This window comes from Sphingomonas sp. SP3 (genome assembly GCF_058514305.1).
Window position 1 is genome coordinate 605,294 of sequence record NZ_JBZSOE010000001.1, and the last position, 55,930, is coordinate 661,223.

Below are 55,930 nucleotides of genomic sequence, written 5' to 3' on the forward strand. Positions count from 1 at the left end.
TTCGTTCAATCTCGACGGGTCGATGATGTATATGACCTTCGCGTCGATCTTCATCGCGCAGGCCTATGGCATCGACCTCAGCATCGGACAGGAAATCACCATGCTGCTGGTGCTGATGATCACGTCAAAGGGCATGGCCGGAGTCCCGCGCGCAAGCCTGGTGGTGATCGCCGCGACCCTGTCGATGTTTAAGATCCCGGAGGCGGGGTTGCTGCTGATCCTCGCGGTCGACCATTTCCTCGACATGGGCCGCTCGGCGACCAACGTCGTCGGCAACGCCGTTGCATCGAGCGTCGTCGCGCGGTGGGAGGGCGAGTTGGCCCCGCCAATGTCGCCGGACATCGAACCAGCGCCCGCCGCGCGGCGAGCCAAGCCGCGTAAGACGGCCTGACATGCTGAGCGTCGCGGGCATCGAGCTTCTGCCGCCGCTCGCGACCTTCCTCGCCTTCGCGCTCGCGGGCCTCGCGCTCAACGTCGTCCCCGGCGCGGATATGACCTTCGTCATCGCCAGTGCCGCACGCGGGGGCCGGCGCGACGGCATCATCGCTGCGCTCGGTATTGGCGGCGGAGCGCTGGTGCATATCTTCGCGGCCGTGGTCGGCCTGTCGGCTTTGCTCGCCGCATCGCAGGCGGCCTTCACGATCATCAAATGGGTCGGCGCCGCCTACCTCGTCTACATTGCGATCTCGCTGCTGCGCGGCGGCAAATCGTCGGCGGACACTCCGCAACGCAAGCCGCAGAGCGGTTGGCCGCTGTTCCGCGCGGCGGCGCTGGTGAACCTGCTCAACCCGAAGGTCGCGCTGTTCTTCCTCGCCTTTCTGCCGCAGTTCGTCGACCCGCACGCGACGGTGCCGGCACTCCAGATCCTGTGCCTCGGCCTGTGGTTCGACGTCGTCGGCACCGTCGTCAACATCATCGTCGCGATCGTTGCCGCAGGCACCGCCGCGCGGCTGCGCCATGTGACGTGGATTGGACGCGCCGCGCGTTACATTGCCGCGACCGCGATGGGCGGGCTCGCGCTCAAGCTGGCGTTCGCCGAACGCCGCTAGTCGAAGGGCCGATCGATACTCGGCGGCGGATTGGTGAAGAACTTCGGCCCGTTCGCCGTCATGTACCAGCAGTCCTCGATCCGCACGCCGAACTTGCCGGGGATGTAGAGCCCTGGTTCGTCCGAGAAGCACATGCCAGGCGCTAGCGGCGTCGTCTCGCCGTGGACCAGATAGACCGGCTCGTGAACCTCCATACCGATGCCATGCCCGGTCCGGTGCGACAGGCCCGGCAGCCGGTAACCGGGCCCAAAGCCCCAGCTTTCGTAGGCGGCCCGAACCGCGTCATCGACCGCGCCTGCGGGGACGCCGACCTTGGCGGTGCGGATCGCGATCTGCTGACCTTGGTGAACCTGGTCCCACAGCTTGCGCTGCTCGGGCGTAGGGTCGGCGCCGAACACGAAGGTGCGGGTGATGTCAGCCTGGTAGCCGTGGACTGACGATGTGCAGTCCATCAACACCACATCGCCGCGCTTCAGAACATGCGGGATCTTGCTTCCGTGCGGATAGGCCGAGGCCTCGCCAATCAGGTGCAAGCCGCCGTCGTAGGCTCCGCCCAGCCGCTTTTGTGCCGATGCGACCAGCGCATCGAGGTCAGCGCCGCTCATGCCTTCGCGCGCACTGGTGCTGGCGTAGCGCAGCGACGCGAGCATGATGTCGTTCGCCGCCTGCATGAGCGCGAGCTCGGCCGGCGACTTGATCATCCGCAGCGCGCGCACGACCGGGTTGCCGCTTACGATCTGGATGCCTGGAAGCTGCTGCTTCAGCCGATCCTGAATGAAGAAGCGATCGGTCTCCTCGAACGCGATCGGACGGTTTGCGACGCCGCGTTCTTTGAGGAAGTCGGCGACGAGCTTTAAGGGCTCCTCATCCTCCTGCCACGTGCGGATCTCCGCCGGGATCAGCAGCATTTCCTTGATCGTCGGGCTTTCGAAGAAGGGCGTGACGACGATCGCGTCACCCTCCGCCGGGATCACAACCGCCGTCAGCCGCTCGCTCCGCCACCATTGGATGCCGGTGAAATAATCGAGGCTCGGGCCGGACTCGACGAGGACCGCGCCGATGCCGTTCTTGCGCATCAACTCGCGCGCTCCGGCGACGCGATGCAGCCGTTCGGTCTGGCTAATGGGCGGCGGAATGGGGATTGGCGCGAGCTGGTCGGCGGCCTGCGCGAATACCCGGCCGATCGGCAGCGTCATAGCCGCCATCATCGCGCCGGCACCGCCCATCATCCGGCGCCTCGACAGATTCATGGTCATGCATCCCCCCTTCCCGCGAGCGCGGCGATTTCCTTGACGAATTTGGCGGCGACGACGGCGGTAACGCCGTTCACATCGCGGCTTGGATTATACTCGACGATGTCCGCGCCGATCAGCGGTCCCTTCACGCGGTCGAGCACAGCCAGGATGTCGCGCGTCGAAAGCCCGCCTGGTTCGTGGTGCGAGACACCCGGCGCAAACGCGGGATCGAGCGCATCCATGTCGATGCTGATGTACAGCGGCCCTTCCGGGATCGGCACGCGGTCGGATGCGAAGCTGCGCATCTCGATCATTTCGACGCCGTAGCGGTTCGCCTGCTCGCGGCAATGGGCATTCGCAGTGCGAATGCCGACCTGGACGAGCCGCGATGCGAGCTTCTTCTCCATGATCCGCGCGAAGGGCGAAGCATGGCTCAGCGGATCGCCGCCAAAATCCTCGTAGATGTCAGGATGCGCGTCGAAATGGAGAATGGCGACCGGCCCACGCTCGCGCGCAATTCCGGCAACGATCGGGTTGGTCACCATGTGGTCGCCACCCAGAAACAGGGGCACGACCCCGTCGCGTGCAGCGGCCGCAGCGGCGTCCTGAATGCGATCGATGTCGTCAGCGCTCTCGTCGAGCGGCAGGTCGCCTGCGTCGTCGATTTGAACATCTTCGCCGGATTCCGCCGCCATGTTGGCATGATCGGAATGGAAAGCGGCGCGGATTGCGGCTGGCGCAAGCGCCGGGCCGCGCAGGAACGAGGAGTGGCTGTCGGTCGGCAGCCCGATCAGCCGGACGCGTCGCTGTCCCCCGCTTGTCGTCATCGCGCATCCCTCTTGCATGTCGCACGCCGCTGCGCCAGCAGCGCCGCTCCATGCCATTCGAGCTCAACCATCCGCCGGGCACAACCCGCCGCCCAGGTCCGCGTGAGCTGACGGTGCTCCTGGCCCTGCTGATGGCGCTCAATGCCTTTGCGATCGACGCGATGATCCCGGCGCTGCCCGACATCGGCCGCTCGCTCCATGTGCACGAGGAGAACCGGCGCCAGCTCGTGGTTGTCGCTTACTTTCTCGGCTTCGGATCAACCCAGCTGGTGTGGGGACCGCTCGCCGATCGCTTCGGACGAAAACCGATCCTCGCCGCGGGCGTGCTGCTCTATGCCTTCTTCGCGCTGCTTTGTGGGCTCGCGAGCAGCTTCGCGCTGTTGATCGCCGGGCGCATTGCGATGGGAGCTTCGGCAGCGGTCACCCGCGTTCTCGTAATCTCGATGGTCCGCGATCTTTTCGAAGCGGAGTCCATGGCCCGGGTCATGAGCCTGGTCTTCATGACGTTCATGCTGGTGCCCGTGCTTGCGCCGAACATCGGGCAGGCGATCCTGCTGGTCGCTCCCTGGAGGGCGATCTTCATCATCCTCGCGGTCTACGCCATCGCCATGCTAACCTGGTCGTGGATCAGGCTGCCCGAAACGTTACGTCCGGAATATCGGCGCTCGCTGCGGTGGCACGATATGCAAAGCGCGATGGTCGCCACCGTCAGCGAGCGGCAGTCGCTCGGCTACACCCTGGCTGTCACGGTGACCTTCGCCGGGCTCGTCGCTTACATCAGCACAATCCAGCAGATCGTGTTCGAAGTGTTCGGCAAGCCGCAGCTCATCGGGCTCGTTTTCGCCTGCATCGCAGCGCCCATGGGCCTCGCCTCATACGGCAACAGTCGGATCGTCGAGCGCTTCGGGCTGAGGCGCGTCGGCCATTTTGCGTCGCTAATGCTGGCGGTCGTTACGGCTCTCCACGCCGCAATCGCGCTCAGCGGTCACGAGACGCTTGTCGTGTTCGTGGTGATGCAGGGGCTGACGATGGCCTGCTTCGCCTTTACCTCGTCCAACTTCAGCACCCTGGCAATGGAGCATATGGCTCCGATTGCCGGCACTGCGTCGTCGGTTCAGGGCGTGATCGGTACGCTGGGGTCAGCAGCGATCGGCTTCGGCATTGGCCAAGCCTATAACGGCACCGCGCTTCCATTCCTCATCGGTATCGCGACTTGTTCCACAGTCGGCTTCCTGATCGTTTGGGCGACCGAGCCCAAGCGCCTGTTCGCAGCCATGCAGGCCGACCCCGAGGAGCAGGAAGCGGCGCGCGAGTCGACCGCGATCCCGGAGGATTTGGTTTAGGATTGGGTGGCGGCGGGCGGGGACGGTGCGGAGATCCGCCCGCCGCCGGGGAGCTTATTCGACTCCGACCTCGTCGTCGTCAGCCGCGCCAACCATTAGCGCTTCGCCGACTTCCTCGGTCCGCCCACGGATCGCATTTTCGATCTTCGCAGCGACCTCGGGATTTTCCTTGAGGTAGGTCTTGGCGTTCTCGCGGCCCTGGCCGATGCGGATGCTGTCGTAACTGAACCAGGCGCCGGATTTCTCTACGATCCCGGCCTTGACGCCGAGGTCGAGGATTTCGCCGACCTTGCTGACGCCCTCACCATACATGATGTCAAATTCGACCTGCTTGAACGGCGGCGCGACCTTGTTCTTCACCACCTTCACGCGGGTTGCGTTGCCAACGATATCGTCGCGATCCTTGATCTGGCCGGTGCGGCGAATGTCGAGACGGACGCTGGCGTAGAATTTCAGCGCATTGCCGCCGGTCGTGGTCTCGGGATTGCCGTACATCACGCCAATCTTCATGCGGACCTGGTTGATGAAGATGACCGTGGTGCGCGAGCGGCTGATCGAGCCGGTCAGCTTGCGCAGCGCCTGGCTCATTAGGCGCGCCTGGAGGCCGACGTGGCTGTCGCCCATCTCGCCCTCGATCTCAGCGCGCGGGACCAAGGCCGCAACCGAATCCACCACCAGCACGTCGATCGCGTTCGAGCGCACCAACGTATCGACGATCTCGAGCGCCTGCTCGCCGGTGTCTGGCTGCGAGACGATCAGCTCGTCGATGTCGACACCAAGCTTCTTGGCGTAGGACGGATCGAGCGCATGCTCGGCATCGACGAACGCGGCCGCGCCGCCGGTCTTCTGTGCCTCGGCAATGGCATGCAGCGCGAGCGTCGTCTTGCCCGAGCTTTCCGGCCCGTAAATCTCGATCACCCGGCCGCGCGGAAGCCCGCCGACGCCAAGCGCGATGTCGAGGCCCAGCGACCCGGTCGAAATCGTCTCGATCTCGATCTTCTCGCGGCTGCCGAGCTTCATTGCCGAGCCCTTGCCGAACGCGCGATCGATCTGGGCGAGCGCTGCTTCAAGCGCCTTCTGCCGGTCCGTACCTTGCACTTTGGGGGTCTCTGCTCCGCTACCGATGATCTTCAACTGAGCCGCCATGTCCATCGTCTCCCTCGTCATTGCAAGCGGTCATTCCGCGTTGCGCCGGCGGCCGAGCTCCGCCCCGATGAGGAAGTACGTATCCTATTTGTTCATGTGGAACAAGTAGGGAACAAACAAATTTAGCGAACCAGTTTTCCCTCTTTGATTACGCCATCTACATGCTCGAGGACGCGCATATCGGCCAACGGGTCTCCCTTGACCGCGATGAGGTCGCCGTAAGCGCCCGCCGCGATGCTCCCGACCTGCCCGTCCATCCGCAGCGCCTTCGCCGCCTCGCTGGTCGCGGACTGGATCGCCTGCATCGGAGTCATGCCGTAGCGCACCATGTAGGCGAACTGCCGGCCACCCAAGCCGTACATGTAAACGCCGGCATCGGTGCCGAAGGTCATCTTGGCGCCGGCCGTCACCGCCGCCGCGAACCCCTGCCGCTGGATATCGGTCGTCTCGATATTCTTGCGCAAATATTCGGCCGGCCAATGTTCCTTGACCCCGACGTCGTTGATCCAGTCGCCGTTGTAGATGTCCATGTCGAGCCACACGCCATTCGCCTTGGCGAGCGCGACGCCTTCCGCGTCGAGATAGCTGGCGTGCTCGATGGTGCGGGCGCCGGCGCGGATTGCGGCCTTGATTCCTTCCGCTCCATGGGCGTGGGCGATGCAGTAGGAGCCGTGCGCCTTGGCCTCGTCGCACGCGGCCTTCATCTCTTCCGGCGACAGTTCCAGCGCGCCGGGGATGCCGCCGATCGCCAGCACCGCGCCGGTCGCGATCAGCTTGATGAAGTCCGCGCCATGGTTGAGGAAATAGCGGGCGCGATCGCGCGCCTCCGCCGGGGTGCGAACCTCACCCATCCGGAACTGCTCGGGCACCGGCACGTCGGCCGCGAGCGCGTTGATCTCGCCGCCGCCGCCCGGGACCGTGATGTAGCCGCCGGAGACGAACATCCGCGGTCCCTCGATCTCGCCGGCATTGATCGCGTCGCGGAGCGCGACGTCGGTCAGGCCGCGATAGACGCCGACATCGCGCACCGTGGTGAACCCGCTGTCGAGCTCCATCTTCGCCGCTTTGGCGCCCTTGAGGATCGTCCGCGATTCGCTGCGCTTGAGGGGCCCCGCCGGGTCGCCGTCGCCGGCATCGATCGCACCGTCCGCCAAGTGCGTGTGCAGGTCGATGAGGCCCGGGAGAACGGTCTCGCCCGACCAGTCAACGGTCGGTGGTCCGTCAGTGTCACGCCATGGAGTGATCGCGGCGATCTTGCCGTCGACGATGCGGATCCGCTGGTCGGTCAGGACCTTCGCGGCTTGCGGGTCGATCAAGCGGCCAGCGCGGACGTCAACAGTTTGCGCCGCTGCGGCCGAACCGAGCAGAAGCGCGATGCCTGCGATCATGTTGCGCACGAATTTCCTCCCCACTTTGTGAAGAGACCTATCAGTCCGCGAGGCGTCCGCAATGGCCGCAAGCGGATATCGGCGAACAGGCGCAAACTATGGTAGGTGACAAACAGCAAAAGGAGGGGCGAATGACGCGATCACTATTGCTTCTTTCTGTCGCGGCGCTGCTGATGCCCGCGTGCCAATCCGGCGAGAAGTCCGGGACCACCACCGCCAACGGCAATACTGCCGCCGCCGTCGATGCCGGCGCGGACGAGCAGGCAATCCGCGGCCAGGTCAATCACTGGCTTCAGCTCGTGAAAGCCAAGGACGCGCCCGCGATTGCGGCGCTCTACACTGAAGACGGCGCAGTGATGCCGCCAAATGGTCCGATCGGCAAAGGACATGAAGCGATCCAGAAAACCTGGGCGTCGATGATGCAGACGCCGGGTTTCGACCTGACCTTCGTCCCGGAGCAGATCATCGTTTCATCGTCGGGCGACATGGCGCTCGATCGTGGGACTTATAGGCTGGCAGTCGCGCCCAACGGCAAGGCGATGACCGACACCGGCAAGTACGTGGTCGTGTGGCGCAAAATCGGCGGCGAGTGGAAAGCCGCCGCCGACATTTTCAACAGCGATCTGCCCGCCGGCGGAGCTTAGGCAGGCGTCACATCTCCCGCGCCTGTTCCGGAGTCGTCGCCGGCCTCGGGACGCTTGTCGAACACTTCGTCAATGATGCCGAAGGCCTTGGCTTCATCCGCCTCGAGGAACTTGTCGCGGTCCATCGCCTTCTCGATGTCCTCGATCGATTGGCCGGTATATTTCGCGTAGAGCTCGTTGAGGCGCTGGCGCATGCGCAGGATCTCGCGCGCCTGAATCTCGATGTCCGCGGCCATGCCCTGGGCGCCGCCCGACGGCTGGTGGACCATGATCCGGCTGTTGGTCAGCGCAACGCGCATTCCAGGCTCGCCCGCAGCGAGCAGGAAGCTGCCCATCGACGCGGCCTGACCGATGCACACGGTCGAAATTTTCGGCCGGATGTATTGCATGGTGTCGTGGATCGCGAGCCCCGCGGTGACCACGCCGCCCGGGCTGTTGATGTACATGAAGATGTCTTTTTTCGGGTTCTCGGACTCGAGGAACAGCAGCTGGGCGGTGACCAAGCTCGCCATATGGTCCTCGATCGCGCCGGTAATGAACACGATCCGCTCGCGCAGCAGCCGCGAATAAATGTCGAAGCTGCGCTCGCCCCGGTTTGACTGCTCGATGACGATGGGGACGAGTTGCGAAGCGATATCCTGGTGGTCAATCACGGGTAGCCGATCCTTATTGTTTGTCCCGACCTACATCGGGCGGATCACGGCAAGGTTCAAGCGGGGCTTGTTACATAAGAAAGGGGCGGCCCAGTTTCCCGGACCGCCCCCATCTCTTCCTGGCGCTTAACTTACTGGCCGCGCTCGCCACGTTCCGCCGGCGGCGGGGGTGGCGGCGGGGGCGGAGGAGGCGGCGGAGCCACTTCCTCAACCGCCGGCGGCGGCGGCGGGGGCGGCGGCGGCGTATAAACAGGCGCGGTCGGATGGATACCGCCCATCTTCAACGAGATGCGGCCGTAGTAGAACGGCCCCGGCACGTCGTAGGTCGTGGGATCGAAGTTGTTGATGCTGCAGGTATAGCAGCCCGGCGGATCCTTGTCGGTCAGGTTGTTGCCGCCGACGGTCAGCGTCACGCCATGATCGAGGATCGGCAGCGTGTAATTGACCTGCGCATCGACATAGAAACGGCTGCCGAGGCGGTTCGTCCGCTTACCGGCGATGCCGCCGAGGTCGGTCAGGCTGTATTCCGTCACATGCTGGATATAACGGCCGGTGACAGACGCGTTGAGGTTGCCCAGAGTCCAGTCGAGCGTCGTGTTGCCCTTGAACTTCGGATAGGCCTGGTCCGGGCTTCCCCGCTCGGTGCCGCGACGGTCGATCACGAACTGGCCAAGGCCGCCGTTGGTCTGGGTCACGACATATTTGAGCAGCCACGAGCCGTTAGCCGTCAGCCCGAACTTACCGATGCCGGTGAGCGGCGAGCGATAGCTAAGGCTGGTGTCGAAGGTCCGAACGTGGATGCTTGCAAGGTTCTCCAAGGTCGCGTCGATCTCATTGACGAAGCCCTTGGCCGTGCGCTTGACGAGCGCGCAGCTCACGGGGTCGCCATGAACCGCGCAGTTGGTCAGCGTCACACTGGGATCGAGCGCGCTGATCGCCTTCTTGACCTTGATGTCGTGATAATCGCCCTCGATGCTGAAAGCGCTGGCAAAGCCGTTGGGGGCCAGCCGCGGCGAGAAGACCGCACCCAGGTTGAGGCTTCTCGAGGTTTCTGCCTTGAGGTTCGGATTGCCACGCGTGAGAACCGGAAGCTGCCCCGGCTCTTCGGCATAGCTGCCGTCCGCCGGAACGCCATTGGCGATGCAGTTCGCTTTCACGTTCGGATCGGTCTGGAACAGGCCGCTGACGTCGCTGGTACAGGGATCGACCAGCGGAAGGTCGTAGCGCGACCGCTGACCCTTGAGTTCGCCGATCGTCGGCGCCCGGAAGCCGGTCGCATAAGCGGCACGGAACAGGACGTCGTGAACCGGCTTCCACAGGCCGCTGACGGTGTAGGTCGCCTTCCCGCCCACCGTCGAATAGTGCGAGTAGCGCGCCGCGCCGTCGGCTTCGAGCGAATAAGCGCCAGGCACGTCCTTCAGGATAGGCACACTGACTTCGCCGTAGACTTCGTCGACGTTGTAGTGACCCGAAGCCGGCAACGCGGGAATGTCCGCGCCGAGGCCGGCGGAAACGATCGGATCCGGCGTGAACGCGGCGCTCTGATAGCGATGCTCCGCACCGAACGCGACATCGAGCGGACCAGCCGGCAACTCGGCGACCGTGCCGCTAATGTTGCCGGTGAAGTCGTAGAGGTTCTGGTGGCTCTTGTCGTGCTCGGTGAACTGGATCCAGTCGAGCATGGCCTGCGTGATCGAGCCGGCGCCACCGAACAGATTCAGCGGGACGCACGGCGCATTGCAGTCCGCGATCGGCCCGAGCGCCTGAGCGACGCGGTCAGCGCGGACGTTGCCGGTGAAGCTCTGGCGGGCCTTGTTCTTGCCGAATGACCCGTTGAGATCCCAGTACCAGTCATGGCCGCCGAGGCCGAACTTGCCGTCGAGCGTCGCCGTCGCTGAATAAGTGGTGACCTTCTGATGGAAGTCGCGCTGTCCAGCCTCGATCAGGCGGCGCCCGATGAAGCTATAATTGGCGACGCAACCCCCGCCCTTCGGCGTACCGTCGGGATTGACGCAGGATTCGAGCGTGACGCCGGGGCTTCCCGGTCCGCCGTTGACGCCGAACGGGTTGTAGGGGTTGGTGGCGTCGATCGACAGAGTGTCGAACAGGCTGCCTGCCCCGTTGCCGGCGTCGGGCCCGATGAACAGAGGCTCGAACGCCGCTTTGTTTTCGGAATTACGACGATTGTAGAGACCGCGGACGCGGAAGTTGATGGTATCGGTCAGCTCGGTCTTGATGCTGGCCCAGCCGCCGTAACGCTCGTTCGGCGTAAGGATGTACTGATACGGTGCAAAGTTGAACCGATCGGCCGTCGTGAAATGCCGGAGCTCGGCGAATGTCGGCGTGTTGTCGGGCGCGGTTCCGATGGTGTCGCTGCCAGTGCCGTAGGCGGTAAGGAAGCGCCCGTTGGCCGAAGCGCTGCTGCACCCGCCGCCGCCATTTCCGCAGTCTGTCTGGAACGGATTAGGAAACTGCGAGATCGAGCGGTCACGTGAGTAGACCGGGTCCTGCTTGGAATAGGAACCGCCGAACACGATGCTCGCCCGGTCGAACTGGAGGCCGTAGCTCGCCTGGTAATCCTGGGTCTCGCCGTCGCCCTTGCTGAACTCTCCATATTGCGCGGAGGCACGCAGGCCCTCCTGCTGCTGGACCGTGATCACGTTGACCACGCCGGCAATGGCGTCCGAACCGTAGAGCGCGGAGGCGCCGGCCTGCAGCACTTCGATCCGGTCGATCATGTTGGACGGGATGGTGTTGAGGTCGACCGATCCTGGAATGCCGCTGGCGCTCGTCGCGTTAACGAAGCGGAGGCCATCGACCAGCACCAGGGTGCGGTTAGTGCCCAGATAACGAAGGTCGATCGTGGCCGAACCGGCGCCGACGCCGCCGCCGTCAGGCGGGTTGCCGAGGTTGCCGCTGGCGTTGACCTTGGTGTTGAGACCGCCGCTGGCGCTGGGAATGCGCTGCAGCACGTCCGCGATCGCCGTCAGGCCGGTTTTCTCGATCGAGGACTTATCGAGGAACACCACGGGGGCATTTTGATTGAGCGGGTCGCGACGAATGCGCGAACCGGTGATCACAATTTCTCCCTGGGGAGTCGGCTGCGTCGGTTGTGCAGCAGGTGACTGCACGTCCGCAGGCGGGAGCGCGTCTTGCGCTTCTGCTGCGGTTGAGCCGATGACGAGAGCCGCGAATCCGACGCTCGCGCGAAGGACCGAATTGATGCGCTTCATGAATTCCCCCTGTTCTCCTGGCACTGCCCCCAGTGCCAAGGTGGTTGAATGTTCATGGCTAACCGAGGTTAGGTTGCCGCAAAAGACTGGACCGTCACGGAGGCGACACAATTCACGGAAGGTGATGCAATAAGATTACAGTTCCCCGGGGGCCGCTAACGAAAGATAGGCAAGTCGCCTTATTTCTCGCCTGCCGCGCGTCACCGTGTCGAGTATCAGCCCGGCAAAAAAGCTCAAAACGGCGATGATCACGATACCGGTCACCAGGATCGCGGTCGGGACTCGGGGCACCAGGCCGGTGTGCAAATAGGTCTGGATCAACGGGATCGCGAGCAGGATCGCGGCGATCAGCAGCAAGGCGCCGATGCCTCCGTAGAACAGCACCGGCCGCTCAACCCGGTACAAGGTCGAGATGGTCTTCAGGATGCGCCAGCCATCAGAATAGGTTGAAAGTTTCGAATGCGAGCCCTCAGGCCGCGCGCCGTAAGCGGTTTCGACCTCTCCGACCGGCATCCTCAATTCCAGCGCATGGACGCTCATCTCGGTTTCGATTTCGAAACCCGAGGAAAGGACGGGAAAGCTCTTCACGAAGCGGCGCGAAAACACCCGGTAGCCGGAAAAGATGTCGCTGAAGCTCCGCCCGAACAGCCCGGACAGCAGGCCGGTGAAGACTTTGTTGCCGATCACATGCCCGCCCCGATAGGCATCCTTGGCCTCGTGCCGCCTCGTGCCGACCACCATGTCCAACTGCTCCGCAAGCAGAAGGTCGACCATCGCGGGCGCGGCGGCCGGGTCGTAGGTCAGGTCCCCGTCGGCCATCACGTAAACGTCGGCGTCGATGTCGGCGAACATTCGCCGCACCACATGGCCCTTGCCCTGCTGGCGCTCGCTCCGGACCACCGCTCCTGCCTTAGCGGCGAGGGCAACCGTGCCGTCTTTGCTGTTATTGTCGTAGACGTAGACGGTCGCCGCCGGGAGCGCCTTGCGAAAGCCTTTCACCGTCGCCGCAATCGCGGCTTCTTCATTGTAGCAGGGCAGGAGCACTGCAATTCGTGGTGACGCGACAGCGCTCAAATCATCCCCCAGGTCTGCCGCCCAGCTATAGAGGCGATCGAGCGCTCTCGTCGAGGCGCGCCGTCGTTACATGAAGCAGCCGAAAGTCTTCGCTCATCTTATCGAGAGACCAGCACCGGTCAGGCGGCACGACAAATGCATCCGCGGACGCGATCTCCTCGCCGTCCAGCCTCGCCCGTCCATTCAGGATGAAACCAAACACCAACTCGCCAGAATGAGGCTCGAAATTGATCGCCGGCATCCCGGCTGGCCGGATCGTGCGCGCGCTTACGAGGCCATCGCTTGCTTCGCGCAATCGGGTTTCCTGGGCTTCCGCGCCAACGAAGGGCGTCCAGGGAGTCTGCGCGGCGACGTGCCGCAGGAACGTCTGGCCTTCGAACAACCGCCCGGGCTCACCATCGACGGACGGCAGCGAAAGCTCGTGATCGGCAAATGTCTCGTGCAACGCCGGCGCGCTGATCTCGACCACCTCGAGCCCGGGCGAGCTTTCAAGAACGCGATGGCGAATTCCGGGTGGCTGGAGAACGAGGTCGCCCGACTCCATGACGAACGGCGCCCCCTGTCCTTCGTAGACGACCCTGACCCAACCGCGCCGGACATAGATGAGCTGCAGCGCGATATGATGGAAATGCACCCAGTCCTCGACCGGACCGCCGGTCGGGATGGTGATGTGCGACGCGATATAGCGTCCCCCGAGCCGGCTCGGAATCAGGTCGCGGTAAAGCATCCCCGCCCGGCCTTCGCCGGCACCGCCGCCCCCCGAGACGACAAGTTCAGGGTGAAAGCGCGGAAGCTCTGTGGATGGAGGCGCGGCGTCGGGACGGGAAGTCAATCGGACGCGAACACCGTCGTCCGTTAGGATTGCGGTATGGGGATCGTCCGCGGGATAGATGACGTCGAGCCTGGCGCCAGCATCGCGCAGGCGGTTCAGCTCGGCGTTAAAGTCCTCACAGACGATCTCGCGGTCAAACGGGTCAGCCATCACGGCGCCCCTGATCCGGATAGGAGAAGGACAGCACCATTGGGTGTGGGCACGACCCTCGCCTTGGCGGGCGCACCCAGCCGAAGCTGGGCATGTTCAAGGATGACCTGTGGCGGCACTGCCTCGATGCCGTGGGCGGCTTCGAGCCACACGACCGTGGGGCAATGGCCGGGCCGGATGGTTGTCGGCGCTGCCACGAACGTTGGAGCGAAGCCCAGCGACTTTCCGACCTTGTCGTACCCGGAGGCGATCACCGGGTCCTCGAAGCGCTCCATCTTGCTGCCGGGCCGGTCGCGAAAGCGCCACGGCGAGACCGCATAAACCGAGGTCTGGGGACAGGCCCGCACTTCCGCGGCGGCCACCCTGCCGCCCGCTTCCCAACCCGCCAGCGGCGGACGAATGAAGCTGGCCGCAAAGGGCTGAAGCGCCGCCAGCAACGCCGCGACAGCGTCTGCGACCGGAGCGAGCCCGAGCCCGGCCCAGGACAGGGCGGCGGCCGTGGTCAGCAATGCGGTGACGCTGGCCATGTAGCGCGGAAGGAGGATCGGTGCGCTAGCGTCGAAGATCGCCCAGCCAATGACGGCGAGCGGGATCGGCGCCAAGACGAGCAAGGCGGCCTTGTTCCGCCGGATGACCAAGCCGACCGCGAGCAGCGCAGCGGCGACAGCGTTGCAGATGAGGAAATCGGACCCGACCGCGACCAGCGTAGGCCACACCCCGCCTCCTCCGGACTGCGCGATCCAGTTCACGTCATATAAGGCGCGGCCGCGCGGCAGTTGGATCAAACCGGTGGCGAGATCGAGCGCCACCCCTGCAACAAGGCCGATCAGGATCGCCCGGAAGGCAGCGCGATCATGTTTCCAGGCGACGGCCATGCTGACCAGGGCGATCGCGATCGCGCCCGCGGCGCCGACATAATGGACGGCGATCGATGCGGTGGTGGCAAGGCCGGCGAGCAGCGCAGGCACGGGACGCTTGAGGACGAGGGCCGCCAGCAACGCTCCCTGCAGGGCCGCCAGAGCAAGTACCCACACATAGGACCGGAAACTCGGCGCAAGGCCGCTCATCCCGACGGCTCCGGCGCTTGCGACGATCAGCAGGAACATGCGCCAGCGGACCGCTTGGCCCAGCGCCGTGATACGCGAGAGTCCGGCGCCGAGGACGGCGAGCGCCGCTGCAAGGTTGATCAGGCGTGCGGGCACAAGCTCGCCGCCCGAAACAGAGACGATCGCGCGCGCGAACAGGTTGAACCAGGGCGGATGCGCGTCGTTCGCCAGCCGCTCCACGAGCGTCGACGCCGGCGCTGCCGAAACCCACAACTGCCAATATTCGTCGAGCCAGCTGCCCGACCGCACGATGAGCCAGGCGATCGTCGTAATCGCGAGGGCCGCAGAGGCGGGCCAAATCCAGTCCGGCGAGCGACGAATATGTTCGCCCGCCGGAGCTTGGGTCATTTCTTTTTCGCCGGAGCCTTCTTGGCAGCGGGCTTGGCCGCAGCCTTGGCGGGCTTGGCAGTGGCCGCGGCCTTAGCCGGCGCCTTCTCAGCGGGCTTTGCTGAAGCCTTGGCCGGCGCCTTCCCAGCTGCCTTGGCGGCTGCCTTGTTAGAAGGCTCGCTCTTCACCGGCTTGGCGGGCTTGGGCGCTTCAGCCTTCTCGACAATATCCGCCTTCTTCGGGGCAGGCTTCGCTTTTTCGGCCTTCGGCTCAGCCTTGGCGGCCTTTTCGCCCTTGCCCTTCTTCGCCTTGGCCGCAGGCGCATGGTCGTGGCCGCAGCCCGGACCGTGCACATGGCCTTCCTCGCTCTCGAGGTCGGCTTCGAGCTCGGCGCGCGTTGCCTTGCGATCGGTCACATTGGCGGTCGAGAAGAGATAGTCGACGACCTTGTCTTCGTAGAGCGGCGCCCGGATTTGCGCCGCGAACATCGGCTCCTGCTGGACCAGCTGGAGGAAGCGATTGCGGTCTTCGCCCTGATATTGCGCCGCGGCCTGCGCGACGAGGCGGTTCATTTCCTGATCGCTGACCTCGACGCCATGGATCGCGCCGACTTCCGAGAGCAGCAGCCCGAGGCGGACGCGGCGTTCCGCAATGCGACGATATTCCGAAGCATCCTTTTCGATCTCCGCGAGCGCGGCCTGCGGGTCGTGCTCGTGGCTCGCTTCGTGGCGAAGCTGGCCGAGGATGTTCTGATATTCCGCTTCGACCATCGATTCCGGCACGGCGAAATCGTGGCGCGCCGCAAGCTGGTCGAGCAGCTGGCGCTTCATGTGCGTGCGGGTCAGGCCGTTCAGCTCCTGGCCCTGCTGGTCGCGGATCAATTCCTTGAGCTGGTCGAGGTCCTTGAGGCCGAGCGACTTTGCGAATTCGTCGTCGATCTTATTCTCGCCGCCAGTCTTCACCGACTTTACGACAACGGAGAAGACCGCGTCCTTGCTGGCAAGGTTCTTCGCCGGATAGTCCGCCGGGAACGCCAGGTTCACGTCGCGCTTGTCGCCCGCTTTCGCGCCGACCAGCTGGTCTTCGAAGCCGGGGATGAGGCGACCCGAGCCAAGCTCGATCGACATGTCCTCGCCCTTGCCGCCGTCGAAGGGCTTGCCACCGACCTTGCCCTCGAAATCCATGACCACGAGGTCACCGATCGCCGCCGCATGCTTCTTGGGCGCATCGTTCCAGCGCTTGCTCTGGCTCGCGAGCTGCTTGATCTGCTCGTCGATCGCCTTTTCGTCGGCGTCGACCGTCAGCCGCTCGAGCTCGAGCTTATCGACCTTCGGGACCGGGACGTTGGGGAGGGCCTCGACCGTGACCTTGACCTCGGCGTCCTTGCCGGGCTCGTAACCCTCATCCAGCTGCACCTGCGGCTGGACGGCCGGGCGGATGTTCTTCTGGTTGAGCAGCTCCTGGACGCCGGCTTGGACAGCGCCCTGCAGCGCGTCGCCGCGAAGCGCTTCGCCGTGCATCTTGCGAATGAGGTTCGGCGGCACCTTGCCGGGGCGGAAGCCGGGCATCCGCACCTGCGGCGCAATGCGCTTCACCTCCTGCTCGACCCGCGCCTCGATGTCCTTGGCGGGGATGGTCAGCATGAATGCCCGCTTCAGGCCTTCATTCTCAGTCTCGACGGTCTTGTTGCTCACAATTCACTGTCCCGATGAAATCTTTTCTGCCCGAGGGCGTGCGGAATGGTGCGCGCGGAGGGAGTCGAACCCCCACATCTTACGATACTGGAACCTAAATCCAGCGCGTCTACCAGTTCCGCCACGCGCGCGAGGCCCGCGAAGCCGGGGCCTATAGCAAGGATCGGCGGCTGGGCAACCCGGCGAACCGGCAACTGTTGGCTTCCCACAGGCGTTCGTCGCGGAAGGAGAACCAACCAATGCAACAACTTCCGCCCTTTCCCGATGAGCCCGGCCAGCCTTCGGAGCCGGTCGAGCCCCAGCCGGCGCAGCCGGGCCGTCCGAGCGAGGCGCCAGCCGAAGAGCCGGGCCACACGCCCAATATCGACGTCCCCTCGCCTTCTGCACCGGGCACCGAACCGCCGACGACGCCGATTTCCCCGGTCGGCTAACTGGCGCGCTTCAGCTGGGCCGAGGCGACGATCGCCTCGAAGTCCGACAAGGCGGCGCCATAATAATGCGACCGGGCGGCATCGAGCAGAATCAGGTACAGCCGACCGTTGATGACGGCACCGACCGCGCGGCCCTTGCGCCACACTTCGTCGCTGTCGAGGTGCTCATAATCGAACTGGAAGCCATTGCCCGCACCAAGGAACGGACGCGGCTGAAGCGACAGCGTCTTGAAGTCGATCGCACCGCCGCGAACGCGGAACAGGCTTTCGAGCATCGTGGTGATTTCGGGCGGGGTCATGTCCTCGCGGAACTTCGGCACCTGCTGATCGGCGCTCTTGCGCTGCCGGATGAGGTAGCGGCCGCCCTTTAAGCCGGTGACGAAGCTCATGCCGTCGAGAATCGGGCCGTTCAGGGTCCAGTCTTCGACCTCGTTGATGTCGACGAAGATGGTCGGCCGATGGCGGTTCCAGGGCCGAGGCGGCACCACGGTCAGGCTGTCGTCGCCCACTCTGACGCGGTTCACCCGCACCGCAGTGTAATCGCTGATGCCATAGTCGCCGCCACCACCGAGCGTGCTGCATGCGCCGAGCGGCAAAGCGGCCACGGCCAGAACCCACTTCGAAAAAGTTCGCAACGGCTCTCTCCTCAGCCCATCATCTGCCGCACCCAGGCGGCATCGGGCGCATCGGGCTTCATCGTCAGGTAGCGGCCGAACGCCGCCTTCGCTTCGCCGGTCCGGCCGGCCTTCATGAGCGAGATGCCGTGCCACCGCCACGCATCCGCGGGCGCATCGGGATAGACGACGGCGGCGGCATAACTCTGCGCCGCGCGGACATCGTCGCCGCGCCGGTTGCGCAGTCGCCAGACCTCGCCCTCGTAAAAGCGCAGCAGTCCGTTCCACCCGTCGAGCGCGAGCGTCTGCACCAGATATTCGCTGGCGCCGGGGTCGTTGAGCTTGACCTGGTCGTCGAGCAGGGTCGCGCGGTAGTCGCCGATGGCGGCGAGGTATCGCTCCCGCCCCGTCGTATAGGCCTTGCCGGGAACCGTGACCTCGAGCGCATCGGCCTTAAGGTCGGCCATACGATCTTCGGGCGCCGGGTGAGTGGCGAACAGATCGTAACCGCGGTCGCGGCGTTTGCGGCGATAAGCCGCGCTCGCCTGCTGTTCGCCGATCAGCTGCCGCCAGATGTTCGACATCTCGATCGGCTGGTAGCCGGCCTGCTCGATGAGCTTGGCGCCCATGGCGTCGGCCTCGGCCTCCATCCCGCGGCTGTAGCGGAACAGCGACAGCAAGGTGCCGAGCTCCGCCAGCCGCACATAATCGCCCATGTAGACGCCGCCGGCCGCGCCGCCGACGCCGGCGAGCATGGTCCCGATCGCGAACAGGTCGGTCTTGCGCCGCTGGTCGCGCCACGACCGGATCATGTGCCGGCGCAGGAAGTGGCCCGATTCGTGCGCGATCACGCCGGCCAGTTGCGCCTCGTTGCGCATTCGGAGCAGCAGGCCGGTGAATACGACCGCAAAGCCGCTTGGGAACATCATCGCGTTGAATTCTGGAATCCGCGCGAGATAGATGCGGAAGTCTTGCGCGGCCGGCCCGCCGACCTTGCCGATGAGGTCGCGAAGATAGCCGGTAAGCTCCGGGTCGCGGACGAGCAGATTGGAGCCGGCGATTTCTTCCTCGGCCCGCTCCATTTCCTTCCACAGACCCTGCTCATCCTTGTCGGTCGGCTTAAAGCCGGGCCCGATGAGCGGGACCATGTCCTGGGGCCGGACGCGCGCCTGCGCCACGCCGGTGCTTAGCGACGCGGCGGCGGCCGCCCCGCCAACCAGCAGCGACCGGCGGCTGATGTCGCATCGAATGCACATCAGCGCTGCTCCTGCGCTCGGCGCACCGCGGCGCCCGGCTTCATCCGTCCGAGCAGGCGCTCGACCATTTGCTCCGCGCCCTGCGGTGTCCTGAGGTCGCCGAACTTGATGCCCGGGATCTGGCTGCCCGCCTGGACGACGTTGAACCACACGACTTCGCCGGTTTTGAGGTCGACCAGCGAGGCATAATCGAGCTGGGTCGCTCCGCCGACGTTCGGTGCGCAAAAACCAACGAAGCAGCCCGCAAGGCCGATCACGCCAAGCGCGACGCGGCCGGTCGAGGCGACCTGGTCCTCGGCATGGAGGAATAGCGCGTAGTCGTAGCCGGTCTTTTGCCCGAGGCGGACAGCGTCCTCACCCAAGGTCCAGTCGAGGCCCTTGCCACGCTTGGTCGGCAGATAATCGCCGAGATATTTGTGGATCACGATCGATTCCGCGACCGCGTAATTAAGCCGCTCGACATCGGCGAGTTCATCGGCGGTGACGCCGGGAAGCTCCGTGCGGCGCTCGATGAATTGAACCTGGCCGCCGCGGCTCGCCTGCTGCGCACGAAGCGCCGCGATGATGCTGGCGCGCGCCTGGTCGGTCCAGTCGGCGCGCGGCTCGACCATCCCGCCGGTGGTCAGCGACCCTACCGTCACGTCGGGCCGGAGAACCAGCAGCTTGTAATTGCCCTGAGGTGGCGTGAACTGAACATCGGCGAACTGGCGCGTCTGTACGCAGCCGGTCATCGACACGATCAATGCGATGGCGAGCGCTGCTCGGCACTTCCGCATACTGACTACCCCTCCAGCGGACGCACGGCGCCCTTCCCCAGCTTGGCCGTTAGCCGTTCATGCCTGAACTGGAGGTGAAAGAAAAGTCCGTGTTTTTAGATGGTTAGCGCGGCGGACAAGCAAAGCCAGCAGCGCCGCCCAGGCAATGGCCGTCGATCGAACCCGCCACATCGAGCCCGATCATGCCGGCCAGGGTCGGCATGATGTCGGTGGTTTCGGCAGGCACCTCGACATTTTGTCCGAAGAAGCCGGGCCGCCAGAACAGGATTGGTACGCGGCGATCGTAATCCCACGGGCTGCCGTGCGTCGCCACATAGGATGTGGTGTCCGCGATCGGCATGATGTGCGGCTTCAGCACGACATAGAGGTCGCCCGAACGCTCGGCGTCGAACGACGCGCGGACGCGCTCGATCACCGACCATTTGGTTGGATCGCCGGTCGGGATGGCGGTTGCGGCAATTTCGTCCTTTGTGAACGCGGCTGCGACCTGCGGATGGGCGCGATAGATGGCGGCCGCTGCATCGAGCGCGCGCTTGCGGTCAGCGCCCTTCAGATGCGGGTCGAGGTAGAGGTCGCCCGACACGCCGATAGGTACCAGGATCGGGCCCGGGATGCCGGTCTGCTTGTTGACGGTTTCACCGACATTCTTTGGGGTGAGTGCAGCATCCACGCGCGCCGCATCCGCGACGCCTTGGAGGCGGAGCCGCTCGGGAGCGTCGAGACCGCCGTGGTCGGCGGTCAGCACGACCGCGTAGTTCAGGTGCCAGCGGTCGAGCTGCGCGAGGAAATCGCCAACCTCACGGTCTAGCTCGAGCAGTTGCAGGCACATCTCCTGCCCGCCGGTGCCGTAGCTGTGGCCGACATAATCGGTGGCGGCCAAGCCGACCGAGATCAGGTCGGGCGTGGCATGGGTGCCAAGGTTGAGCTCCTGGATCAGGCCGGCTGCGGCTGCGAGGACGGTCCCGTCGAAGTCTGGAGACGCCCTGAACCCGACGGCATCACCGGCAGCCCGCACCAGTCGCCCGCCGCCAACCGGCTTGCCGCCGCCTTCGATCGGAATGACCTGGGATTTGCCCGCGCAATAAGCCGGGGGCTCGAGGCCCTCCGACGGTGTCGCAAGGATCTGGCCCAGCGCTTCATTGAGACGAACCATCGTGCGCGGCACGGCGGCCGTCGAATTGTCGGTCGCGAACTTCTTGCCGTCCCAATACCAGCGCTGGTCGGCGACATGCCCGCCCATCATGACCGCCGAGCGATCCTTGCCGGAAACCGCGACATTGAGGCTGGCCGGCCATTTGCGCTTCATCAGCTCGCCCAAGGTGGGCACGCGGAGGTGAAGCGACGAAACCTTGTAATTGGTCGAGCTGGTGCCCGGCGCGCTCTCGTCTTCGGCGCAATAGACGATCTTGTCCGCGCGGGGCGCGGCGTAATCCGCCCAGCCGTTGGACATGATACCGGTCCGCGCCGGATGGTCGCCGGTCAGGATGGTCGAGTGTCCCGGGCAGGTCTCGGTCGTCGCGTGGCTTTGATAGCCGTTATGGAACGCGGTCCCGCTCGCCAGCCGCGCCAGGCCGCCGGTAAATTGCGGACGGTACTCATCGAACAAATCGGCCGAAAATTGGTCGACTGAAATGACAACCAGCAGCTTGGGCGGAATGGCGACCGGCGGTTGCGGCGCCGGCGGCACAGGAAGCGGCGGAATCGCTCCTGCCGCGGTGGAAAGTGCCAGCGCCGCAGCGAGGAGCAGCTTGCGCATCAGCCGAGCTTCGCCCGAAGCCGTTCGTTGACCACGCCGGGATTGGCCTTGCCCTGCATCGCCTTCATCGTCTGCCCGACGAAGAAGCCGAAGAGCTGCTGCTTGCCACTCTTGTACTCGGCGACCTTGTCGGCGTTGGCGGCGAGGATCTTGTCGATCTCCGCGTCAATCGCGCCGGTGTCGCTGGTCTGCTTCAGCCCGCGATCCTCGACGATCTTCGACGGCGCTTCGCCGGTTTCGAGCATGATCTCGAACACCTGTTTGGCGATCGTGCCGCTGATCGTGCCATCGGCGACCAGCTTCAAAAGCTCAGCCGCTTCCTCGGGTGAGATTGGCGTGTCGGCGATGCTTTCGCCGCGGCGGTTGAGCGCCCCGAACAGTTCGGCGACGACCCAGTTCGCACCCTGCTTGGGCTCGGCGCCCGCCTCGAGCAACGCGTCGAACCAGCGCGCAGTCTCGACCTCGGCGGTCAGGACGCTTGCATTGTAGGCGGTGATCCCCTGCGCTTCGTACCGTTTGCGCTTCGCGTCGGGCAGTTCGGGCAAGCTGGATTTGCACTCCGCCAGGAACGCCTCGTCCAACTCCACCGGGAGCAGGTCGGGGTCGGGGAAATAGCGATAATCGTGCGCGTCTTCCTTCGACCGCAGCGAGCGGGTGACGCCCTTGTCGGGATCGTACAGGCGCGTCTCCTGCGCGACCTCGCCGCCGCTTTCGATCAGCTCGACTTGGCGCTTCGCTTCATGCTCGACGACCGCCATGACGAAGCGGACGCTGTTGACGTTCTTGGTCTCTGTCCGCGTCCCGAATTCGTCGCCGGGCTTGCGAACGCTGACATTCACGTCGGCACGCATCGAGCCTTCTTCCATGTTGCCGTCGCAGCTTCCCACGTAGCGGAGGATCGAGCGCAGCTTGCGAAGATAGGCGCCCGCTTCGGCCGGTGAGCGCATGTCCGGCCGCGACACGATCTCCATCAGTGCTACGCCCGAGCGGTTGAGGTCGACGTAGCTCATCGTCGGGTGCTGGTCGTGCATCAGCTTGCCCGCGTCCTGTTCGACGTGGATGCGCTCGATGCCGATGTTCTTGGCGCTGCCCTCGTCCTTCTCGTCGACCAGCACCTCGATCTCACCTTCGCCGACAAGCGGGTGATAGAGCTGGCTGATCTGATAGCCCTGCGGAAGATCGGCGTAGAAGTAATTCTTGCGGTCGAACCGGCTCCACGGGTTGATCTTCGCATCCAATGCCATCCCGGTACGCACGGCCTGGCGAATGCATTCCTTGTTGGGCACCGGAAGCATGCCCGGCATCGCCGCATCGACCAGGCTCACCTGCGTGTTCGGCTCGGCACCGAACGCGGTCGCAGCGCCGGAGAACAGCTTCGACTTTGTCGCGGTGATCTGGGCGTGGACCTCGAGGCCGATCACGACCTCCCATTCGCCACTTTCGCCTTTGATCCGATAGGGTGCTGCTGCGTCAGCCATTGCGCGCCTGTTTAAGCATGATGAGATGGGACGATAGGATAACCGCGAACGCCGCCGCCCAGCCGATCGCCACCGGAAGGAGCGCGCTCAAGTCGAGATAGGTGTCTCCACGGATTGCGTAGAAGAAGATGATGCCGCCGATGACGATCGCCATCGGGATTTTCCACGAGCCGTGATGGGTGCCGCGAAGGACGTGGATCAGGTTGCGGATCGCGACCAGCAGGCACACCAAAATGACCAAGGCGAGTGCAAGCAGGAAGCCGCGATGCGCCGAAAGGTGCGCCGCGCCGAGCACGTCGCCGATATAGCCGCCAAGCGCCGCGCCGAAGATGACGTTGATCAGGTCGATCCGCCGGTCGAGCTCGCGCTCTTCCTCGCGCAGGTCGCGCTCTATTGGCACGCGCTCGCTCACCACCATTTCTCCGGCCGGTGGGTGAAGCCGGCGCGTTCTTCAATCGCGAGGCCGGCGTTGAGCACGACCTGCTCGTCGAGTTCGTTGCCGATGATGTGCAGGCCGAGCGGAAGCCCCTGCCCGTCCAATCCGCCGGGGACGCTCATTGCGGGAAGGCCAGCGAGGCTCGCCGGGACCGCGAACACGTCATTGAGGTACATCGCCAGCGGGTCGGTGGTCTCGCCGATGCCGAACGCCGCCGATGGGGCCGTCGGGGTCAGAATCAGGTCGCACTGCTGGAACGCCTTTGCGAAGTCCTGCTTGATCAACGCGCGGACCTTCTGCGCCTTGGTGAAATACGCGTCGTAGAAGCCAGCCGAGAGCACATAGGTGCCGATCATGATGCGGCGCTTCACTTCCGCGCCGAAGCCGGCGGCGCGGGTCGCGGCGTACATATCGTCGAGCGTCTTCACGCCCTCTTTGCGCAGTCCGTAGCGAACGCCGTCATAGCGAGCGAGATTGGACGAGGCTTCGGCGGGGGCGATGATGTAATAGGTCGGCAGCGCGTACTTGGTGTGCGGCAGGCTGATTTCGACCGGCGTCGCGCCAGCATCCTTCAGCCATTCGATGCCCTGGTCCCACAGCTTGTTGATGTCCTCGGGCACGCCGTCGATGCGATATTCCCTGGGAATACCGACGCGCTTACCCTTGAGATCGCTTGATAAATTGGCTTCCCACTGCGGCACCGGCAGGTCGAGCGAAGTCGAATCCTTGGGATCGAACCCAGCCATCGCTTCGAGCAGGATCGCGCAGTCGCGTACCGTCTTGGCCATCGGGCCGGCCTGGTCGAGCGAGCTTGCGAATGCGACGACACCCCAGCGCGAGCAGCGGCCATAGGTCGGCTTGATCCCGCAAATGCCGGCAAAGGCCGCGGGCTGGCGAATCGAGCCGCCAGTGTCGGTTCCGGTCACCCCCGGCGCAATACCTGCTGCGACGGCCGCGGCTGAACCACCGGAAGACCCGCCCGGAGTGAGGCCGACATTGCTGCCCTTGCGCCGCCACGGACTGATCACCGGGCCCCAGGCGCTGGTTTCGTTGGATGAGCCCATCGCGAACTCGTCCATGTTGAGCTTGCCGAGCATACCGGCGCCGGCGCGGCGGAGATTGCCGCTGACCGTGCTTTCATAGGTCGGGCGAAAGCCGGCGAGGATCCGGCTGCCGGCGGTCGTGTCCACGCCTTCGGTCGCGAACAAGTCCTTGATGCCGAGCGGGATGCCGCTGAGCGGCTTCAGCGTGTCGCCGAGCAGGGCCGCGTCGGCCGCGTCGGCCGCGGCGAGCGCCTCGTCCGGCGTCTCTACCGTATAAGCGTTGAGAAGCTTGGCGCCTGCCACCGCTTCATTGAACGCCTCGGCGATTTCGCGTGCCTTATAATCCCCGCCACGGAAACCGTCGCGAAGCTCGGCAATCGTCTTGGTAGTAAGCTCGCTCACTATTCGATCACCTTCGGCACGGCGAAGAAGCCGTGCTGGGCTTCGGGCGCGTTCGCGAGGACATCGTCGCGGCAGTCGCCATCATTCACGACATCGTCGCGCAGCCGCAGCTTCTGGTCGATCACCGCGGTCAATGGCTCGACGCCGTCGGTGTTCACTTCACCGAGCTGCTCGACCCAGCCGAGAATGTTGTTGAGCTCCGGCAGCAGCCGGTCGAGCTCCTCGTCGCTCATCGCAATGCGCGCGAGCTTCGCGATATGGCGCACCTGTTCGGGGGAAACGGACATGAAGGGGCGGATAGCCGCCGCTCTTTGGAGCCGCAACCGCTCAACGCTGCGGCGTGATCGGGCGAAGCGTGAACCCGGTGATATTCGTTCCGAAGTCGCATTCGAATGACCGCTTTTGCTTTCCGTCATCGACCGTGCCCCAGACGATGATCTTGTCGACGCGGTGCTGCTCGACATCGATGACATTGACCGTGCCATATTGCGCCGCCCGGGCGCTGCATTGCTGGCGCGCTTGCGGCTGGAGCGCTTCGTTGCTGACCGGCTTTCCACGCGCGGCTTGAGCGGCCATGCCGACCGCGGACATCGCCATCGACGCAACGCAGCCGCCGAGAGCTGGTAGGGCTGCGATGACAAACAGGCGAACTAAGCGCGTCACGACCCCTTGCTAATCCGTGCCACGGCTGTTGAGAAGCGGCCCCAATGTGCGCCCGGCGATTCCTCGGCTTCGTGTTCTTCCTGATCCTGCTGTTCGTGGCGGGAGCTTTTGCAATCTATCAATGGGGCGGGAACGTGCTGCTCAAGCAGTCCGTGCCGAAAGGCCATTTCCAGGCTGCCGCGGCTGGCGGCGGGCCTGACTACACACAGGCGTCGAGCTGGATTGCACGGCCTGGGCTGACTGATGACCCGTCGTATTGGCTCCCTGACGGCGTCACCGCTGCCACGAGCGGCGATGCGGCGGTCTTCTACATTCACCCCACTACCTACCTCGAGCGCGACCGCTGGAACGCGCCGCTCGACGCCGCCGGTGACACCGCATTTCGCACAACCTTGTTCGCGCAAAGCCAGGCGAGTGCGTTCACCGAAGGCGGACAAGTATGGGCGCCCAAATATCGCCAGGCGGCGTTCGGCGCCTTCCTGCTGAAGAGTGAGGATGCGCAAAAGGCGCTCGACCTCGCCTATCGCGACGTCGCGGCCGCCTTCGACCAATTCGTGCGCGAAAGCGGCGACAGGCCGATCATCCTCGCCGGCCACAGCCAGGGCGCACTGCACCTCGAGCGGCTGCTCAAGGAAAAGGTCGCGGGAAAGCCGATCGCGAAGCGCGTGGTCGCGGCCTATGTCGTCGGCTGGCCGATCAGCACCGCCAGCGACCTGCCTGCGCTCGGGCTTCCGGTCTGTAGCTCACCGGATCAAGCCGGCTGCATCCTCTCGTGGATGAGCTTCGGCGACCCAGCTAATCCCGACCTGATTCTCGACCAGTGGAAGAAGACCAAGGGCTTGAACGGCGGCGAGCGGCGGCAGGAAGACCTGCTCTGCGTCAATCCGATCAGCGGCGCGCAAAACGGCACGGCAGCGGCGCAGGACAATCCGGGCACGCTCGTGCCGTCGGCCGACCTGCGTTCGGGCGCGCTTCAGCCCGGCATCGTCGGCGCGCATTGCAGTAACGGGCTGCTGATCCTCGACGGCGCGATCCCGGCGCTCGGGCCCTACGTGCTGCCCGGCAACAATTATCACGTCTATGATTATGCCCTCTTCTGGGGCGCCGTACGGCGCGACGCGGCAAGGAGGCTGGGTGCCTATCACGGCTGACACAAGCGAATTCGCAGCCGTCCTGCCCCACGGCGGGAAGCTCGTCGGCCTTGATGTCGGCACCAAGACCATCGGGCTGGCGATCTGCGATGCCGGCTGGCACTTCGCGGGCCCTGCCGAGACGATCCGCCGCACCAAGTTCACCAAGGATTTGGAAGCGCTGCAGGCGTTCATCGCCAGGGAGCATGTCGCCGGGCTGGTTGTGGGCCTGCCGCTCAACATGGACGGCACCGACAGCCCGCGCACGCAGTCGGTTCGCGCATTCGCCCGCAACCTCGCGCCGCTCGAGCTGCCTCTCCTGTTGTGGGACGAGCGCTGGTCGACCCAGGCGGTCGAGCGGGCGATGATCGACGCCGATGTCAGTCGCGCCCGCCGCGCGGAGAAGGTTGACGCGCTTGCCGCGGCGCACATTTTGCAGGGCGCGATCGACGCGCTGGCCAATTTGAACGGCGCGGGCTAGGCCCAGCGCTCGTGGACCTGCTTTCGATCGACAACCTGACCGACGACCAGATCGGCCAAATCCTCGACCGCGCATTGGCTATTCACCGACATCCCGGGAAAAGCGTGGGCGGGCTCGAAGGCAAGATCGTCTTCAACCTGTTCTACGAAAACTCGACTCGCACCCTGATGTCGTTCGCCACCGCGACGCATCGCCTCGGGGCGTCCGTGATCACCCTCCCGGTCGAGCAATCATCGGTGAAGAAGGGCGAGACGCTCGAGGACACCGCGCGGACGCTGAACGCGATGCATCCCGACGCGCTGGTCATTCGCCATCGTGAAAATGGCGCGGCTGCGGCGGTCGCGCTGATCATGGACTCGCCGGTGATCAACGCCGGCGACGGGACCAACGAGCACCCGACCCAGGCCCTGCTCGACGCTGCAGCGATCCGCCAGCGGCTCGGCCGGGTCGAGGGGCTGAAGGTCGCGATCTGCGGCGACATCAAGCACAGCCGCGTCGCCCGCTCCAATGCGAAGCTCCTGCCGCGGCTCGGCGCGGAAGTGCGCCTTGCTGGTCCGCCCGAGCTGATGCCCGACGGCGTTGCGCCGCTCTCGGTCGACGAGGCGATTGCCGCCGCGGACGTGGTGATGATGCTGCGGGTCCAGCGCGAGCGGCTCGCGGAGGATCTCGGCGATCGGCCCGGCGAGTTCCTCGATCGCTACGGTTTGACGCCCGAGCGGCTCGCGACGGCCGCGCCCAATGCGGTGATCATGCATCCGGGCCCGATGAACCGCGGCGTCGAGATCGACGGCGCGCTCGCGGATTCCGAGCGGTCGCTGATTACGCTTCAGGTCGAGATGGGCGTGGCCGTGCGAATGGCCTGCCTGGAAATGCTGCTCGCTTAGCGCGAGGCGTACTGGACCGGCGCGTCGCCCGCGAAGTTGCGGACGAAGCAATTGCCGCCGCGGCTCTTCAGCAGCTGGCACCGCGACACCGCTTCACCGCGATTGTTGAAACCCTGGATCGACAGGCGCCAGTAGACACCCTTGCCCGAATCGAACCTGGCACGAAGCGGCAGGTACGCCTTGAGCGCCGGATAGCGGGCAGTGAGGTGGTTCCACGCGGCCGACACGGCCTGCGGGGAGCGGTACGCGCCGAGCTGGACAACATTGTTCGAATTGCCGCGGCGAAGCGCGAGCTTGGGCGCCGCGGCGCGGGCCTTAAGCGGCTTCGGCGCTGCGGCCGCCTTTTTCGGCATGAAGGCGGCAAAGGCCGCCGGCGCTTCAGGCGCGGCGGCGGCGATCAGCGCCATGGTCAGCGGAGCCACCGGTGCGGTGGCTTTGGCCTGCGCCACCCGAGCGACCGGCTCGGACTTTGCGGCGACGCGGTCGGGATCGACCGGCGGCGGCGGAGGCGGCGCGATCGGCGCTTCGGCGAATTGAGGTTGCGGCGCGAGGGCCGGGACCGGCACCGGCTGCGCGGCATGGGCAACCGCAACCGGCAGCAGCTGCTGCACCTGCGGCGCGGGAACCTGGGCAACCTCTACCGGGGCAGGCTCTGCAACCGCCGGCGCAACCGGAGCAGCTTGGGCCAGGCGGGTATCGCCCTTCACCAGTGCAAGGCGGACCGGCTGGCCCTGGTCGCGGGCCGCCGGCGTCACGCCGATGAGCGAAGCGACCTGGTCGGAAGCCTTGCCCGGCTTGGCGAGCTGCATCCATTGCTGAACACGCGCTTCGACCTGGCCGGCCGGAATATCCTGCGCGGCGACGGTGCGGGCATTGGTCCAGTCGCCTGACAGCGCCAGCGTCAGCGCGAGGTTCTGGCGGACGCGGGAATCGGCATTCTGATCGCGGGCGGCAGCCTTGAGGACTGCAAGCGCATCGTCCGTGCGGCCGGCGAGCGCCATGGCGAGGCCGTAATCCGCCGCATCGAGCGAGTCTTGGCCCGCGTGGAGGTAACGAACCGCTTCGTCATTCTTGCCGAGCGCAATCTCGACCAGCGCCAGCTTCAGCACCGCCTGCGGTTGATCCGGATAGAGGGAGAGCGCGTCCTTGTATGCCTGCTCGGCTGACCAGAAGCGGCCGGCCGCGAAATAGGCATTGCCGAGGAGGCTGCGGAAGCCTGCGTCGTTCGGGGTTTTCTCAACTGCCCTCTCGGCGAAGCTGATCGCGGTCGGCACGTCGTTCGAATTGAGCGCAGCGAGCGCACGGGTCGCAAGACCGATCTCACCATTGGCCGGTCCGCCGAAGCCGGTGGCTTGAGGCGCTGCGCAGCCCGCGATCATCGAAGCGAGTGCGGCGAGCGAGACGGCTGAGCCGAAGCGGAGAGGCTTGGTCATCAAATTTATCCCTTGCGATTGGCCTTCTGAGCCATGGCGTCGAGTTCCGGCATTTCCGTCAGCAGGCGATCGAGCGCGTCGGTCACGATCTGCTGTGCCGACCGGCCATCGACGGCGCAGGCCAGGCGAAGCTTCAAGTGACGGCTCGGGTCGAGGCGAAGCGTGAACGCTGCCTTGCCCTTGGCGCCGGCCACCGAGCGCGCACGAGGGGCGCGGCGCGGAGCCGGGTTGGGCGTGACGGCGGCGACCGCGGCCTTCACCGGGCGCTGGAAGACGGGTGCCGGCTCGGGTTCGAATGCGGCCTCCTCTTCCTCGGCTTCGTAGGCCGGCGCTTCGGTTTCGGCTTCGTGGACCTCGGCGGTCTCGTCGAGCTCTTCTTCCTCGCCCTCGTCCGTCTCGCCGAAGCGGTCGGCGATCTCCGCCTGCTGCGTGTGCACAGGCGACTGGATCGGCGTCAGCCCGGTCGGGTGAGCGCGGGGATGTTCGACGACATCGTCACCGAACGCGTCATGAGTTTCATCCCGGGGGGCATCGGCCGCCTTGGGCGGTTCGAACCCCATGTCGTTCCAGCCGAGATCCTCGAGATTGCCGCCGCCCATCTGGCCGAAGCCCTGGGGCTTCATTGCGGGGCGGGCTGCGCCCTTGCGGGCGAGGAGACCGGAGGAGAGGGAAGCGAAAGGCTTGGCTTCAGCCACGGCGCGTCCCCCTTACTGACCGACTACGCGGCGGCCGAAACCGCCGACGGGACGCGGACTGGCCGGCGCAATGCCGGGCGCGGCGCCGGGGGCCGCAAACACGGTCCGGCGAAAATTCTTTTCGAGGCGGTCCGAAATATAATCCCACAGCTCGGTCACTTCGCGGGCGGAGCGTCCGTTGGGATCGATTTCCATGACGGTCCGGCCGTCGATCATCGAGGCTGCGAAATCGGTCCGATGATGGAGGGTGACGGGAGCGACGGTGCCGTGCTGCGACAGCGCGACCGCGGCTTCATAAGTGATCTTGGCCTTGGGCGTTGCCGCGTTGACGACGAAGATCAAAGGCTTGCCGGCGCGGTCGCACAGATCAACGGTTGCGCCGACCGCGCGAAGATCGTGCGGGCTGGGTCGGGTCGGGATGACGATCAGCTCGGCAACTGCGATGACGCTCTGGATCGCCATCGTGATCGCCGGAGGGGTGTCGATCACTGCGAGGCGGAAGCCTTGCTGCCGAAGTACTTCAAGATCCGAAGCCAGCCGGGCAACGGTGGTCTGGGCGAAGGCCGGCATGTCGGCGTCGCGTTCATTCCACCAATCGGCGAGACTGCCTTGCGGATCGATGTCGATCAGGCAGACTGGCCCTGCTCCAGCAAGCTGGGCCTGCACCGCAAGATGTCCGGACAGGGTCGTTTTGCCGGACCCGCCCTTCTGCGATGCCATTGCCAAGACGCGCATGCTTATCCCCTCGCCTCAAATGACGTCAGTTCAGTGAGCGAAGTGGCACCAGAGCCTCTAAAATCTGGTTAACGCCGACACGACCGTATTTGCGGTTTCCGCCCGCTGGTCTAAGCATCGCGCAGGGTGGGTTAAGGCATGGTTCGCAAGTACTTAGTTGCGGCAGCATTGCTCCTGGGGGCTCCGGGGCCGCTTTTCGCACAGAGCGTGAAGGCCGGAATCGAAGCTTGGCAACGGGCCGATTATTCGTCCGCAGTGGCGATTTGGCGACCGTTGGCGGAGAAAGGCGATGCCGACGCCGCCTTCAATATCGGCCAGGCCTATCGCCTTGGCCGGGGGGTCCCGACCAATCTTTCGATCGCCAAAAGCTGGTTCGAGCGCGCTGCCCAGAAGGGGCATATCGACGCCCAGACCACGCTCGGTCTCCTGCTGTTCCAGAATGGCGAGCAGCCGGAGGGCCTGAAGTGGCTGAAGGCCGCTGCCGAGCAGGGCGAAGCGCGCGCGCTCCTCGTCTACGGCACCGCATTGTTCAATGGTGACGGCGTGACGCAGGACCCGGTGCTTGGCTACGCTTATGTAAGCCGCGCCGCCGCGCAGGGACTGGGCCCAGCCAAGGAGACGCTTGCGCAGCTCGATACCCTGCTCCCGCTCGACCAGCGCAAGAAAGGCGTCGCGATCGCCAAGGTGAAGGCCAAAGCCGCGCCGCCACCCCAGAGCGCGAAACCGGTCAAGAGCGTCAAGCCCGCCAAGCCAGCCCAGGTCGCGACGGCCAAGCCCGCGCCCGCCCCCGCCCCGCAGAAGCCGGCGCCCGTTTCGGCGCTGAAACCCACGCCGCCAGCCCCGGCATCGGGCGCACCGGCATCAGGCGCCTGGCGGATCCAGGTGGGGGCCTTCAACAATCGCCCGGCCGCGGAGGCGGCTTACCGCAAGATCGCGGGAGTCGGCGCGCTCGCCGGCCGAGGCCCGCAATATATTCCGTTCGGCCAGTTCATCCGTTTGAGGGTCGGGCCTTTCGCTACGCGCGACGCTGCTGCTTCGGCGTGCACCGCAGTGAAGGTTGCCTGTTTCCCGGTGGCGCCCGGCAAATAGGTCGATTTCGCGTCCGCTTCGGAGGCGAATTTCACTTCGGGCCCGCTCTGCGGTAAAAGGTCGGCGGGGGGCAAACCATATGGGGCCCAGATATTTGCTCGCCGCGAGCCTTCTCGCGGTCATAGCCAAGCCGCTCTGCGCGCAATCCGTCGAAGAAGGCGTCGAAGCCTGGCAGCAAGGCAATTACGCGGAAGCTCTGGCCACCTGGCAGCCCCTTGCACAAGCCGGCGATGCCGACGCTCAATATAATCTCGGCCAGGCTTACCGGATCGGGCGCGGCGCGAAGGCGAACGCTGCGGAATCGCGCAAATGGTTCGAGCTTGCGGCCAAGCAAGGCCAGGTCGATGCACAAGCAGCCCTCGGCCTGATGCTGATGCAGGCGGAGGATCAGACGGATGCGCTTCATTGGCTGAAGCTTGCGGCCGAACAGAATGAGCCCCGGGCCATGCTGGTCTATGGCGCGGCGCTGTACAAAGGCGAAGGCGTGCCCCGCGATGCGACGCTCGGCTACGACTATGTGAGCAAAGCCGCGGCGCTCGGGCTGGAGCCGGCCAAAAGGACTCTTGCCCAGATCGACGCGCTGAACGCGGCGCAGGAGACAGCCGCCGCAAGCATTCCCGCCCCGGCACCGATCGCTGCGCCCGTCGCGACGCCGGTGGAGGTCGCTGCTGCCCCTCCTCAAGAGCCGGCAATCGTCCCGCCTGAACCGGTCACGCAAGCGCCGGTAGCGGTGGCTAAGCCACCGGAGCCCGCTGCAGCGCCAAAACCCGTCGAAGTCGCAGCGGCCGAACCCAGGCCAGTCGAACCGCCGCCAGAAGTTGCCCCTCCACCGAAGGCCGTGGAGATGGCTTCGATTGAGGTGCCGAAAAAGGACGCTGCGGCGCGAAATGCGGCGCCGGTCCCTATGGGGGCATGGCGGGTCCAGCTCGGCGCCTTCAACGATCGCGCCTCGGCCGAGACCACCTATCGGAAGCTGGCAGACAACGGGGCGCTTGCCGGACGGAGCCCGCAATATATCCCGTTCAACCAGTTTATCCGGCTCCGCATCGGCCCCTTCGCCTCAAAAGCGAGCGCCACCGCCGCGTGCAACGCCCTCGAGGTTCCGTGCTTCCCGGTCGCCCCCGACGGCAAATAGCTATTTCCTGAACCAGTCCCGGCGCCGCACGCCCTGCACCCACAGCAACGCGTCGAGCCCATGATGTTTGAGCTCGGCGTCGGCCGCTTCGGCGAGCGCCGGCTTGGCCTTGAAGGCAATCCCGAGCCCGGCCTCTTCGATCATCAGCTTGTCATTGGCGCCGTCGCCGATCGCGAGCACGTCCTTGCTGGCAAGGCCAAGCTCGTCACGCGCAGCGATCAGCGCCTCGCGCTTGGCCATGGCATCGACGATGGGGTCACCGACTTCGCCCGACAGCTTGCCGCCCGCGAAGACCAGCCGGTTCGCCTTCACGCGGTCGAAGCCGACGGTCCTCGCGACGGGCTCCGCAAAGGACAGGAAGCCCCCGGAAACCAAGAGGCAGCTTGCGCCGCCAGCGCGCATCGTCTGGACCAGGGTCTCCGCGCCCGACGTCAGGTGAACACGCTCATCGAGGCAGCGCTTGAGTTCGCGCTCGTCGAGGCCCGCGAGCAGCCTCACGCGCTCGCGAAGGGCACCAGGAAAGTCGATTTCACCCTGCATCGCCCGCTCGGTGATGCGCGCAACCTTGTCCTTGAGGCCCGCATAATCGGCGAGCTCGTCGATGCATTCCTGGCCGATGATGGTCGAATCCATGTCGGCGACGAACAGGCGCTTCCAGCGCGGCTCATCGGCCTGGACGACGACGTCCGCCCCTTCGAGCGAGGCCAATGCCCACTTCGCGTTCTTGCGGTCGCCGTCGAAAAGGAGGTCGGCGGCTTCGCCCTCGTCGATCCAGCTTCCAAACCTGGCCTTCGGGTCCACCTCGCGAAGCAGACCCAGCGCGCGATCGATCAACCTGTCATCGAGCCGTCCCGCTGCTATCAGCGTCGCAATAGCCATGGGTAAGTCCAAACCTCCGCTCATTGTCATCGCCGGACCGACCGCGAGCGGCAAGTCGGCACTGGCCCTTGCTGCCGCAGAGCAAATTGGAGGCGTGATCGTCAACGCCGATGCGACGCAAATCTACCGCGACCTACCGATCTTGAGCGCCGCGCCGACCGCGGAAGAGCGGTCGCGCGCCGATCATCGGTTGTTTGGAGCGCAGGATGGTGCCCTGCCCTGCTCGGCCGCAGACTGGGCGCAAATGGCCCGCGCGGAGATCGCCGACATTCATGCAAGCGGGCAAACACCGATCCTCGTCGGAGGAACTGGTCTCTACCTGCGTACCTTGATCGACGGAATCGCGCCGGTACCGTCGATCGACCCCGAAGTCAGACGTAAGGTTCGCGAGACGCCGGTCGAGGAGAATCGCGCGAAGCTGGAGGCACTCGATCCTGACTCGGCCGCGCGGCTGAAGCCGGCTGACAGTGCGCGGATCGCGCGGGCGCTCGAAGTGCGACTGTCTACCGGCCGCACGCTCGCCGAATGGCAAGGTGAGAAGTCGGGCGGCATCGGCGACCAGGTCGATCTCAAAGCGCTGATCCTGCTTCCCCCACGCGACTGGCTTTACGCGCGCTGCGACGAACGCTTCGCCAAGATGATCGATGATGGCGCGGTGGCCGAGGTCGAGGCGCTGCTCGCCCGGGAGCTGGACGCAGATCTCCCGGTCATGCGTGCGATCGGGGTTGGCGAACTGAGCGGCTATTTGCGGGGAGAAACGTCGCTCGACGAAGCGATCGCCGCAGCGCAGCAGGCCACGCGCAATTACGCCAAGCGCCAATATACCTGGTTCGCGCACCAGCCGCCGGCCGAGTGGCCACGGTTTACCGATCCGCTCGACGTGAACCGTATCGGTCAGGCGCTGGCGCTGCTAGGCGCTCGCGCATGAAGATGCTGCGCGACGCCGACATCGACCCTGCCCCGCTGGCGGGCAAGCGGGTGGCGATCCTCGGCTATGGCAATCAGGGGCGCGCGCAGGCGCTCAACCTTCACGATAGCGGGATCGATGTGGTCGTCGGCCTTCGCGGCGGATCGGGCAGCGCCAACGAGGCCGAGGCTGCCGGGCTTCAAACCGCGCTGATCGGGGATGCGGTGGGCTCGGCCGACGTGGTCATGATGCTCGCGCCGGATGAGATTCACGCGGCTCTTTACCGCGAAATTGAGCCCAATTTGCGCGAAAACGCCGCATTGGGCTTCAGTCACGGCCTCTCGATCCGCTTCGAATTCGTCAAACCGCGCGCGGATCTCGACGTTTTCCTCCTCGCACCGAAGGGCCCCGGCACTGCGCTCCGGTCCCTGTATATCGAGAAGAAGGGTATGGTCGCGCTCTGGGCCGTGGCCCAGGACGCGACCGTACATGCCGCCGGAATCGCCCAAGCCTATGGCCGCGCGATCGGCTGTGCTCGCGCCGGCCTTATCGCCTCGAGCTTCGCCGAAGAGGCCGAGGCCGATTTGTTCAACGAGCAGGCGGTGGTGTGGGGCGGTGTTCCAGAACTGCTGATCGCCGGCTTCGACACTTTAGTTGCAGGCGGCGTCTCGCCCGAAGTCGCCTATCTCGAATGCGTCGGTGAGCTTCACCTGATCGCCGAGCTCATTGAAGCGCGGGGCATCGCAGGCATGCGGGAAGTCATTTCCAACACCGCAGAGCTCGGCGCATCCCTTGGCGGCAAGCGCATCATCGACGAAGGGGTGCGCGAGCGCATGAAAGAAGTGCTGGCGGAGGTGCGGGCGGGCCGTTTCGCCGACGCGCTTCGTGCCGAGGAAGCGAGCGGCTACGCGCGGCTGGAGGGCGAACGCACCGAAGCGCGCGCCAGCGAGATCGAGAAAACCAGACGTCGGCTGGGTGGCGACGCCTAGGCGGTCGGTTCGACCTGGCCCATCGGCCGGTCGCCGGTACTTGCCCGCTCAAGATATGCGCGCTGCATTTTCTTGTGCGCATCGGCGACGTTCGGGTTTTCAGCCGCGGTGGCGCGGTCCTGCTCCTCGGCGGCGCGACGTGCGAAATAGATACGGTCTTCTTTTGACATGGCCCCGCTCCTACTCTGAGCAGCGCGCTTATAGCCCAGATCGGTCGCAGAGTCCCGTCAGGCGGCCGTCTTCGCCCGCTCGATCGCCTCGTTAAGGACCCGCTTCGCCTCGTCCGCGTCGCCCCAGCGGCCGACCCGCACCCATTTTTCGGGCTCGAGGTCCTTATAGTGGGTGAAAAAGTGCTCGATCTGCTGGAGAACGATTGACGGCAGATCCTGCCGCTCGCCGACATCGGAATAATAAGGAAAGGTCGTGTCGACAGGCACGCAGATGAGCTTTTCGTCGCCTCCGTGCTCGTCTTCGAGGTTGAGCACGCCGATCGGCCGAGCCCGGACGACCGAGCCGGGGACGAACGGCGTCCGCGCGATGACCAAGGCGTCGATTGGGTCGCCGTCCGGCGACAGGGTATGCGGAACGAAGCCGTAATTGGCTGGGTAGCGCATCGGCGTGTGCAGGATGCGGTCGACGAACAAGGCGCCCGACTTCTTGTCGAACTCATATTTGACCGGCTCGCCACCGACGGGGACTTCGATGATCACGTTGACGCTGTTCGGCGGATCGTCGCCGACGGGGATAAGATCGATGTTCATGGGCTTTTCTTACGGCAGATGGCCAGCGGTCCTAAAGACGGCGAGACCGAAGAACAACGCCGCAACGCTGGCAACGACCGATCCCGCGACATAGCCCGCCGCCGCTCCATAGGCCTGGCGCTCGATGAGCAAGGCTGCGTCGAGCGAAAAGGCAGAAAAGGTCGTGAAGCCACCGAGGATGCCGGTCGTCAGGAACAGGCGCGTGTGCTGGCCGATGCCCGGCCGAAAAGCGAAATAGCCCGCGAGCAGGCCCATCAGGAAGGAGCCCGCGATATTCACGATGAGGGTCCCGTACGGAAAACTGAGGCCGAAAAGCCGGCCGGCCGTGACGTTGACGCCATGACGCAGGGCGCCGCCAATCCCCGCACCGACGAAGACGATCAAATAGAGCATTAGATACGCTTACTTCCCTGCGATGGATTTTTCGACCTTGCGGATAATCCGCGGTCGCCGAGGAGGGCTACGGCCGTCTAGCCGACGCCCAACCAACCGGGCATGGCGTTGGTGACCCATTCGATCCCGTAAGCATTTGCGAAGCCCAAACTCAGTGACGATGCAATCATGGACCTGCCGGCATTCAGGTTATGATTGTGCCACATCGACGAAACGCAGGCATTGACCCAAATCCGAGCGCAGACGAGCGCGAGGCCGCGAGAATCGTAACATCCAGTCGCCCTGTTCGCCTGCTGGAGCCGTTTCATCCAGCGCTGGGCCCATTCAAGGAATTGCCGAGACGGAGGCTGTGTCTTTGGCATGCCGAGCATGATATGCAGATCGAGGTCAGAACGATGCGGTTCGACCCCAAGCCGGCCAATCACCTCGCTCAACAAGATCCGCTTCAGCTGGCGGACCTTGGCGCTTTCGACGGTTCCGATCTGGCCTGAGTGAATCCGTCGGTCGATCAGCACATCCCGGAGGTTCGCGATGCGATGTCGCCGCGACATGCGAATGAACATGTCGAGATCTTCGCATACGGGAAATTCAGGCCGGTATTCAAATTCCTTCAGCACTTCCGCGCGGCCCATGATCGACGATTGCTGAAAGGGTGAGCGGAAGACCAGCGCTGGGGCCAGGGTCTCGTGGTTGAGAAAGGGTACGCGCGCGAAGCGCCTGCGCGCGCCATTCGCGGCGAGGCGGCCGGCTGACGATCCGACAAGTGCGATGTCGGGGTGCCTGCTGAGGAAGCCGGCTTGTCGTGCCAGTCGTTCCGGGCGAGCCAGATCATCGCTATCGAGCCACGCAATATACTCGCCTCGAGCCGCCTGGAGACCGGCATTTCGCGCCGCGGGAATGCCGCGATTGCTCGCGTGCCGGATGACGCGCACCGAATGTCCGCCGGCGCGTTCGGCTGCCTCCGCCGACAGGTCCGAAGACCCATCGTCAACGACAATGATCTCAATGTCCTGAAGCGTTTGCTCCCGCAGGCTCGCCACCGCCTGCCCGACGACGTTCGCGCGGTTGAAGACCGGTACGATGACCGAAACTCTGGGCAAATTCACGCAAATGCTCCGCCGGCACTGATGTGACCCCCTGAGCGATCACCGATGACATGCAGATGACACGACGATGAATCCCGGCCGCGAGCGGGACCGTGAAGGCGGGCGGCAGGTCGGTCGTGCTGCGGAAACCCGCTTACCTGCGGCCGAACAGCTTCTCGATCTCACCATGACCGAGCTTCACCCAGGTCGGGCGGCCATGGTTGCACTGCCCGGAACGGGGCGTGACCTCCATCTCGCGGAGGAGCGCGTTCATTTCCGCGACCGACAGGACACGGCCCGCTCGGACCGACCCGTGGCAGGCGATGGTCGCGGCGACATGGTCGAGCTTGTCGCGAAGGCTCATCGGCCCGCCGAGCTCGGCAATTTCCGCGGCAAGATCGGACAACAGTCCGGTGACGTCCGTCTTACCGAGCGCGGCCGGCACCGAGCGAACCAAGATCGTCGAGGGCCCGAAGCGCTCCAGGTCGAGGCCCATTTCCGCAAGATCGGCCGACGCGCCCTCCAAACGGTCGCAGCCGGGCTCGTCCAGGTCGACAACTTCAGGGATCAGCAAGGCCTGGCGGGCAATGGCGCCGCCTTCTCGCGCGGCACGCATCCGCTCCAGAACCAGCCGCTCGTGCGCCGCATGCTGGTCGACGATCACCAGCCCGTCTTCGGCCTCGGCAACGATATAAGTGGCGGCAACCTGTCCCCGTGCGACGCCCAGCGGAAAGTTCGGGACGGGCTCAGTGGCCGGCTCAGCGCGGCCCTGTGGGGCCACATCGTCGACAACAAAGCTGTGCTGCTCCTCGCGCACCGCCGCGACCGGCGCACGTTCGTGGTCGAAGTTGCGCGCATAGCTTTCGCTATTGGTCCACATCACCGGTGCTGCCGCTTGCTCCCGCGCCGCGCTGCGGCCGCTCTCCTCGTCCAGCGCGTGGCGGAGGCCGCCAACGATCAGGCCGCGCACCGCTGCCGCATCCCGAAACCGGACCTCGGTCTTGGCCGGGTGCGCGTTGACGTCCACTTCCTCAAGCGGGACTTCGAGAAACAGCGCCGCGATCGGGTGGCGATCGCGGGCGATGAGGTCGCGATAGGCAGCGCGAAGGGCGCCGGTCAGGAGCCGGTCCTTCACGGGCCGCGAATTGACAAATAGATATTGCTGGTCGGCGACGCCGCGATTGAACGTCGGCAGGCTGATGACCCCGGTGAGGCGCATCCCGTTGCGGACGCATTCGATGCCGACCCCGTGGCGATCGAGCTCGTGGCTCAACAGCTCGGCCACGCGCGCCGGAGCCTCGGCCGAAAGCAGAGTCAGGATCCGCCGGCCGTCGTGATCGAGCGTGAAGCCGACATCGCTGCGCGCCATTGCCAGGCGCTTCACGGCATCGAGGCAGGCGGCGTATTCCGCGCGGGGCGAGCGGAGGAATTTGCGCCGCGCGGGCACCTTGTCGAACAATCCTTCGACCTTGATTCGCGTGCCTGGCGGAAACGCTGCCGGCCCCTCCCCGACCATTTCGCCATGATCGATCTCGATGCGCCAGCCGTCCCCGCCCCGCGGCCGACTTTCGAGCGACAGCCGCGCAACGCTCGCGATCGAGGGCAGCGCCTCACCGCGAAAGCCAAAGCTGGTCACCTGCTCGATCGCGTCATCGGGAAGCTTGGAGGTCGCATGCCGTTCGAGGGCCAGGCGCATCTCGTCGGGCGTCATCCCGCTGCCGTCATCGACGACCTCGATCAGCTCAAGGCCCCCGGCGTAGAGCCGGACCGAGATTTGCGACGCACTGGCATCGAGCGCGTTTTCTACCAGTTCCTTTAGCGCGCTCGCCGGGCGTTCAACCACCTCGCCGGCGGCGATCCGGTTGATGAGCTCAGGCGGCAGCCTTCTTATTGACATGTTAAGGGTCTTATCCCAATCCGAGACAGCCGGCGAAGCACTGATTTTTCCAAGAAATTCAGACCGCATTCAATGGGTGGTGAGCAATCGGAAATTAAACTCGGGACAAGCGTTTGAGCCGCTTCCGGGGAATAGTCGAGACGGGGATAAGATGTTCTGGAATCGCTGGTTCAAATGGATGTCGCACGACATGGCGATCGACCTCGGAACCGCCAATACGCTCGTGTACGTCCGCGGCCGCGGCATCGTGTTGAATGAGCCTTCGGTCGTCGCCATCGAGACCATCAACGGCGTGAAAAAGGTCAAGGCGGTCGGCGAAGACGCCAAGCTGATGATGGGCAAGACCCCCGACCAGATCGAAGCCATTCGACCGCTGCGCGACGGCGTCATCGCCGACATCGATGTCGCCGAGCAGATGATCAAGCACTTCATTCACAAGGTCCACGGTGGGAAGATGCGCGCCTGGCGCTTCCCGGAAATCGTGATCTGCGTCCCTTCCGGATCGACTTCGGTCGAACGCCGCGCAATCCGCGACGCCGCCTCGAACGCTGGCGCGAGTGCGGTCTACCTGATCGAGGAACCGATGGCCGCCGCGATCGGCGCCGACATGCCGGTCACCGCGCCGATCGGTTCGATGGTCGTCGACATCGGCGGCGGAACGACCGAAGTCGCGGTGCTTTCGCTGCGAGGCCTTGCCTACACCACCTCGGTCCGCGTCGGCGGCGACAAGATGGACGAAGCGATCAGCTCCTACGTCCGCCGCAACCACAACCTCCTGATCGGCGAAGCCACCGCTGAGCGCATCAAGAAGGAAGTCGGCATCGCCAAGCCGCCGATCGACGGCATCGGGAAGACGGTCCACATCAAGGGCCGCGACCTCGTCAATGGCGTGCCCAAGGAAATCTCGATCAATCAGGGCCAGATCGCGGAAGCGTTGTCCGAACCGGTCGGCACCATCGTCGAGGGTGTCCGAATCGCGCTCGAGAACACCGCGCCTGAGCTCGCCGCCGACATCTGCGACCAGGGCATCGTCCTTACCGGTGGCGGCGCGCTGCTGCAGGGGCTCGACGAGGTCCTGCGCGATGAAACCGGCCTTCCCGTCACCGTCGCCGACGACCCGCTGACCTGCGTCGCGCTCGGCACTGGCCGGGCGCTCGAGGAAGAGCAGTTCCGCGGCGTCCTCCAGACCGCGTAGAGAGGTCATAACGGATGGCGACCGCGCGTCCCGGCTGGTCGCGCCGAGCGCAATACGGGCTGTTCTTCAGCTTCCTGGCGGTCATTGCCGGGATCGTCATCGGCCTGATCCTGCTCATCATTTCGCTGGTCGCGCCGAAGACCTTTGACGGCATTCGCGGCGCCGCCCTCGACGTTACCGGTCCGGTCGCGTCAGCGCTCCACGAAGTAAATGCGACGGCCAGCGGCCTCATTACCGGTGCGGGCGATTATTGGGATGCGGCCAGCCAGAACGCCGCGCTCCGTCGCCAGAATCACGCGATGCTGCAGCGCATGGTCGAGGCAAAGGCGGTGTTCCAGGAGAACCGACAGCTCAAGGCCGCGCTCGATCTACGCCAGCAGCGGCGCGACACGGTCGCCGTCGGGCGCGTCGTAGGGTCCTCGTTCAACAGTCCGCGGCGCTTCGCGATCCTGTCCGTCGGTTCCAGCAACGGCGTGAAGATCGGGATGCCCGTTCGCTCGCCCGATGGACTTGTCGGACGGGTCATCGATACTGGCGCGCTCGCCTCGCGGGTGATGCTCGTATCCGATCGCTCGAACATCGTCCCGGCGCGGCTATTGAGGAACGGCATCCCGGTCATCTCGCAGGGCCGCGGCGACGGAACCATCGACGTCCGCCCGCTGGAAGTCGGCCGCAATCCGTTCAAGCGCGGCGATATCCTCATCACCTCGGGCACAGGCGGTCTCTACCCGCCGCTGGTGCCGATCGCCCGCATCGTAAAGCTGGACGACGACGGAGCAGTAGCGATCCCGCTCGCCGATCCGTCGACGACCAGCTTTGCAATCGTCGAGCCACCGTTCGAGCCGGCCGCGATCGCGGCCGACGCTCCGGCCAGCACGGACTCGCCCTGATGGTCCGCGCGGCCCTGTCCTCGAAAAGGCTCAACCAGGCGCCGCCGCGCTTTGCCGTCCTGCTGCCCGCGGCCTCGGTCGTCGTCGCATCATTGCTTGCTGCGCTTCCGATCGTGTCGACCAGCGGCTGGTACCCCGATTTCGGGTTCCTGGCCCTGATCGCCTGGCGGCTACTGCGCGCCGATCCCTGGCCCGGCTGGTGGGCCGCGCCGCTGGGCTTCATCAACGACCTGTCCACGGGATATCCGATAGGTTTTTCAGTAGCTTTGTGGAGCGGCACGATGCTGGCGCTGGACCTCATCGACCGTCGTACGATGTGGCGTGACTATTGGATCGAATGGATGCTCGCCGCCCTGCTGATCACGATTGACCAGGGGCTCCAGTGGCGGGTCGCTGAGGCGATGGACGCAGCGCCGGCGTTCACGAAGATGGTGCCTGGCCTCGTTATCTCGATTTGCGTCTTTCCGCTGGTCGCATGGATCGTCTCGCGCATCGACGCGTGGAGGCTCGGGCGATGAGACCTATTCGGCTGACCAACGCGCACCAGTCGATCACCTTCTCGCGCCGGATGATGTTGCTCGGCGGCGCCCAGGCAGCGGTGGGCGGCCTGCTGATCGGGCGCATGGGCTATCTCGCGATCGCCCAAAACGCGAAGTACCAACTGCTGTCGGAGAGCAACCGCGTCCAGCTGATCCCGGTCCCGCCCCGCCGCGGCTGGATCATCGACCGCAATGGCAAGCCCATCGCCATCAACCGGGCGAGCTTCCGCGTCGATATCATCCCGCAGCAGCTGGAGAAGAATCGCGACGTGGTTCCGGAAGTCGCGAAACTGCTCGCGCTCAGCGAAGACGATGTCGACCGGGTGAGGCGCGAACTATCGGAGTCGCGCGGCTTCCGCCCGGTTCAGGTCGCCGAGAACGTCACCTACGACCAATATGCCGCGGTCACCGTCCGCCTCCCCGACCTTCCCGGCGTCCAGGCAACCCGGGGCTTCTCCCGCTACTATCCGGATGGTCCCGCCGTCGCTCACCTCGTCGGATATGTCGGCAGCGCCAACGCAAAGGAGTATGAGGCTGAGGACAAGAACCCCCTTTTGCTCATCCCGGGCGTGAAGATCGGCAAGCAGGGCCTGGAGAAATCGCTCGAGCAATATCTTCGCGGCACGCCCGGCGGCCAGCGGGTCGAGGTCACCGCCCGCGGGAAATTGGTAAAAGAGCTCGATCCCAAGCCGGACCGGAGCGGCCAGACGGTCCAGCTGACGATCGATGAGGGGCTGCAGCAATATGCGGCGCGGCGCATGGGCGACCAGTCCGGCGCCCTAGTCGCGATGGATGTCGCCAGCGGCGACATTCTTGCTTTCGTCTCAATGCCCGCATTCGATCCGAACAGCTTCAGCGAGGGCATCGGGAGCACCGAGTGGCGGATGCTGTCCGAAAACGACCACATCCCGCTCCTGAATAAAGTTGCGCAAGGACTCTACCCGTCGGGCTCGACCATCAAGCCGGCGATGGCGCTCGGCTTCCTCAAGCAGGGGCTCGATCCCAATCGGAAATATCATTGCTCCGGCGGGGTGCAGATCGGGAACCGTTACTTCCGTGATGACGCGGCGCATGGGACCGTCGATATGCGCTCGGCAATCGAGCACAGCTGCAACGCTTATTTCTGGTCGATGGGGCTGCAAACGGACCCCCAACAGACGACGGAGATGGTCAATTATCTCGGTTACGGCCAGCAGTTCGACCTGCCCATTCCATCGCAGCGCTTCGGAACCATGCCGAGTCCGCAGTGGCTGGAGAAGAAATATCATCGCGAGTGGCAGGGCTATGACACCGCCAACACGTCGATCGGCCAGGGCTACGTCCTGATCAATCCGATGCAGCTTGCTGTCATGCCGGCCCGGATCGCGTCGGGCAAATTGCTGCAGCCGCGGCTGCTGATGGCCGGGCCGCGCAAGCCGTTTCCCGACCTCACCGTCGATGCGGACCATCTGAATATTATTCGCGAGGGAATGGCGGCGGTGGTCAACGGCAGCGGCACGGCTGTTGCATCCAAGCTTCCGCTCGACGGCGTTCAAATGGCGGGCAAGACCGGCACCGCGCAGGTGTTCCGGCTGGTCGCGCGCGGCCATCAGGGCAATTGGAATTTGCGCGACCACGCGTTGTTCATCGCCTTCGCGCCGGCGGACAAGCCGCGTTACGCGATCGGCTGCATCATCGAACATGGCGGGTTCGGCGCCTCCGCCGCGGCGCCGGTCGTGCGCGACACCATGACTTACCTGTTCGACCAGCAGAAAGCCTATGCGGCGCTTGAACCGCTGGAAAAGCAATGGGGCGGCACCCTGGCGGAACGCAACGCGCGCCAGCTCGGGGCATTCAAGTCCGCCTCGCAAATTACCGCATGATCACCTCCGCAATCATTCCGAAGCCGCTCGCGCGGCTGCCCTGGCGCTTGATCTTCCTCGTCGCCGGCATCGCTTCGTTCGGCTTGATCGTGCTCTATTCTGCCGCCGGAGGGGCGGCCCAGCCATGGGCGATCAAGCAGGGCATTATCTTCACGTTCTTCCTGAGCGTCGCGATCGCCATGTCGTGGACGAGCGAGGCAACGATCAAGTCGGTTGCCTTCCTGCTCTATGGTGTGACCCTGATCATGCTCATCGGAGTCGAGGCGTTGGGCTTTGTTAGCAAGGGCGCCCAGCGCTGGCTCGACATCGGCCCGATCCGGTTGCAGCCGTCCGAGTTCATGAAGCCGGCGATCGTACTCACCCTCGCCCGCTTCTACGAGCTCGTTCCCGCGGGCGAGATCCGCAAATGGCGCGCGATCTGGCCCGCCTTCGTGCTGCTCGGCGTTCCGGCGTTCCTAATCCTCGTCCAGCCCGACCTTGGCACTTGCATCATGGTCGTGCTGTGCGGCGTTACGGTCATGTTCCTTGCCGGCTTGCCCTGGTGGCTGTTCGCGGCCCCCGCGGCGGCCGTCGCGGTGGCCGCGCCGATCGCCTACGGCATGCTCCACGGTTACCAGCGCAAGCGGATCGACGTATTCCTCGACCCGGAAAGCGATCCGCTTGGCGCCGGCTATCACATCGCCCAGTCGAAGATCGCGATCGGGTCCGGCGGAATCTGGGGCAAGGGCTTCCTTCACGGCAGCCAGAGCCACCTCGATTACCTGCCCGAAGGCCACACCGACTTCGTGTTCGCGACGATGGCCGAAGAATGGGGCCTGGTCGGCGGCGTCATCCTGATCCTGGCCTTCGGAGCAGTGATCCGCTGGGGCATGCGGGTCAGCCACAACGCCCGCACGCGCTTCTCCCAGCTGGCGGCCGCCGGCCTGTCCGCGACGATCTTCTTTTACGTCTCCATCAACCTGATGATGGTCATGGGCCTGGCGCCTGTGGTTGGCGTGCCGCTACCGCTGGTCAGCTTCGGCGGATCCGCGGTCATGACCGTGATGCTGTGCCTTGGGCTGCTGATGGCGCTCGAGCGTCATCAGCGGACCGGGTCGGCCGCGGCCTAAGATTGAATCACGGCGGTTGCGCCCTACCTAAGCCCATGCTACCGGCGCCGCCGCTCAAGGCGAGATGCGCCGGAGCATCCGCCTCACGGCAGTGGACGCATAGCTCAGTTGGTAGAGCAGCTGACTCTTAATCAGCGGGTCCTAGGTTCGAGCCCTAGTGCGTCCACCATTTCCCGATCGAAGCCGAAGCCGGCCGACCGCTGCCATCAAACCGTAACAAACAGTGGCGAAACGAAATCGACCTTTGTCGCCTTGATGAGGTCGTTCGTCGAAGCTAGGCCCACCCTTAGCATTAGTTAACCTAGCGGGCTGCCTCTTGTTCATGTTGCGCCCGCCACGGGCCTATGGCGGTGTTGCAATCCCGCGCCATCGAAAGGAATGCGTCGCTGGTGAGGTTTCTAAAGCCCCGGACAGTCCTTCTTGCAGCCGCGCTGCTGTTGGCCGGCTGCTCCGGCGGCAAAGACGACGCCGCAGGCGGGCGTGGGCCTAAGGGGCCGATCCAAGTCGGCTATGTCGTCGTCCAGCAGGGCAGCGCTCCGATCCAGCAAGAGCTGTCGGGCCGCGTCGCAGCCTATCAGGTGTCCGAGGTCCGCCCGCAAGTTTCCGGAGTCATCCTTCGCCGCCTGTTCCGCGAGGGCGCGGTCGTCGGGCAGGGTCAGACGCTCTACCAGATCGACCCAAGCGTTTATAACGCGCAAGCGGCCCAGGCGCAGGCCAACCTCCAAAGCGCGCGGGCAAGCGCCGAGGCCGCGCGCACCAAGGCCGCTCGCTACAAGCCGCTCGCGGACATGGAGGCGATCGCCAAGCAAGACTATACCGATGCGTTGGCGCAGGCACGCCAGGCGGACGCGTCGGTCGCGCAAAACTCGGCCGCGCTCCGCAGCGCGCAGATCCAACAGCGCTTCACCCGCGTTCCCGCGCCGATCAGCGGCCGCATCGGCCTGTCGAACTTCACCGAAGGCGCGCTGGTCACGGCGAACCAAGCCGATGTGCTGACGACGATTACGCGGCTCGACCCGGTCTATGTCGATATCCAGCAGTCGGCGGCGGACTTGCTGGCGCTTCGCCAGGCGCTCGCGCAGGGCGGCGCCGTCCCGACCACCGCGCAGGTCCGCCTGAAGCTTCCCGACGGATCCTATTACGGCTTCTCCGGCACGGTCGAATTCAGCCAGGTAATCGTCGACCAGGACACAGGCACCGTCACCATCCGGGCTCGGTTCGCGAACCCGCAGTCGATCCTTCTGCCGGGCATGTTCGTGACTGCCGAATTCGCCCAGGCCGTCGACACCTCCGCTTTCCTTGTCCCGCAACCCGCGATCAGCCGCGATCCCAAGGGCAATGCGACCTTGTTCGTGGTCGGACCCGGCAACCGTGCGATCCAGCGCGTGGTCGTCGCTGATCGCACCCAGGGCACTTTTTGGGTGGTTACCCAAGGCCTTGCGCCCGGTGAAAAGGTGATCACGCAGGGCACGGCCAACCTGAAAGACGGCGCCCCAATCAAGCCGGAGCCCGCCAGCTCGCCGCAGCGCGTCAACATGTCGCCGTCTGGCAAGGGCAAGCCCCGAAGCGCGACCCGCTAGCGCATGTCTAAAGTCTTCATCGATCGCCCGATCTTTGCGTGGGTGATCGCGATCATCATCATGCTGATGGGAATTGGCGCGATCGTCCAGCTTCCGGTCGCGCAGTATCCCGACGTCGCCCCGACCCAGATCAACGTCCGCGCGACTTACCCCGGTGCCTCTGCCGCGACCCTCGAAAGCAGCGTGACCCAGGTGCTAGAACAGCAGCTGACCGGCATCGACGGGATGCTTTACTTTCAATCGTCGTCGACCGCGCGCGGCCAGGTCAACATCAGCGTGATCCTGCAAAAGGGCATCGATCCGGATATCGCGCAGGTCCAGGTGCAGAACGCGATCCAGACCGCGATTTCGCGCCTTCCGCAGCAGGTTCAGCAGCAGGGCGTGCGAGTCAGCAAGGGGTCCCCCGACCTTCTGCTCATCGTCGGCATCTTCGATTCCACCGACAAAAGCACGAACTTCGACGTTTCCGACTGGCTGACAACCAACATGCAGGATGAGCTGTCGCGCATTCCGGGGGTCGGCGACGTCAACGTGTTCGGTTCGCCCTACGCGATGCGCATCTGGCTGGACCCGCAGAAGCTCGCCGGCGTCCATCTGATGCCGAGCGACGTGATCAGCGCGATCCAGAACCAAAATACCGAAGTCGCCGCGGGCGAGATTGGCGGCCTTCCGCAACCCGATGGCCAATTGCTCGATGCGACCGTCACCGCCCAGTCCAAGCTCCAGACCCCAGAGCAATTCCGCAACATCATCGTTAAGGCCGACCCGAACGGCGCGCGCGTCTTGCTCCGCGATGTTGCCAGGGTGGAGCTTGGGGCGGACAATTATTCCGCGACCATTCGCGCCAACGGACACCCGGGCGCCGGCATCGGAATTTCGCTCGAACCGGGCGCGAATGCGCTTCGTACCGCCAACCTCGTCAAGGCGAAAGTGGCCGAAATCTCGCCGCGCATGCCGGCCGGTTACGAATATGCCTACGCCAACGACACGACCGACTTCATCAAGCTGTCGGTCTACGAAGTGGTGAAAACGTTGATGGAGGCGATCCTCCTGGTCGTCCTCGTCATGTTCGTCTTCCTGCAGAGCTGGCGCGCGACCTTGATCCCGTTCATCGCGGTGCCGGTCGTCCTGCTCGGCACCTTTGCGATCCTCTACGCGCTCGGATTTTCCATCAATACGATGACCTTGTTCGGGCTGGTGCTTGCCACCGGCCTGCTCGTCGACGACGCAATTGTTGTCGTCGAGAATGTCGAACGATTGATGGATGAGAATCCGGAGATGACCCCGCGCGAAGCGACCATCGCTTCGATGGAGCAGATCCAGATGGCGCTAGTCGCCATCGCGCTCGTGCTCTCGGCGGTCTTCTTGCCGATGGTCTTCTTCGGCGGCTCTACCGGCGTGATCTACCGGCAATTTTCGGCGACCATCGTCTCGGCAATGGCGCTGTCGGTGTTCATCGCGCTGACCTTGAGCCCGGCGATCGCGGCGAACATTCTCCACCGTGGCCACGCGACGGTCGAGCAGACTTTCGTCGGGCGGAGGGCACCGCGCCTCGCGCACGCGCTCGAGGCAGGACGGGTTAAATTCAACGACGGTTTTGATCGCCTGCGCGATTGGTTCGTCGCTTCGGTAAATCGCGTGGTCGACCGCAAATGGCTGTTCCTTGGAATATACGCAGGCGTCTTTATTCTCCTCGCCCTGCTCTTTTTCCGCCTGCCCACCGGCTTCCTCCCGACCGAGGATCAGGGGGCGGCAATGGTCCAGTTCCGCCTTCCGGCCGGCGCCACCATGACCCGCACCAAGGAAGTCCAGCTGGCGGTGGAGAATTACTTCCTCAACGGCCCGGAAAAGAAGAACGTCAGGACCTATTTCACGGTCGCGGGCGGCGGGCAGGGCGCGGCCGGGCAGAACACCGGCCAAGCTTTCATCAACCTCGCAGATTACGACAAGCGCTCCGGCTCCAAGAACAGCGCCGACGCGATCGTCGAACGCGCGTCCAAGGCGTTTCGCGGGCTTCGCGATGCCCAGGTGTTCGCGCTCGTCCCCGGCGCAATCCGTGGCCTCGGCACCTCGACCGGCTTCACGATGGAAATGCAGAACACCGGCGGCCTGACTGCGGAGCAGTTCGCCGCCGCGCGAGACCAATTGCTCGGCTCAGCCACCGCCAATCCAAAGCTTGCGTCGGTCAGGCTAAGTGAGCTGCCCGATGTCGCCAGCCTCAACGTCAACATCAATCAGGATCGCGTGGCGGCGCTCGGCGTCAACTCGGGCGACGTCAACAACACTATCTCGACCGCATGGGGCGGCCGCTACGTCAACGACTTCATCGATCGCGGGCGCGTCAAGCGGGTCTATGTCCAGGGCGACGCGCCGTTCCGCTCCGAGCCCAACGACATCAGCCAATGGTTCGTCCGAAACGGCCAGGGCGAGATGGTGCCGTTCAGTTCATTCGCGCAGACCTCATGGATGACGACGCCGACGAGCGTGTCGCGCTTCCTCGGATATCCATCTTACGAAATCCAGGGACAAGGCGCGTCCGGCGTCAGTTCGGGCGATGCAATGAACATCATCTCTGACCTCGCGGCGCAGATCCCTGGCATCAGCGTCGCCTGGGCCGGCCAATCCTATCAGGAGCGGCTGTCGTCGGGCCAAGCGCCGATTCTGTACGCCGTCGCGCTGATCGTCGTCTTTCTGTGCCTCGCCGCGCTTTATGAAAGCTGGTCCATCCCGGTAGCGGTGCTGCTGGTCATTCCGATCGGCCTCATCGGGTCGATCCTGTTCGTGACGCTCCGCGGCCTTGAAAACGACGTTTACCTTCAGGTCGGCCTGATCACGACCATGGGGCTTTCGGCCAAGAATGCGATCCTCATGGTCGAGTTCGCTGAACGGGCTGAGCGTCAGGGGAAGCGCGTGATTGAAGCTGCGATCGAAGCAGCGCGCATTCGCCTGCGGCCGATCCTGATGACCAGCTTCGCCTTCATATTCGGCGTGCTGCCGCTCGCACTTGCGACGGGCGCAGGGGCGAACAGCCGCGCCGCTATCGGCACCGCGGTGATTGGCGGAATGCTGACCGCGACCCTCCTCGCCGTCTTCTACATCCCATTCTTCTTCGTGATCGTGCGCCGTGGCGTGCGTGACGGACTGAAGGCGCTGCACGAGCGCATTCGCCGAAGGCCGGAGGCACAAGCGTGAGGCGCGCCACCGCCATGATCGCCCTTTTGGCGACCGGCTGCGCGACGATGGAGCCGGCCTACGTTCGGCCAGATCCCGCGATCCCCGCTTCATGGCCGACAGGCGATCCTTACCTCCTCTCGGCGGAGGCGGGCCTTCCGGCGCTGACCTACAAGCAGGTATTTCAGGACCCGCGGCTTCAAACGCTCATCGCGCAGGCAATCGCCAACAACCGCGACCTCATGGCGGCGGCGTCGAACATCGCCGCGGCACGCGAGCAATATCGTATCCAGCGGGCCAACCAGCTGCCGACGGTCGATGCCAATGGCGGGGTCACTGTCAGCGGCGACAAGGACAAGAATGTCAGCGCGCAATACCAGCTCGGCGCCAGCGTCCCCAATTTCGAGCTCGACCTGTTCGGCCGGCTGCGTTCGCTGACCAAGGTGCAGCTGCAGCGCTATCTCGCCACCGAAGCCGGCGCGAGGGCGACACGGCTTACGCTGGTTTCGGACATCGCTTCGGCCTGGCTCAACCATGCCGCCGACCGCAGCCTGCTGCTGATTTCGCAGGAGACGGCGGCCAGCGCGCAAAAGAGCGTTCGCCTGACCCGCCTTCGCCTCGAAGGAGGCATCGCGCCGCGCACCGACCTAAGCCAGGCGCAACAGATCGAAGCGCAGGCCGAAGCGGACCTCGCTCGGCAGCGCACCGCGGTCGCGCAGGACATCAACGCGCTGCAGCTGCTGGTCGGCGCGCCAATCGACCCGAGCCTCCTCGCCGGCTCTATCGATGAGGCGTTCGGCACCATCACGCCTGTCCCGGCCGGGCTCGATTCCTACGTGCTGCTTCGCCGACCCGACGTGCTTCAGGCCGAATATCAGCTGCGCTCGGCGAACGCGCAGATCGGCGCCGCGCGCGCGGCATTGTTCCCGAAGATCACGCTTACCGGCCTGCTTGGCTTTGCGAGCAGCGCCCTGACTAGCTTGCTAAGCGGAGGTGCGTTCGGCTGGAGCGCAGGCGCGGACGCGACCTACACCATCTTCCAGTCCGGCGCGGGACACGCGAATGTCCGCCTGAGCGAAGCCCAGCGCAACGCAGCGGTTGCGACCTACCAGGGCACGATCCAGACCGCGTTCCGCGAAGTTGCCGATGCGCTCGCGCGGCGCGGCACGATCAACGATGAGATCGCCGCGCGGCAACGCCAGCAAGCGGCGACGAGCGACACCTATTTATTGACGGAAGCGCGCTATCGCGCCGGCATCGATCCGTTCCTGACGGTGCTCGATGCGCAGCGGTCCTACTACAGCGCGCAGGAGCTGCTGGTGCAGACGAAGCTCACCGCTGCGCAAAACATCGTCGACACGTACCAGGCGATCGGCGGCGATGCGCTGCTTCAGGGGAAGCCAGTGTGTCAGGCGCTGCCGGGGGATGCCGCCCCGGCCAACGCCGTCCTCGCGCGGCAATGTTCGCCCTGAAAGCGCTCGAGCTGGAAGGCGAGAAGCTCGCCAAACCGGGAGTCGCCAAACGATTTTCGTAGCGGCCGTTGAACGAGGTCGATGTCCGGCCCGCAATTTCCTTCGACCAGCCGTGGGCCTCCCGGCATGACCGCGATGTCCCAACCGATCACGGACCAGTCCCGGAACGCGAAATGGGCGTGCCGCGCGAGATCGCAGACCTCGCTCCAGAACGGCAGCGCGCGGCCTGCGATCCGGCCATTGGTATCGGGGTGCCGGTCAATCCAGCCGAGGTGGGCGTCGATGCCCATGTCGGTCGCCTGCCCGAGCCGCCCTTCGACAAGGTCGATAGCCGCGGCCAGTCCGCCGGCATGCACGTTGTCGACGGTGACGTTGCGGCCGACCGCCATGCGCAGCACCGCAGCGACGATTTCAGGGCGATCATGCTCGTCGAGACAGGAGATCATGCGGATCGTGTTGAGCGCGCCGTTGCTGAGGTTGCGTATCGACGAGTGGTTCTCTGCGCGGCGCTGCACCAGATAGGGCTGAACGCGCGACATTTCGCGAAGCCGCTCGATGAATTGGATGGAGTTCAATATCTCCGGGCCGCGATAGAGGCCACCGGCATAATCCCACCGCTCCGCACCCCTGCCCCCGCGCCCGCACACGGGCTTCACGAACAGGTCGCACTTAGGCAGGTCGCTCGCGCTTCTGACATCGCCGCGCACCTCCCCATCGCGCACGGAAAGAAGCACCGGGATGGCCGCGACTTGCCGTTCCGCGCAGAAACGCGCGAAGGCTTCCTTGTCGCTTAGCGGCGATGCCGACCCGCGCGCCTTGGCGAGAATCTGATAAGCGCCATATTTGGTCTGGCCGCGCGTGAAAAAGCCCCGCGCCCGGCGCATTTCGCCGGGTCGATACAGCTCAAAAATATAATACCAGGGCGGCATCAACCCGGACGTCGCAGTAAGCTTCAGCTGGTCGCCGAACTGTTTGATCGTCGAGCGTCCGAAGCGGCTTGCGACAACGCGGCCGTTTTTGAGCGTCACCCACAAAGCGCAAAACAGCACACCTGCGGGCCAGATCAGGACCGCCAGAACGATGTCGAGCCATTCCTGCACTTTGGCAGGGCGCCAGAAGTGTGCCGCATAGGCTCTTCCGATCGCGAGCGATGCTGGCGAGAACGAGTTGGGCAACAGCGACAGATTGGCCATCAAGGCCATCCCCGCAGCGCGCCACAGAATGCCGTCGGCATGCCGGCGACAGGCTTGCTTTAGCCACCTGGCCTGGTGTTCGAAGTGCCGCACCTCCGTTGGTGCAAAATCCCGTTACGGCGGTTCAACCGCCGGGAAGCAAAGCCAACAGTGCAAAACTCGCGAGCCAATGCTCGCCCATGTAATCGCCCGACAAGTGGGGCATTGCGGCCGCGAGATGCTCGTCGGCAGGCTCACCGAAGCCCAGCGACCACCAGCACCACGCCCTGCTCAGGTTCAAGCCGTCGAGATGCGCGATCTTGCCGTCGCTTCGGTCGCTCACAATTGCCGGCGTGAACAGGGTCGCCGGTTCGCGCGAATGAACGCGGGGAAGGAACTGGTCGAACCAGATCGGGAATAGCGCCGGATGACACCGCTTCATGCACAACGCCTCGATCAGCGCCGGCGACAGAAACTCGTCGCCGCTCGGCTCCCACGCCTGGCAATCGCGATCCCCGCCAAACCAATGCCTCGCTCGATCCCGGATGATCGTCGCCAGCTCCGCGTCGAAGCGGTCGGCCCATTCCAGCGACAAAATGAGGGCGAATGCAGAGTTGAAGTGGGTGCCGACGCGGATTGGGTAGGTCAGGACGGCGAGGTAATCCCGAAGCCGCTCGGCGAAAGCGCGCGCAAGCGGCTCCAGCTCCTCGCCCCACCGCTCCGGATGCCTGGTCGCCTCAAGATGAAGATAGAGCAGCCACGCCCAACCATAGGGCCGTTCGAAGCCACGGCTCATCGGCCGGTCGAGGAAAGCGAGTTCAGCGGCGACCTTGGTTGCGGTAAAGCTCTTGTTGGCGAGTGTCCGGATCGCGTCAGCTTCCGTGATCTCCGGAAACAACCGTCTCAGCGTAAGCAAGGTCCACCAGCCATGGACGCAGCTGTGCCAGTCGAAGCTGCCGAAGAAGATGGGATGAAGCACGCGCGGCGACTGCAAATCCTCGTCGCCGGTCAGCACCTGGTCGAGCTTGTGCGGATACTCCTGGGTCACATGGCCGAGCGCGATGCGCGCCATGTGCGATGCAAGGCTTGGGTCGAGCTTCATCGGAACGCCGCGAAATAGAGAATCAGGATGTTAGCAATGAGCAGCGGAATGGCCGTCGGGATCTGGGCGCGGATCACGCCATATTGATCCTTGAGTTCGAGCAATGCTGCCGGGACGATGTTGAAGTTGGCGGCCATCGGCGTCATCAACGTCCCGCAAAAGCCCGACAGCATTCCGACCGCGCCAATGACCGCCGGGTTCCCGCCATCCTGCTGGATAAGAATTGGAATGCCGATGGCTGTGGCCATCACCGGGAAGGCCGCAAAAGCGTTGCCCATGATCATCGTGAAGATGACCATGCCGAAAGCGAAGAGCAGGACGGCGAGAAAGATGCTTCCGCTGGGGATCACCGCGCTGACGACCGCGCCGATCGTGGTGCCGACGCCCGCCGCAGCGAAGATGACGCCGAGCGATGCGAGCATTTGCGGCAGAACCGCAGCCCAACCGACTCCGTTCATCAGGCGGCTGCCGTCATCCACGGCAGCGAGCGCAGGCGGACGGAGCCACGCGTAGGATACAATGAGGGCGATCAGCACGCCGCACCCCAGAAGCACGAGCGTGACGGCCTTCGGGTCAATCAAATTCAGGGCTTTGAGCGGCGTGTAGTTGAACAGCAATGTACCGACGAACGCGGTGAAGGGGATCAGCAGCGCCGGCACGAACAGCCTGTTGCCGTAGCGTGCGGCGGAGCGGCGGCGCACGTCTTTTGTGGTAGACTCCTTGGTGCCGCGACCGATCAGGTGGAGGCCGGCAATCGCGACCAGGACCAACACCAATATCCCGTTACCGATATCGCCGAGCAGGTCGCCAAACCAGAAACTGACGGCAAGCAGCGCCCAAAAAGCGGCATTGCCCCACCGCTTTGCATTGGTTTCATCGAGGGCGCTGCCAAGTGCGAAGCCCGCAAACACCGCGCCTGCGAGGATATAAAGCCAGTGAAGCGTGATCATTTGGCAGCCCTCGCGAGCTTGCGATCGAGCAGAACCAAACGCGCACCGTGGATCAGGAAGGCACAAATGGCGCTCGGGATTGCCCAGACGGAAAGCTGGAACGGCGTCAGCTGAATGCCGAAGCTCGCCAGTGATCCCTGGATCAGCAGGATCGACGCGATCGCGAGGAAGATGTCCTCGCCGAAGAACAGCCCGACATTGTCGGTTGCGGCCGACATCGCCTTCACCCTCTCCGAGGTCGCCTCATCGAGCTTGCCGCGTTGCTTTTCGGCGGCAGCGACCGCCATCGGCGCGACCAACGGGCGGACGGTCTGCGGATGGCCTGCTACGGTCGTAAGGCCGAGCGCAGAGAGGATTTGACGAACCGCGAGATAGACGATCAATAGCCGCCCGGTGGTCGCGCCTCGTATCGAGCCGATGAGCGTCCTCGCCTGCTCCTGCAAACCATAGCGCTCGAGCAGCCCGACGACCGGCAGGATGATCCAGATCACCGTGACATAACGGTTCTCGTTGAAGCCGTGGCCGAGCGTCGACAGCACCTTGAGGAACGACATGTGGCCCAGGAGCCCGGTGACGATGGCGGCGACCGCGACAACAAACAGCGGGTTGAAGCGCAAGGCAAAGCCCGCGACGACCAGCAGGATGCCGAGCAGCGGCCAATAGTCGGTCATTCCGCGCTCCTGCCGAACCCACCGCCCCCGGGCGTCGCAATCACGAAGCGGTCGCCCGCATCGAGATCGGCCGACGCCGTCGCGCTCAGTTCTTCGACTGTCCCATCGACGCGCTCAACCCAGTTTCGTCCCGGTTGCGCGTCGCTGCCGCCCTTGATCCCCCGCGGC

The 55,930-nt window shown here is 64.9% G+C and carries 53 protein-coding genes and 2 tRNA genes (2 of these 55 cut by a window edge); 21 read left to right on the plus strand and 34 right to left on the minus strand.

Features of this window, described 5'->3' with window-relative positions:
• A protein-coding gene (locus AC4K8G_RS03275) for a dicarboxylate/amino acid:cation symporter (RefSeq protein WP_491732745.1) crosses the window boundary here: on the plus strand, window positions 1–391 show its 3' end. Its footprint begins 914 nt before the window's first position; the window shows 391 of its 1,305 coding nt (coding positions 915–1,305); the start codon falls outside the window, past its left edge; it ends in the stop codon at window positions 389–391.
• A gap of 1 nt (window position 392) precedes the next feature.
• The gene (locus tag AC4K8G_RS03280) at window positions 393–1,049 is read left to right on the plus strand and encodes a LysE family translocator (protein WP_491732746.1); all 657 of its coding nucleotides are present in this window, start codon (window positions 393–395) and stop codon (window positions 1,047–1,049) included.
• Here AC4K8G_RS03280 and AC4K8G_RS03285 read toward each other — a convergent pair.
• Together AC4K8G_RS03285 and AC4K8G_RS03290 are read right to left on the minus strand one after the other, a co-directional pair.
• The gene (locus AC4K8G_RS03285; protein ID WP_491732747.1) at window positions 1,046–2,305 is read right to left on the minus strand and encodes a M24 family metallopeptidase; all 1,260 of its coding nucleotides are present in this window, start codon (window positions 2,303–2,305) and stop codon (window positions 1,046–1,048) included. The two genes, AC4K8G_RS03280 and AC4K8G_RS03285, sit on opposite strands and share 4 nt — an antisense overlap.
• On the minus strand, window positions 2,302–3,111 hold the full coding sequence (locus tag AC4K8G_RS03290; RefSeq protein WP_491732748.1) for an arginase family protein: 810 nt from the start codon (window positions 3,109–3,111) through the stop codon (window positions 2,302–2,304). Before AC4K8G_RS03290 ends, AC4K8G_RS03285 begins: the two co-directional genes overlap by 4 nt.
• A 50-nt stretch (window positions 3,112–3,161) precedes the next feature.
• On the opposite strand from AC4K8G_RS03290, the gene AC4K8G_RS03295 reads away from it, so the two are divergent.
• Entirely contained in the window at window positions 3,162–4,454 is a 1,293-nt protein-coding gene (locus AC4K8G_RS03295; RefSeq protein WP_491732749.1) for a multidrug effflux MFS transporter, read from the plus strand.
• Between the two features lie 54 nt (window positions 4,455–4,508).
• Here the strand turns inward: AC4K8G_RS03295 and recA are convergent, their stop codons facing one another.
• Window positions 4,509–5,600, minus strand: a complete 1,092-nt coding sequence (gene recA / locus AC4K8G_RS03300) for a recombinase RecA (RefSeq protein ID WP_491734401.1) — start codon at window positions 5,598–5,600, stop codon at window positions 4,509–4,511.
• A 122-nt stretch (window positions 5,601–5,722) separates the two neighbouring features.
• A complete protein-coding gene (locus AC4K8G_RS03305) occupies window positions 5,723–6,988 on the minus strand; it encodes a metal-dependent hydrolase family protein (RefSeq protein ID WP_491734402.1) in 1,266 nt (421 codons plus the stop codon).
• 131 nt (window positions 6,989–7,119) lie between these two features.
• Between AC4K8G_RS03305 and AC4K8G_RS03310 the strand changes: the two genes are divergently transcribed.
• Complete coding sequence (locus AC4K8G_RS03310) at window positions 7,120–7,632, plus strand: YybH family protein (RefSeq protein ID WP_491732750.1); 513 nt, start codon at window positions 7,120–7,122, stop codon at window positions 7,630–7,632.
• On the opposite strand, the gene clpP is transcribed toward AC4K8G_RS03310, so the two are convergent.
• The 7 genes from clpP to AC4K8G_RS03345 all read right to left on the minus strand — a co-directional run bounded on the left by clpP (window position 7,629) and on the right by AC4K8G_RS03345 (window position 16,832).
• Window positions 7,629–8,285 (minus strand): ATP-dependent Clp endopeptidase proteolytic subunit ClpP, encoded by a 657-nt coding sequence (gene clpP, locus AC4K8G_RS03315; protein ID WP_491732751.1) that lies wholly within the window; start codon window positions 8,283–8,285, stop codon window positions 7,629–7,631. The genes AC4K8G_RS03310 and clpP overlap by 4 nt on opposite strands.
• A gap of 131 nt (window positions 8,286–8,416) precedes the next feature.
• Window positions 8,417–11,518 (minus strand): TonB-dependent receptor domain-containing protein, encoded by a 3,102-nt coding sequence (locus tag AC4K8G_RS03320; protein WP_491732752.1) that lies wholly within the window; start codon window positions 11,516–11,518, stop codon window positions 8,417–8,419.
• Window positions 11,519–11,653: 135 nt separating this feature from the next.
• Window positions 11,654–12,592, minus strand: a complete 939-nt coding sequence (locus AC4K8G_RS03325) for a glycosyltransferase family 2 protein (RefSeq protein ID WP_491732753.1) — start codon at window positions 12,590–12,592, stop codon at window positions 11,654–11,656.
• A 25-nt stretch (window positions 12,593–12,617) separates the two neighbouring features.
• Entirely contained in the window at window positions 12,618–13,574 is a 957-nt protein-coding gene (locus AC4K8G_RS03330; protein WP_491732754.1) for a cupin domain-containing protein, read from the minus strand.
• Window positions 13,574–15,028, minus strand: a complete 1,455-nt coding sequence (locus AC4K8G_RS03335) for a hypothetical protein (RefSeq protein WP_491732755.1) — start codon at window positions 15,026–15,028, stop codon at window positions 13,574–13,576. Before AC4K8G_RS03335 ends, AC4K8G_RS03330 begins: the two co-directional genes overlap by 1 nt.
• A complete protein-coding gene (gene tig, locus AC4K8G_RS03340) occupies window positions 15,025–16,701 on the minus strand; it encodes a trigger factor (RefSeq protein WP_491732756.1) in 1,677 nt (558 codons plus the stop codon). The genes AC4K8G_RS03335 and tig overlap by 4 nt, the downstream gene beginning before the upstream one ends.
• A 46-nt stretch (window positions 16,702–16,747) precedes the next feature.
• Window positions 16,748–16,832, minus strand: a tRNA-Leu gene (locus AC4K8G_RS03345).
• A 108-nt stretch (window positions 16,833–16,940) separates the two neighbouring features.
• On the opposite strand from AC4K8G_RS03345, the gene AC4K8G_RS03350 reads away from it, so the two are divergent.
• Window positions 16,941–17,132, plus strand: coding sequence for a hypothetical protein (locus AC4K8G_RS03350; protein WP_491732757.1), 192 nt, complete (start codon window positions 16,941–16,943; stop codon window positions 17,130–17,132).
• On the opposite strand, the gene AC4K8G_RS03355 is transcribed toward AC4K8G_RS03350, so the two are convergent.
• The 9 genes from AC4K8G_RS03355 to AC4K8G_RS03395 form a co-directional block, all read right to left on the minus strand.
• On the minus strand, window positions 17,129–17,767 hold the full coding sequence (locus AC4K8G_RS03355) for a hypothetical protein (protein ID WP_491732758.1): 639 nt from the start codon (window positions 17,765–17,767) through the stop codon (window positions 17,129–17,131). The two genes, AC4K8G_RS03350 and AC4K8G_RS03355, sit on opposite strands and share 4 nt — an antisense overlap.
• Window positions 17,768–17,778: 11 nt before the next feature.
• Entirely contained in the window at window positions 17,779–19,002 is a 1,224-nt protein-coding gene (locus AC4K8G_RS03360; protein ID WP_491732759.1) for a M48 family metallopeptidase, read from the minus strand.
• Window positions 19,002–19,778, minus strand: a complete 777-nt coding sequence (locus tag AC4K8G_RS03365) for a hypothetical protein (RefSeq protein ID WP_491732760.1) — start codon at window positions 19,776–19,778, stop codon at window positions 19,002–19,004. Before AC4K8G_RS03365 ends, AC4K8G_RS03360 begins: the two co-directional genes overlap by 1 nt.
• A gap of 103 nt (window positions 19,779–19,881) precedes the next feature.
• Window positions 19,882–21,534: an alkaline phosphatase family protein gene (locus AC4K8G_RS03370; RefSeq protein ID WP_491732761.1), complete on the minus strand. Its 1,653-nt coding sequence runs from the start codon at window positions 21,532–21,534 to the stop codon at window positions 19,882–19,884.
• A complete protein-coding gene (gene gatB, locus AC4K8G_RS03375; protein ID WP_491732762.1) occupies window positions 21,534–23,012 on the minus strand; it encodes an Asp-tRNA(Asn)/Glu-tRNA(Gln) amidotransferase subunit GatB in 1,479 nt (492 codons plus the stop codon). The genes AC4K8G_RS03370 and gatB overlap by 1 nt, the downstream gene beginning before the upstream one ends.
• Window positions 23,005–23,424 (minus strand): hypothetical protein, encoded by a 420-nt coding sequence (locus AC4K8G_RS03380; protein WP_491732763.1) that lies wholly within the window; start codon window positions 23,422–23,424, stop codon window positions 23,005–23,007. Before AC4K8G_RS03380 ends, gatB begins: the two co-directional genes overlap by 8 nt.
• Complete coding sequence (gatA, locus tag AC4K8G_RS03385) at window positions 23,421–24,893, minus strand: Asp-tRNA(Asn)/Glu-tRNA(Gln) amidotransferase subunit GatA (RefSeq protein WP_491732764.1); 1,473 nt, start codon at window positions 24,891–24,893, stop codon at window positions 23,421–23,423. The genes AC4K8G_RS03380 and gatA overlap by 4 nt, the downstream gene beginning before the upstream one ends.
• Window positions 24,893–25,180 carry an Asp-tRNA(Asn)/Glu-tRNA(Gln) amidotransferase subunit GatC gene (gene gatC / locus AC4K8G_RS03390; protein WP_491732765.1) on the minus strand — a complete coding sequence of 96 codons (288 nt, stop codon included), beginning with the start codon at window positions 25,178–25,180 and terminating at the stop codon, window positions 24,893–24,895. The genes gatA and gatC overlap by 1 nt, the downstream gene beginning before the upstream one ends.
• Before the next feature lie 40 nt (window positions 25,181–25,220).
• The gene (locus tag AC4K8G_RS03395; RefSeq protein WP_491732766.1) at window positions 25,221–25,556 is read right to left on the minus strand and encodes a hypothetical protein; all 336 of its coding nucleotides are present in this window, start codon (window positions 25,554–25,556) and stop codon (window positions 25,221–25,223) included.
• A 44-nt stretch (window positions 25,557–25,600) separates the two neighbouring features.
• Here AC4K8G_RS03395 and AC4K8G_RS03400 point away from each other — a divergent pair, with 44 nt between their 5' ends.
• From AC4K8G_RS03400 to AC4K8G_RS03410, 3 genes are read left to right on the plus strand one after another with little or no spacing between them, the layout of a single operon-like run.
• The gene (locus tag AC4K8G_RS03400) at window positions 25,601–26,707 is read left to right on the plus strand and encodes a DUF3089 domain-containing protein (RefSeq protein ID WP_491732767.1); all 1,107 of its coding nucleotides are present in this window, start codon (window positions 25,601–25,603) and stop codon (window positions 26,705–26,707) included.
• Complete coding sequence (gene ruvX / locus AC4K8G_RS03405; protein WP_491734403.1) at window positions 26,697–27,167, plus strand: Holliday junction resolvase RuvX; 471 nt, start codon at window positions 26,697–26,699, stop codon at window positions 27,165–27,167. The genes AC4K8G_RS03400 and ruvX overlap by 11 nt, the downstream gene beginning before the upstream one ends.
• 11 nt (window positions 27,168–27,178) lie before the next feature.
• A complete protein-coding gene (locus AC4K8G_RS03410) occupies window positions 27,179–28,051 on the plus strand; it encodes an aspartate carbamoyltransferase catalytic subunit (protein ID WP_491732768.1) in 873 nt (290 codons plus the stop codon).
• Here AC4K8G_RS03410 and AC4K8G_RS03415 read toward each other — a convergent pair.
• From AC4K8G_RS03415 to AC4K8G_RS03425, 3 genes are read right to left on the minus strand one after another with little or no spacing between them, the layout of a single operon-like run.
• Window positions 28,048–29,484 (minus strand): SPOR domain-containing protein, encoded by a 1,437-nt coding sequence (locus AC4K8G_RS03415; protein ID WP_491732769.1) that lies wholly within the window; start codon window positions 29,482–29,484, stop codon window positions 28,048–28,050. The genes AC4K8G_RS03410 and AC4K8G_RS03415 overlap by 4 nt on opposite strands.
• 5 nt (window positions 29,485–29,489) lie before the next feature.
• Complete coding sequence (locus AC4K8G_RS03420; RefSeq protein ID WP_491732770.1) at window positions 29,490–30,179, minus strand: hypothetical protein; 690 nt, start codon at window positions 30,177–30,179, stop codon at window positions 29,490–29,492.
• 12 nt (window positions 30,180–30,191) lie between these two features.
• Window positions 30,192–30,914, minus strand: a complete 723-nt coding sequence (locus tag AC4K8G_RS03425) for an AAA family ATPase (RefSeq protein ID WP_491732771.1) — start codon at window positions 30,912–30,914, stop codon at window positions 30,192–30,194.
• Window positions 30,915–31,169: 255 nt separating this feature from the next.
• On the opposite strand from AC4K8G_RS03425, the gene AC4K8G_RS03430 reads away from it, so the two are divergent.
• Window positions 31,170–32,003 carry an SPOR domain-containing protein gene (locus AC4K8G_RS03430; RefSeq protein WP_491732772.1) on the plus strand — a complete coding sequence of 278 codons (834 nt, stop codon included), beginning with the start codon at window positions 31,170–31,172 and terminating at the stop codon, window positions 32,001–32,003.
• A 79-nt stretch (window positions 32,004–32,082) separates the two neighbouring features.
• A complete protein-coding gene (locus AC4K8G_RS03435; protein WP_491732773.1) occupies window positions 32,083–33,138 on the plus strand; it encodes an SPOR domain-containing protein in 1,056 nt (351 codons plus the stop codon).
• Here AC4K8G_RS03435 and serB read toward each other — a convergent pair whose 3' ends face one another.
• Window positions 33,139–34,017 (minus strand): phosphoserine phosphatase SerB, encoded by an 879-nt coding sequence (gene serB / locus AC4K8G_RS03440; RefSeq protein ID WP_491732774.1) that lies wholly within the window; start codon window positions 34,015–34,017, stop codon window positions 33,139–33,141.
• Between serB and miaA the strand changes: the two genes are divergently transcribed.
• Both miaA and ilvC read left to right on the plus strand, forming a co-directional pair.
• A complete protein-coding gene (gene miaA, locus AC4K8G_RS03445; RefSeq protein WP_491732775.1) occupies window positions 34,016–34,945 on the plus strand; it encodes a tRNA (adenosine(37)-N6)-dimethylallyltransferase MiaA in 930 nt (309 codons plus the stop codon). The genes serB and miaA overlap by 2 nt on opposite strands.
• A complete protein-coding gene (gene ilvC, locus AC4K8G_RS03450) occupies window positions 34,942–35,913 on the plus strand; it encodes a ketol-acid reductoisomerase (protein ID WP_491732776.1) in 972 nt (323 codons plus the stop codon). Before miaA ends, ilvC begins: the two co-directional genes overlap by 4 nt.
• Here the strand turns inward: ilvC and AC4K8G_RS03455 are convergent.
• From AC4K8G_RS03455 to mutL, 5 genes are all read right to left on the minus strand, one after another.
• Entirely contained in the window at window positions 35,910–36,083 is a 174-nt protein-coding gene (locus AC4K8G_RS03455; protein WP_491732777.1) for a hypothetical protein, read from the minus strand. The genes ilvC and AC4K8G_RS03455 overlap by 4 nt on opposite strands.
• A gap of 57 nt (window positions 36,084–36,140) precedes the next feature.
• Complete coding sequence (gene ppa, locus AC4K8G_RS03460; RefSeq protein ID WP_491732778.1) at window positions 36,141–36,674, minus strand: inorganic diphosphatase; 534 nt, start codon at window positions 36,672–36,674, stop codon at window positions 36,141–36,143.
• A 9-nt stretch (window positions 36,675–36,683) separates the two neighbouring features.
• The gene (crcB, locus tag AC4K8G_RS03465; protein WP_491732779.1) at window positions 36,684–37,067 is read right to left on the minus strand and encodes a fluoride efflux transporter CrcB; all 384 of its coding nucleotides are present in this window, start codon (window positions 37,065–37,067) and stop codon (window positions 36,684–36,686) included.
• A 77-nt stretch (window positions 37,068–37,144) separates the two neighbouring features.
• Window positions 37,145–38,173: a glycosyltransferase family 2 protein gene (locus AC4K8G_RS03470; RefSeq protein WP_491732780.1), complete on the minus strand. Its 1,029-nt coding sequence runs from the start codon at window positions 38,171–38,173 to the stop codon at window positions 37,145–37,147.
• Window positions 38,174–38,306: 133 nt separating this feature from the next.
• Window positions 38,307–40,049 (minus strand): DNA mismatch repair endonuclease MutL, encoded by a 1,743-nt coding sequence (gene mutL / locus AC4K8G_RS03475; RefSeq protein ID WP_491732781.1) that lies wholly within the window; start codon window positions 40,047–40,049, stop codon window positions 38,307–38,309.
• Between the two features lie 151 nt (window positions 40,050–40,200).
• Between mutL and AC4K8G_RS03480 the strand changes: the two genes are divergently transcribed.
• From AC4K8G_RS03480 to AC4K8G_RS03520, 9 genes are all read left to right on the plus strand, one after another.
• Entirely contained in the window at window positions 40,201–41,244 is a 1,044-nt protein-coding gene (locus tag AC4K8G_RS03480; protein WP_491732782.1) for a rod shape-determining protein, read from the plus strand.
• 14 nt (window positions 41,245–41,258) lie between these two features.
• Window positions 41,259–42,134: a rod shape-determining protein MreC gene (locus AC4K8G_RS03485; protein ID WP_491732783.1), complete on the plus strand. Its 876-nt coding sequence runs from the start codon at window positions 41,259–41,261 to the stop codon at window positions 42,132–42,134.
• Window positions 42,134–42,652 carry a hypothetical protein gene (locus AC4K8G_RS03490; protein WP_491732784.1) on the plus strand — a complete coding sequence of 173 codons (519 nt, stop codon included), beginning with the start codon at window positions 42,134–42,136 and terminating at the stop codon, window positions 42,650–42,652. Before AC4K8G_RS03485 ends, AC4K8G_RS03490 begins: the two co-directional genes overlap by 1 nt.
• Window positions 42,649–44,535: a penicillin-binding protein 2 gene (gene mrdA, locus AC4K8G_RS03495; protein ID WP_491732785.1), complete on the plus strand. Its 1,887-nt coding sequence runs from the start codon at window positions 42,649–42,651 to the stop codon at window positions 44,533–44,535. The genes AC4K8G_RS03490 and mrdA overlap by 4 nt, the downstream gene beginning before the upstream one ends.
• Window positions 44,532–45,644: a rod shape-determining protein RodA gene (gene rodA, locus AC4K8G_RS03500; RefSeq protein ID WP_491732786.1), complete on the plus strand. Its 1,113-nt coding sequence runs from the start codon at window positions 44,532–44,534 to the stop codon at window positions 45,642–45,644. Before mrdA ends, rodA begins: the two co-directional genes overlap by 4 nt.
• A 93-nt stretch (window positions 45,645–45,737) precedes the next feature.
• Window positions 45,738–45,813, plus strand: a tRNA-Lys gene (locus AC4K8G_RS03505).
• Window positions 45,814–46,033: 220 nt separating this feature from the next.
• Window positions 46,034–47,224: an efflux RND transporter periplasmic adaptor subunit gene (locus AC4K8G_RS03510; protein WP_491732787.1), complete on the plus strand. Its 1,191-nt coding sequence runs from the start codon at window positions 46,034–46,036 to the stop codon at window positions 47,222–47,224.
• Between the two features lie 3 nt (window positions 47,225–47,227).
• On the plus strand, window positions 47,228–50,416 hold the full coding sequence (locus AC4K8G_RS03515; RefSeq protein ID WP_491732788.1) for a multidrug efflux RND transporter permease subunit: 3,189 nt from the start codon (window positions 47,228–47,230) through the stop codon (window positions 50,414–50,416).
• 14 nt (window positions 50,417–50,430) lie between these two features.
• Window positions 50,431–51,867, plus strand: coding sequence for an efflux transporter outer membrane subunit (locus tag AC4K8G_RS03520; RefSeq protein WP_491732789.1), 1,437 nt, complete (start codon window positions 50,431–50,433; stop codon window positions 51,865–51,867).
• On the opposite strand, the gene AC4K8G_RS03525 is transcribed toward AC4K8G_RS03520, so the two are convergent.
• The 5 genes from AC4K8G_RS03525 to AC4K8G_RS03545 all read right to left on the minus strand — a co-directional run.
• Window positions 51,804–53,060, minus strand: coding sequence for a sugar-transfer associated ATP-grasp domain-containing protein (locus AC4K8G_RS03525; RefSeq protein ID WP_491732790.1), 1,257 nt, complete (start codon window positions 53,058–53,060; stop codon window positions 51,804–51,806). The genes AC4K8G_RS03520 and AC4K8G_RS03525 overlap by 64 nt on opposite strands.
• A 124-nt stretch (window positions 53,061–53,184) precedes the next feature.
• On the minus strand, window positions 53,185–54,141 hold the full coding sequence (locus AC4K8G_RS03530; RefSeq protein WP_491732791.1) for a DUF2891 domain-containing protein: 957 nt from the start codon (window positions 54,139–54,141) through the stop codon (window positions 53,185–53,187).
• The gene (locus AC4K8G_RS03535) at window positions 54,138–55,091 is read right to left on the minus strand and encodes a DUF979 domain-containing protein (RefSeq protein ID WP_491732792.1); all 954 of its coding nucleotides are present in this window, start codon (window positions 55,089–55,091) and stop codon (window positions 54,138–54,140) included. Before AC4K8G_RS03535 ends, AC4K8G_RS03530 begins: the two co-directional genes overlap by 4 nt.
• Window positions 55,088–55,762: a DUF969 domain-containing protein gene (locus tag AC4K8G_RS03540; RefSeq protein ID WP_491732793.1), complete on the minus strand. Its 675-nt coding sequence runs from the start codon at window positions 55,760–55,762 to the stop codon at window positions 55,088–55,090. The genes AC4K8G_RS03535 and AC4K8G_RS03540 overlap by 4 nt, the downstream gene beginning before the upstream one ends.
• Window positions 55,759–55,930, minus strand: partial view of a hydantoinase B/oxoprolinase family protein gene (locus AC4K8G_RS03545; protein ID WP_491732794.1) — the 3' portion only. 3,314 nt of this gene lie beyond the right edge of the window; only the last 172 of its 3,486 coding nucleotides appear in the window; its start codon lies off the right edge, out of view; it ends in the stop codon at window positions 55,759–55,761. Before AC4K8G_RS03545 ends, AC4K8G_RS03540 begins: the two co-directional genes overlap by 4 nt.

Excerpts from the sequence above, each read along its gene's own strand:
- AC4K8G_RS03290 (WP_491732748.1), bottom strand. The coding sequence starts at position 3,111 with ATGACGACAAGCGGGGGACAGCGACGCGTCCGGCTGATCGGGCTGCCG.
- AC4K8G_RS03455 (WP_491732777.1), bottom strand. The coding sequence starts at position 36,083 with ATGTCAAAAGAAGACCGTATCTATTTCGCACGTCGCGCCGCCGAGGAG.
- AC4K8G_RS03280 (WP_491732746.1), top strand. The coding sequence starts at position 393 with ATGCTGAGCGTCGCGGGCATCGAGCTTCTGCCGCCGCTCGCGACCTTC.
- AC4K8G_RS03350 (WP_491732757.1), top strand. The coding sequence starts at position 16,941 with ATGCAACAACTTCCGCCCTTTCCCGATGAGCCCGGCCAGCCTTCGGAG.
- AC4K8G_RS03370 (WP_491732761.1), bottom strand. The coding sequence starts at position 21,534 with ATGCGCAAGCTGCTCCTCGCTGCGGCGCTGGCACTTTCCACCGCGGCA.
- AC4K8G_RS03485 (WP_491732783.1), top strand. The coding sequence starts at position 41,259 with ATGGCGACCGCGCGTCCCGGCTGGTCGCGCCGAGCGCAATACGGGCTG.
- AC4K8G_RS03425 (WP_491732771.1), bottom strand. The coding sequence starts at position 30,914 with ATGCGCGTCTTGGCAATGGCATCGCAGAAGGGCGGGTCCGGCAAAACG.
- AC4K8G_RS03310 (WP_491732750.1), top strand. The coding sequence starts at position 7,120 with ATGACGCGATCACTATTGCTTCTTTCTGTCGCGGCGCTGCTGATGCCC.
- gatC (WP_491732765.1), bottom strand. The coding sequence starts at position 25,180 with ATGTCCGTTTCCCCCGAACAGGTGCGCCATATCGCGAAGCTCGCGCGC.
- AC4K8G_RS03435 (WP_491732773.1), top strand. The coding sequence starts at position 32,083 with ATGGGGCCCAGATATTTGCTCGCCGCGAGCCTTCTCGCGGTCATAGCC.
- AC4K8G_RS03295 (WP_491732749.1), top strand. The coding sequence starts at position 3,162 with ATGCCATTCGAGCTCAACCATCCGCCGGGCACAACCCGCCGCCCAGGT.
- AC4K8G_RS03320 (WP_491732752.1), bottom strand. The coding sequence starts at position 11,518 with ATGAAGCGCATCAATTCGGTCCTTCGCGCGAGCGTCGGATTCGCGGCT.
- AC4K8G_RS03415 (WP_491732769.1), bottom strand. The coding sequence starts at position 29,484 with ATGACCAAGCCTCTCCGCTTCGGCTCAGCCGTCTCGCTCGCCGCACTC.
- AC4K8G_RS03365 (WP_491732760.1), bottom strand. The coding sequence starts at position 19,778 with ATGCGGAAGTGCCGAGCAGCGCTCGCCATCGCATTGATCGTGTCGATG.
- AC4K8G_RS03515 (WP_491732788.1), top strand. The coding sequence starts at position 47,228 with ATGTCTAAAGTCTTCATCGATCGCCCGATCTTTGCGTGGGTGATCGCG.
- AC4K8G_RS03285 (WP_491732747.1), bottom strand. The coding sequence starts at position 2,305 with ATGACCATGAATCTGTCGAGGCGCCGGATGATGGGCGGTGCCGGCGCG.
- AC4K8G_RS03335 (WP_491732755.1), bottom strand. The coding sequence starts at position 15,028 with ATGACCCAAGCTCCGGCGGGCGAACATATTCGTCGCTCGCCGGACTGG.
- AC4K8G_RS03490 (WP_491732784.1), top strand. The coding sequence starts at position 42,134 with ATGGTCCGCGCGGCCCTGTCCTCGAAAAGGCTCAACCAGGCGCCGCCG.
- mutL (WP_491732781.1), bottom strand. The coding sequence starts at position 40,049 with ATGTCAATAAGAAGGCTGCCGCCTGAGCTCATCAACCGGATCGCCGCC.
- miaA (WP_491732775.1), top strand. The coding sequence starts at position 34,016 with ATGGGTAAGTCCAAACCTCCGCTCATTGTCATCGCCGGACCGACCGCG.
- ppa (WP_491732778.1), bottom strand. The coding sequence starts at position 36,674 with ATGAACATCGATCTTATCCCCGTCGGCGACGATCCGCCGAACAGCGTC.
- gatB (WP_491732762.1), bottom strand. The coding sequence starts at position 23,012 with ATGGCTGACGCAGCAGCACCCTATCGGATCAAAGGCGAAAGTGGCGAA.
- AC4K8G_RS03400 (WP_491732767.1), top strand. The coding sequence starts at position 25,601 with ATGTGCGCCCGGCGATTCCTCGGCTTCGTGTTCTTCCTGATCCTGCTG.
- rodA (WP_491732786.1), top strand. The coding sequence starts at position 44,532 with ATGATCACCTCCGCAATCATTCCGAAGCCGCTCGCGCGGCTGCCCTGG.
- crcB (WP_491732779.1), bottom strand. The coding sequence starts at position 37,067 with ATGCTCTATTTGATCGTCTTCGTCGGTGCGGGGATTGGCGGCGCCCTG.
- AC4K8G_RS03535 (WP_491732792.1), bottom strand. The coding sequence starts at position 55,091 with ATGATCACGCTTCACTGGCTTTATATCCTCGCAGGCGCGGTGTTTGCG.
- recA (WP_491734401.1), bottom strand. The coding sequence starts at position 5,600 with ATGGCGGCTCAGTTGAAGATCATCGGTAGCGGAGCAGAGACCCCCAAA.
- AC4K8G_RS03480 (WP_491732782.1), top strand. The coding sequence starts at position 40,201 with ATGTTCTGGAATCGCTGGTTCAAATGGATGTCGCACGACATGGCGATC.
- AC4K8G_RS03525 (WP_491732790.1), bottom strand. The coding sequence starts at position 53,060 with ATGGCCAATCTGTCGCTGTTGCCCAACTCGTTCTCGCCAGCATCGCTC.
- AC4K8G_RS03540 (WP_491732793.1), bottom strand. The coding sequence starts at position 55,762 with ATGACCGACTATTGGCCGCTGCTCGGCATCCTGCTGGTCGTCGCGGGC.
- AC4K8G_RS03305 (WP_491734402.1), bottom strand. The coding sequence starts at position 6,988 with ATGATCGCAGGCATCGCGCTTCTGCTCGGTTCGGCCGCAGCGGCGCAA.
- AC4K8G_RS03360 (WP_491732759.1), bottom strand. The coding sequence starts at position 19,002 with ATGTGCATTCGATGCGACATCAGCCGCCGGTCGCTGCTGGTTGGCGGG.
- AC4K8G_RS03520 (WP_491732789.1), top strand. The coding sequence starts at position 50,431 with ATGATCGCCCTTTTGGCGACCGGCTGCGCGACGATGGAGCCGGCCTAC.
- mrdA (WP_491732785.1), top strand. The coding sequence starts at position 42,649 with ATGAGACCTATTCGGCTGACCAACGCGCACCAGTCGATCACCTTCTCG.
- AC4K8G_RS03330 (WP_491732754.1), bottom strand. The coding sequence starts at position 13,574 with ATGGCTGACCCGTTTGACCGCGAGATCGTCTGTGAGGACTTTAACGCC.
- serB (WP_491732774.1), bottom strand. The coding sequence starts at position 34,017 with ATGGCTATTGCGACGCTGATAGCAGCGGGACGGCTCGATGACAGGTTG.
- AC4K8G_RS03530 (WP_491732791.1), bottom strand. The coding sequence starts at position 54,141 with ATGAAGCTCGACCCAAGCCTTGCATCGCACATGGCGCGCATCGCGCTC.
- ilvC (WP_491732776.1), top strand. The coding sequence starts at position 34,942 with ATGAAGATGCTGCGCGACGCCGACATCGACCCTGCCCCGCTGGCGGGC.